This is a genomic window from Streptomyces sp. ME19-01-6 (genome assembly GCF_033793745.1).
GTDB lineage: Bacteria > Actinomycetota > Actinomycetes > Streptomycetales > Streptomycetaceae > Streptomyces.
In genome coordinates this window covers 1-57671 of record NZ_JARAXF010000035.1, presented here as the reverse complement: position 1 = coordinate 57671, position 57671 = coordinate 1, and the positions used below count along the sequence as shown (strand labels likewise).

Here is a 57671-nt window from a genome sequence, read left to right as displayed (position 1 = left end):
GCGGTGCGCGGTGAGCCCCGGCCGCCCGACATAGCCGCGGGCGAGCACCTCGCCACCGATGTACAGCTCGCCGGAAATGCCCGCCGGGACCGGGCGCAGACACGGGTCCAGAACATAGATCCGGGCGCCGGGGACGGGACGGCCGATCGGCACCGCACCCCGCGGCAGCGGGTCCCCGGGCTCCAGGCGGTGTTCCACACAGCCCACGGTGGCCTCCGTGGGGCCGTATTCGTTCACGACCGTCACCTGGGGGTGGCGGGCCCGCCACGCGGCCAGCGCCTCGCCGGTCAACTGCTCGCCGCCCAGGACGAGTTCGCTCGTCGGCGAGTACCACGCGTCGGAGGCGACCAGCACCGGCAGGTGGCTGGGCGTGGCCTTGACGAAGGCGGGCCCGTCGCCCTCGGCCCCGGGCGGGGCGTCGAAGTCGTCCAGGTCGACCACGCGCACCAGGCCGCCCGAGGTCAGCGGGCCGAAGATGCCGGTGACGGTGAGGTCGAAGGACGGCGGCGAGTGCACCAGCGCCTGTGCGGCCAGGCCCGGGTAGGCCGCGCGGGCGAAGGCCAGGTAGTTGTCGACCGTGCGGTGTTCCACCGCCACCCCTTTGGGGCGGCCGGTCGACCCCGAGGTGTAGATGACGTAGGCGCAGTCGGCGGGGCGGATCGGCGCACCGCGCTCGGCGTCGTCCACCCCGTGTCCCGGCAGCGCCGCCAGCTCCGCCCGCACGGCGGGGTCGCCGAGCGGGACCGCCGACGCGTGCGCGGCGAGCGCCGGGTGGCCGGTGTCCGCGCAGACGACGGCGGCCGGGGCGGCGTCGGCGAGCAGATACGACACGCGCTCCGGCGGGTATCCGGGGTCGACCGGCAGATATCCGGCCCCCGCCTTCAGGGCGCCCAGCAGCGCCACGATCAGGTCGATACCGCGTGGCAGCGCCACGGCGACGAGGTCGCCCGGCCGTACGCCGCGCCGCAGCAGGAGCCGGGCCAGCCGGTTGGCGGCCTCGTCGAGCCGGTGGTAGCTGAGGGTGTCCGCGGGGTCGGCCACGGCCGGCGCGTCGGGCGTTCGGCGCGCCTGGGCCTCGAAGAGCTGGGGGAGCGTCGCCCGCTCGCGTCCGTACGCCTCGGGTGACGCCGCCTCCGGGCGGCGGGCCCACTTCCCCAGCACCTGCTCGCGCTCCCGGTCGGTCAGCAGGGGGAGGCGCGCGACGGGGGTCGTGGGGGAGTGGGCGAAGGTGTCCAGCAGCAACCGCAGCCGGGTGCGGACCAGCTCCAGGCGGGCGTGGTCGAACAGACACCGACGGTAGCTGATGTGCAGGCTCAGCCGGGGGCCCGGGACGGCCACCACGCTCAGCGGGTAGTGGGTGGCGCCGGTGATCTCCTGCTGACCCCCGGCCTGAGCGTCCGCCCCGTCTGTCGCGTCGGCCGAGTCTTCGGCGAGCGGCGCGATCCGCAGGCCCGGCACGACGTCCCGTACGGATGCCCAGTCGAAGGGCGCGTCGCCGAAACCGGTCGAGGTGTCGTACAGCGTGTCCAGCCCGGACAGCCGCCGCACCTCGGTCAGCCCGAGGTGCTGATGGGGGGCCAGCGCGAGCTGTTCGTCCTGGATCCGGGCGAACAGGGCGGCCATCGGCTCCGCCGGGTCGATCCGCACCCGGACCGGGAGCGCGTTCATGAGCAGGCCCACCACCGAGTCGGCGCCGGGCAACTGCGGCGGGCGGCCGTGCACGGTCTGGCCGAACACCACGTCGTCCCGCCCGGTCAGCAGGGACAGCAGCAGCGACCAGACGCCCTGCACCACCGTGTTGAGGGTCAGCCCGTGTTTCCGGGCGGTCGCCGACAGCGTCGCGGTCGCGTCCTCGGGAAGCGTGACGTGGGTCAGGCCGGGCATCTCCCCGTCGCCCGCCACGGGCGCGCCGGCGGCGACGAGCGTCGGCTCGGACAGCCCCTGGAGGGCCGACCGCCACGCCGCCTCGGCAGCGGGGCGGTCCTGCCGGGAGAGCCACCGCAGGAAGTCGGAGAACGGCGTGACCGGCCGCAGGCCCGCGTCGCCCGTGCCGTCGTCCCCCGCTGCCGCCTCCGTTTTCCGGCGGTACAAGGCGAACAGGTCCTCCAGCACCAGGGGCAGGGACCAGCCGTCGAGCAGGATGTGATGATACGTCAGGACGAACGCGTACTGGCTTTCAGCCAGGCGGACGAGCGCGAACCGCATCAGCGGCGGGGCCGTCATGTCGAAGCGGCGTGACCGCTCCTCCTCGAGGAAGGCCAGCAGCTTCTTCCGGCGTACGGACTCGGGATCCGCGGAGAGGTCGAGTTCGGTCCACGGCGTCCGCACGGTCCGCCGGATCAGCTGCACCGCCTGCCCGTTCCCCCGCTGGCGGAAACCGGCGCGCAGCACGGCGTGGCGCGCGAGGGTGGGGGCGCAGGCCGCGCGCAGCGCCTTCGCCGAGACGTCTCCGAGCAGTTCGAGGGGGGCCTGGATGGTGTAGACGTCCGCAGCCTCGGAGTCGTACAGAGCGTGGAAGAGCATGCCCTCCTGCAGCGGAGTGAGGGGCAGCACGGACTCGATCGGCGACTGGGACACTTCGTTCACTGTCAGGTTCCCCGGAAGCGGTCGGCGGCGCGCACCGAAGCACGCGCTGTGTCAGCGGTGTGTCATGGGAAGGCGTGGCGGGAAGGTAGTCTGACGGTTTTCGGCCATGCGCGACGATGATGTCGCGCGGCCCGACGCGCGGGCCAGGCAGCCGACCGGCAGCTTCCCTGCCCACCGACGGCCGTGCGGGCGGGCGGCGTTGCCGGTGCGCTCAGCCGCGCAGGGCGGGCTCGGGCCGGTCGGCCCTGGTGATCAGGTCGGACATGGAGACCAGCACCCGGCGCTCCCCGGTGAACGCCTCACGGCCGTGCGACCAGCGCATGTTGTCGATCACCAGCAGGTCGTGGCGCCGCCAGTCGAAGCGCCGCGCACGGCGTTCGAAGGCCGTACGGACCGCGGCGACCATCTCGTCCGGGATCGGGCTCCCGTCGCCGAACCGCACGTCGTTGGGCAGCCCGTCCTCGCCGAACAACGCCACCAGATCCGTCCGCAGCCCCTGCGGCAGCGAGGACTGGTGGAACAGCACCAGGTGGTTGAACCACACCCGATGCCCGGTGCGGGGGTGTGCCACGGTCGCCGGAGCCCCGCGCACCGTGCGCAGCCGGTCGTCCTCCAGCCACTCCCACTCCAGCCCGCCCGCCGCGCAGAACCTGGCCACCTCCGCGCGGCTGTCGGTCTGGAAGGCCTCGCGCCAGTCGAGGCCCACTCCACTGCCGTAGTTCCGCACATAGCGCAGCCCCCGCGCCTCCGCGGTCCGCAGCACCTCGTCCGGGATGTCCTCCAGCACCCGCGCGACATCCGTGATCGGGGTGGCGCCGCCGGTGGCCGCCGGAGTGGCGCAGAAGAAGGCCAGCCGGCCGGGCCAGGCACCGGCGTACGACGACTCGCAGTGCTGCGGGATCACCTCGCGCGCCGGATACTCGGTGGAGGTGAAGACCCCGTCGCCCACCTCGCTGCGCGGCGTGGAGCGCTCCGTGTACTCCAGCGGCTTGAACCCGATCCCGTCCAGGGCCTGTTGGAAGTCCCCGACGCCCTCGGCGGCGGCCCCTCGGATCAGCACGGCTCCGGTCCCGGCGACGGCCTCGTCGATCGCCGGGACGCGCCGGCGCACGAAGGACCCCAGCCGCTCGCCGTCCGCCTCCAACACGGTGATGCCGGTCAGCTCGTCCACGCGTCACAACTCCCTGGGGAAGGGGCCCGGTGTCGGTGCCCCGGTATCGGTGAGAACACCAACGGTCAGCCGAGCACCGCCGTGACGGCGTCGAGCACGGCCGGAACACCGGTGAAGAGGTAGTCGTGCCCGCCGGGCAGCAACTGGAGGGTGAACCCGGCCGAGGCGCACACGCGCCAGCGCTCCAGCTGGGCCTTGCCCACCAGCGGGTCCTCGGCGCCGCCGAGGACATGCAGCGGGCAGCCCACCGGTACCGACCCGGCGGCCCGGTACACCTCGGTGAGGGCGAGATCGCGGCGTACCGTGCGCAGCGCGTACCGCAGATACGACGGATACTCCCGAAGGCCGGGAGGGAAGCCGCCGAACCCCTCCAGCCAGGCGAGCAGCCCCTGGTCGTCCTGGTCCGAGATCCGCCTCGGCACCGGGGCGTGCGGCGCCCGGGACGCGGAGGCCAGCAGCGCGCGGGGCGGTGGCAGGCCGCGCCGGCCGGCGCGGACGGCGATCTCGTAGCCGAGGAGCGCGCCGAAGCTGTGGCCGAAGAGCGCGTACGGCAGGTCGAACTCGCCCGCGATACCGTCGAGCACCGCGTCGGCCAGCTCCTCCAGGGTGTCCGGCACGGGCTCCGCGGCGCGCACACCACGGCCGGGGAGTTCCACCGTCGCCAGCTCGATGCCGTCGGGCGGGGTGAGACGCCAGGAGGCGAACGACGCCGCGCTGCCGCCCGCCTGGGGCAGGCAGAACAGCCGCAGCCGGGGGCTGGGCGCGGTCACCCGACCGACGATCCACGGAGTGTCCACACCACGCGCCGGTGTGTGCGTGAGGTGGGAGGGTGGCATGGCGGCATGGGTTCTCATCCCGCTCCTTTCGTCGCCCGGCACGGGGACCGTCCGGCAGGAGGGCCCGCGGCGTCGCGTGTCTCACCTCGGGGCGGTGGCCCCGGCGGCCCCATCGTGGCCCGGTGGCGGCGACGGATACAGGCACGGGTACCGGCAACCGGTCTGCCGCGAAATTGCCCCCGGGCCTGCCTGGTGGGCGGTCGGCCGGCCCGGTGAGGATCGTGGCGACCGTCCCGCTCTTGTGCCCGAGGGGATCGCACTTCCATGACCGCTGTTCCTGACGAGGCAGCCGACTCGCCCTTCTTTGTCCTGGACGCCGTGACGGCGGACCTGATGAAGGTCGAGTCCCTCACTCAGACCTGCCTGAACTGGGACTACGGAAAGCGCGACAGCCGGGTGTGGAGCCTGTACGAGAAGAACAAGGCCGCCCAGTGGAACGCCGCGACCGACATCGACTGGGACCACGACGTGCGGTTCGGGGCCGAGCTGACGGAGGAGAACGGGGCGCGGCTCGCCGGCTTCGTGGTCGGCGAGGGCAGCCCGGTGCCGCGCGAACTGCTCACCCAGTTCCGCTGGGAGTACCAGGCGTGGATGTGCAGCCAGTTCCTCCACGGCGAGCAGGGCGCGCTGGTGACCACGGCTCGGCTGGTGGAGATCGTGCCCGACATGGACGCCAAGACCTACGCCGCCTCCCAGGTCGCCGACGAGGCGCGGCATGTCGAGGCCTTCGCGCGCTACATGGACGAGAAGCTGGGCACCGTCTACCCGGTCAACCCCGGGCTCGGCACGCTGCTCCACGATGTGCTGTCGGAGTCCCGCTGGGACATCGTCTACCTCGGCATGCAGGTGGTCATGGAGGGCCTGGCGATCACCGGGCTCCGGCTCGCCAGCAGCGGCTTCGGCGACGCGCTGATCCGGCAGATCACCAAGATGGTCGCGAGTGACGAGGCCCGGCACATCGCGTTCGGCGTCACCTCGCTCACCGGCATGTACGAGCAGGCGACCTCGGCCGAGCTGCGCGAGCGCGAGGACTTCCTGCTGGAGTCCATCCGGCTGATGTCCCGCCGCTTCATGCTCCGCGAGGTGTGGGAGCGGATGGAGCTCGATGTGGCCAAGGGGCTGCACTTCGCCCGGACCAACCCGATGATGGCCACCTACCGGCAGTTGTTGTTCCAGCAGGTGATCCATGTGCTGCGACAGTTGGGCCTGCTGTCGGAGCGGGTGAAGGAGCTGCTGCTCGCGGAGAACCTGGTACGCCCGGAGATGATGACGAGCCGCTGACCGCGGCCCCCGGCCCCCGGCCCGCTGCCCGGCGCGCACCGCGCGCCGGGCATGTCGTATGTCCGCGCCGGGTCAGTCCGCGGTCAGCGGCCGGGCCGCCGCCAAGTACGCGCCGGAGCACACCGCCTGCCAGATGACACGGCGCCGGGGCTTTCCACTGGAGGTGACCGCGATCCCGCCCCGGGGCACCTCGACGGACAGCAACTCGGCGTCGCCGAGCCACTCGGACAGCACCTCGTGGGCGATCCGCCGCCACTCGGGCCGCACCCCCGCGAACACGACCACCCCGGTGGGCGTACCGTCGCGGACCCCGAGGAGGACGGCGACCCGGCGCTCGGGGACACCTCGCTCATGCAGCAGGGTCTCCAGGCTCTCCGCGAACACCATCTTCCCGCTGACCTTGAGCCCGTCGCCCAGCCGGCCGATCACGAAAAGCTGTCCGTCACGCAGGAACCCCGCGTCTCCGGTGCGCAGCCCCTCCTCGCCGAGGCTGGTCCCGGAGGCGGAGCCGGTGTCGCCGAGGTATCCGCTCGCGATCGACACCCCGCTGACCAGGATCTCGCCGACCCGCCCGTCCGGGAGCCGTACCCCGTCCTCGGACACGATCGTCACCGTCCGGCCCGGCAGCGGACGGCCGCAGCCGACCACCGCCGTTCCGGCGAGCGACGCGGCGTCGCCGCTGCTGTGGTCGGGTTGCCCCGTCGTCCAGCCCTCGCCGGGGGGCAGACCGGTCACCGCGAGGGTGGCCTCCGCGCTTCCGTACGCGGGAACCAGCGCGCCGCGGTCGAGGCCGTACGGGCCGAGCAGCGCGTGGAAGTCGCGCAGCACCCGCGGGTCGACCCGCTCCGCGCCGATGATCACGGCCCGGAGCGCGTCGAAGCGCAGGTCCTCCAGATCGGCGGGCCTGATCCGGCGCAGGATGTACGACAGGCCGAAGTTGGGCATGGCCGTCATGACGATGCGCCGGTCGCTGAGGCAGCGCAGATAGCGCAGCGGGGAGCGGATGAAGTCGTCCGGCTGGAGCATCCACCCGTCGAAGCCGGTGACGACGACGTTCAGCAGAAAGCCCACCAGGCCCATGTCGTGGTGGACCGGCAGCCAGCTGGCCGCGGGGCGGCGCGGGGCGCAGCCCAGCCAGGTGCCCATCCCGCCGATGTTGGTCCGCAGCGCCTCGGCGGAGATCCGCACCCCGCGCGAGAAGCCGCTCGACCCCGAGGTGAACTGCAGCAGCGCGGTTTCGGGGAGCGGCAGTGGCCGCTCCAACGGCTCGGTGTCCGCGACGAGCTGGTCGAAGGACACCGGTTCGCCGACGCCCAGGTCGGCGGCGATCTTGCGGAGGCGCTCCAGCGACTCGTCGTCGCAGACGACGGCCGCGGGGCGCACGGTCCGCAGCAGATGGGCGGCGTGCAGCTCGTACTCGTCGGCCCGCTGGTAGGCGAACGGAGGGGCGATGGCGCACGGTGTCGCACCGGCGGCCAGGGCGCCGAAGAACCCGGCGACGAAGCCCGGGCTCGAGCGCTGCACCAGCGCCACCACCTCGCCCCGTCCGACCCCGTTCGCCCGCAGCGCGGCGGCCGTGGTGAGCACCAGCCGGCCCAGGTCGCGGTAGGACCAGAAGTCCCAGCCGTCGTCGTGGTTCGCGTAGTACAGGCCGCGCTCGGTGGACGCCTCGTCCAGCCAGTCGAGCAGGCCTCGGTCCGGGATTCCCAACGTCCCCGTCCTTTCCAGGAGTGCACGGGCCACGCCCGTACGTGTCCAGGGGCGCGGCCGCGTGCCCGGCTGCCGCACAGCCTCGCCATGAGTCTCCGTGGCCACCAGGCAAGCGGCCGGTAACTCGCCCGGACCCGGGCGGCATTTCGACCAGCAACCGCGATTGCCGGTCGATTGCCTGGCAAGCGGCCGCGCGGCCGATGCAGCATCGACCGAGATTGCGAGCCCTTGGTCCGGCGAAACGATCCGTCGAGCGCAGGAGAGAGCGGTTACGAACCCGATGACTTCACGCGACACCGAGCTGCTTCCGCTCACGGCCGCCCAGAGGGGCGTGTTCCACGCCCAGCGCCTCCAGCCCGACAACCCGGCCTACAACACGGTGGCCGTCATGGAGCTTCGGGGACCGGTGGACGGGGAGCTGCTGCGGCGGGCGATCCGCCGGGCCGAGGGGGAGAGCGGCAGCTGGGACGTCGAGCTGGTGGAGCGGCCGGACGGGCTGTACCAGCGGCCGGTCGCGCCCGGCCGCTCGACGTGGCGGGAGATCGACCTCAGCGGCGAGCCGGACCCCCGCGCCACGGCCCACGCGCTGATCGACCGCGACCGCGCCACCCCGCGCGACCTGTTCCAGGACGCGTTGTCCGGGCACGTCCTCGTGCGGATCGGTGCCGACCACCACCTGTGGTACCAGCGCAGCCACCACATCCTGTCCGACGCCTTCGGATCGGTGCTGCACTCGCGCCGCATCGCCGCCTTCTACGAGGCCCTGGCCACAGGCACGGAGCCGGCGGGCGGGCCGCTGGACCGCCTGGAGGAGCTGCTGGCGGAGGAGGCGGACTACCGCGCGTCGGACGACTACGCCACGGACCGGGAGTACTGGAACGGGGTTTTCGCGAAGCGGCCCGAGACCGTGTCGCTCGCGCCGGGGGTCCCGACGGGCGCCGCGGGGCGCGCGCTCTCGGTGACGACGGCTCTGTCCGCGGCCGAGCTGCGGGCGCTGGGGGCCGCGGGGCGGGAGGCCCGCGCCCCCTGGACAGTGCCGATGCTGGCGGCGGTGGCCGCCTATCTGCAGGGCATGACCGGGGCCGAGGACCTCACCGTCGGCGTCCCGGTCACCGCACGCGTCGGCGCCCGGTCGCGGAACGTGCCCGGCATGCTGTCGAACACCCTCCCGCTGCGGCTCACCGTCAGCCCGGCCACGGGTCGGGCGTCGCTGGTCCGGCAGGTCGCGCGGCGGCTCGGCGAACTCCTCACACACCAGCGCTATCCCTACGACGAGCTCCGCCGCGACCTGCGCCTCCTCGGCACCGACGAGCAACTCTTCGGCGTGCTGGTGAACATCGTGCCGGCGGGCTCGGAGACCGCGTTCACCGGGCTCGAGGCCCACCTCACCGCGCTGTCCGGCGGACCGGTCACCGACCTCAACATCACCTGCCACCCCGGCCCCGACGGCCAGGGCGCGCGCGTCGAGTTCGAGGCGAACCCCGACCGCTACACCGCCGTCGAACTGACCGCGCATCAGGCGCGGTTCACCGAGTTCCTCGCCCGGTTCCTCGCCACCCCGCCGGACCTCCCGCTCGCCCAGGTGGACGTCCTGACGGCGGCCGAACGCGCCCAGGCGCTCGCCGTCGGCCAACCCCCGGGGCCGACGCGGCACATCGCGCCACGGACCTTCCCGGAGCTGTTCGAGGAGCAGGCCCGCCGGACACCGCACGCCCCCGCGGTGCTCTCCACCGAAGGCGCCCTCGACTACGCCGAGCTGAACTCCCGCGCCAACCGCCTCGCCAGGGCCCTGGTCGAGCGCGGCGCCGGCCCCGAGCGACTGGTGGCCGTCGCCCTGCCGCGCGGCATCGCCGCGCTGACGGCCGTGATCGCGGTGATGAAGTCGGGCGCCGCGTACCTCCCGGTGGACCTGGGCTACCCGCGGGCGCGGATCACCGCCATGCTCGACGACACCGAGCCGCTGCTCGTGCTGACCACACGGGCGGCCGACGACGGGACGACGGCCGCGCACGTGCCGCGGCTGTACCTGGACGACGCGGACCGGCCCACCGGCCACCCCCTGCCGGGACCGCCCGACACCAACACCGACACCAACACCGACACCGACACCAACACCAATACCGACACCAGCACCGACGCCGACCTCGACGACCGCGACCGCCGGGCGCCGCTGCGGCCCGGTCACCCGGCGTATGTCATCTACACCTCCGGCTCGACCGGCCGCCCCAAGGGCGTCGTCGTCACCCACACGGGCCTGGCCGCCCTGGTGCGGCACCAGCGGGACCGGCTCCGGCTGACCCCGGAGACCCGGGTGCTGCAGTTCGCGTCGCCGAGCTTCGACGCCTCGGTGTGGGAGCTGTGCGTGGCGCTGCTCACCGGCGCCGCCGCGGTGGTCGCCCCGCCCGAACGGCTGGTGCCCGGGCCACCGCTGGCCGAGCTCGTGGCCGAGCTTAGGGTCGACTGTCTGCTGCTCGCCCCCTCGGCGCTCTCCGCCATGCCACCGGACAGCCTGCCCCGGGGCATCAATCTGGTCGTCGGCGCCGAGGCCTGCTCGCCGGAGCTGGTCGCCCGGTGGTCCCCGGGACGGCACATGGTCAACGCTTACGGCCCCACCGAGGCGACCGTCATCGCCACCCAGACCGGGCCGCTGTCCGGCCGGACCGTCCCGCCCATGGGGCACTCGGTCCCCGGCGGCCGGGTCCGGCTGCTCGACTCCGCGCTGCGGCCGGTGCCACCCGGTGTCGCGGGCGAGGTGTATCTGAGCGGCGACGGGCTCGCCCGCGGCTACCTCGGCCGTCCCCGGGTCACCGCGGAGCGGTTCGTCGCCGACCCCTTCGGCCCGCCCGGCGCACGGATGTACCGGACCGGCGACCTGGCCCGGTGGGCGGTGGACGGCGGGCTGACCTATCTGGGCCGCGCCGACAGCCAGGTGAAACTGCGCGGCCATCGCATCGAGCCGGGCGAGGTCGAGGCCGTCCTCGCGCAGGCGCCCGGGGTCGGCGGGGCCGTCGCGGTCGTCCGTGAGGACCGGCCGGGGATCAGGCACCTGGTCGCGTACGCCGTCGCCGCCGCGGACACCGACCCTGCCGAACTGCGCGAGTGGGTGGCGCGCCGGCTGCCGGCGTATATGGTCCCGGCGGTCGTGGTGGTGGTCGACGCCGTGCCGCTCACGCCGAACGGCAAGCTGGACCGGGCGGCGCTGCCCGCCCCGCGGTTCCGGGCCGCGAACGCGTACCGGGCCCCCGCTTCCGAGCGGGAGCGGGTGCTGCACGAGGTGTTCGCCGAGGTGCTCGGCGGGGAGCGGATCGGCGTGGACGACAGCTTCTTCGACCTCGGCGGCGACTCGGTCGTCGCCATGCGTCTTGCGGCCCGCGCCCACGAGGTGGGACTGGCCGTCACCAGCAACGACGTCTTCCGCTGCAAAACCATCGCCCGGCTCGCCGAAGTAGCCACCGACACCGTCCCCGAGGCCGGGACACCGCGGGACGCCGGGAGCCTGCTGCACATCGACGCGGAAGAACTCGACGAGCTCGAAGCCCAGTGGGAGACATCACGGTGAAACAGACATCCCTGGAATCGGTGCTGCCGCTCTCGCCGTTGCAGCAGGGCATCCTCTTCCACGCCCTCTTCGACGCGGAAGACACCAAGGGCGGACCCGGCGGACCGGTCGGCCCCGTTGACTTCTATACCGTGCAGACCCCCCTGGAACTGGCCGGGGCGCTCGACACCGACGTGCTGCGACGCTCCTGCCTCGCCCTGCCGGCCCGCCACGCGAGCCTGCGCGCCGGGTTCCTGCGGCGCCGCTCGGGCGAGGCCGTCCAGGCCATCGCCCGCGCGGTCGAGCCGGCGTGGGAGGAGGCCGACCTCTCCGGCTACGGCGCCGAGGAGCGCCGGGCGCGGCTCACCCGGCTGCTGGCCGAAGACCGCTCCCGGCGCTTCGAGATGAACAAGCCGCCCCTGCTGCGGTTCACCCTGGTGAGGCTGGCACCCGATCGGCACGTCCTCGTGCTCACCAACCACCACATCCTGCTGGACGGCTGGTCGCTGCCCCTCGTCCTCGCCGACCTGTTCCGTATCTACCGGGACGGCGGCACCGCCGAGCGGCTGGAGCCGGCCCCGTCGTTCAGCGAATACCTCGGCTGGCTCTCCGAACAGGACCACGCCGAGGCCGAGCGCGCCTGGCAGGCCGCGCTGTCCGGGCTCGACGGCGCGACCCTGGTGGCAAGCGGAGCGGGCACCGGCACCTTTGACCGCGGTCAGCAGCGCGTCGTCGCGGAACTGTCCGAGGCCGACACGGCACGGCTCACCGCCGCGGCCCGCTCGCACGACCTCACCACCAACACCGTGGTCCAGGGCGCGTGGGCGCTGCTGCTGACGATGCTCACCGGACGGCAGGACGTCGTCTACGGCAACACCGTCGCCGGGCGCCCGCCCCAGCTCCCGGGCAGCGAGCGCATGGTGGGGCTGATGATGAACACGGTGCCCGCCCGGGTACGGGTCGACCCGGCCGAGCCCGTGGCGGACCTGCTGGCCCGCATCCAGCGCGAGCAGGCGGCCCTGACCAGGCACGAGTACCTGGGTCTCGCCGACATCCACCGCGCCGTCGGCGCCACCGAACTCTTCGACACCACCGTCGCGTTCGAGAACGTCCCCGTCGACCAGGCCGTCCAGGGCTCCTCGGTGGCGGGGCTCGCCGTCACCCTGCTGCGGGATGCCGTCGAGGACGCGTTCGAGGGCACCCACTATCCGCTGAGCCTGGCCGTCCACCCCGGCGCCCGGCTCCGCTTCGAACTCAACTACCGCGAGGACGCCTTCACCGGCGAGGCGGCGGCCGAGGCGCTGCGCCGCCTGTGCGCCCTGACCCGGGACATCGCCGACCGGCCCGAGGCGCCGGCCGGGCGGCTGCCCGTGTGCTCCGACGCCGAGCGGCGGCACATCCTGGACGCGTCGAGCGGCCGGACCGTGGCGCACCCGGGCCAGACCCTGCCCGAGCTGTTCGAGGCGCAGGTCCGTACGACCCCCCACGCGGTCGCCGTCACCGACGCCACGACCAGCCTGACCTTCGAGAGGCTCAACGCCGACGCCGACCGGCTCGCCCGGCTGCTCGTGGCCCACGGCGCGGGCCCGGACCGCCTCGTGGGCGTCGCCCTGCCCCGGACCGCGGCCGCGGTCACGGCGATCTGGGCGGTCTGGAAGTCAGGGGCCGGATATCTGCCGATCGACACCGAGCACCCCGGGGAGCGGATCGCGGCGATCTGCGCGGAGGCCGGACCGGCCCTCGTCCTGGCCACCGCCGAGACCGCGCACGCCGTCCCCGACGGGGTGCCGACGCTGCGGGTCGACGAGGCCGCGCTGCCCGAAGCGGCCACGGATCCGAGCGCCGTCACGGACCTTGACACCGACAGCCACCTCGGCGCGCCGCTGCCCGGCCACCTGGCGTATGTGATCTACACCTCCGGCTCCACCGGCCGGCCCAAGGGGGTCGCCGTCGAGCACCGCAACCTGGCCAACATGTTCCACAGCCACCGGGCGAACTTCTTCGAACCGGAGCGGACACGGGCGGGCGGCCGGCCGCTGCGGGCGGCGCTCACCAACTCGCTGGGCTTCGACGCCTCCTTCAGCCAGCTGCTGTGGCTGGTCGCCGGGCACGAACTGCACATCGTCGACGACACCGTGCGCAAGGACGCCCTGGCGCTGGTCGACCACGCCATGGCGGCCGCGGTCGACGTCCTCGACACGACGCCGTCCGTCGCCCGTCAGATGCTGGCCGCCGGCATGTTCGAGGCGCGGGCGGAGCGGCACCGGGTGAGTGTCCTGGCGCTCGGCGGCGAGGAGGTCGCCGACGACCTGTGGGCCGAACTGCACGGCGTGCCGGGCCTGTCGGTCTACAACCTCTACGGCCCCGCCGAGTGCACGGTCGACGCGATGCTCTGGCACGGCGACGACCGGCCCGCCATCGGCCGCCCCGCCGACAACGCCCGGGTGTATGTGCTCGACCCGTTCCTGCGGCCGGTGCCGGACGGGGTGGTGGGCGAGCTGTACATCGCCGGTGCCGGGGTCGCCCGCGGCTACCTGGGACGCCCGGGCCCGACGGCGGAGCGTTTCGTGGCCGATGTGTTCGGCCCGGCGGGCGCCCGTATGTATCGCACCGGTGACCTGGGGCGCCGCCGTCCGGACGGGGTCGTGGAGTACTGCGGACGAGCGGACTTTCAGGTCAAGATACGCGGCCACCGCGTCGAGCTGGGCGAGATCGAAGCCGCGTTGGCGGCGGCGCCCACGGTGGCGCGGGCGGTGGCGGCGGTGCCCACCGACCCGTCCGGTGCGCGGCGCGTCGTGGGCTACGTATGCCCCTCGCCCGGTGCCCGGCCCGACCCTGCCGAGCTGCGCGAGTGGGTGGCGCGTCGGCTCCCGGCGTATATGGTCCCGGCGGTCGTGATGGTGGTCGACGCCGTGCCGCTCACGCCGAACGGCAAGGTGGACCGGGCGGCGCTGCCCGCGCCGGGTTTCCACGCCGCGGGCGAGTACCGGGCCCCCTCCTCCGAGCGGGAGCGGGTGCTGCACGAGGTGTTCGCCGAGGTGCTCGGCCGGCCCCGCATCGGCGTGGACGACAGCTTCTTCGACCTCGGCGGTGACTCGATCGTCGCCATGCAGCTCGCGGCCCGCGCCCACCGGGCCCAGCTGACCATCACCACCAAGGACATCTTCCTCCACCCGACCATCGCCCGGCTCGCCGAAGTAGCCACCGACACCGACACCGGTCCGCGGGGCGAAGCGCGAGGTCAGGACAGCGCGCCCGCGGGGCCGCTGGTCCCGCTCTCCGACGCCGAGCGGGCGGAACTGGCCCAGGACGGCCGGCGGATCGCCGATGTGCTGCCGCTGACGCCCCTGCAGCAGGGCATGCACTTCCACGCGGTGCTCGCCGCCGACGGCATCGACGTGTACACGGCGCAGGCCCCCATCCGGCTCACCGGCCCGCTCTCGACCGACGCGCTGCGCGAGGCCGTCGAGGGGCTCGTCGCCCGCCACAGCGCCCTGCGGGTCTCCTTCACCCTCCTGAGCTCCGGCCGTCTGGTCCAGGTGGTGCACGAGGAGATGAGCGTGCCCTGGCGGGAAGCCGACCTCTCGGGGCTCGCCGAGGACGAGCGCCGCCACCGCCTCGCCGAGCTGATCGACGAGGACCGGCTGCACCGCTTCGACCTCGCCGAGCCGCCGCTGCTGCGGGCCACCCTGGTCCGTCTCGCGGCCGACGAACACCTGCTGCTGGTGTCGTACCACCACGGGCTGCTGGACGGCTGGTCGCTGCCGCTGTTCTTCCGCGACCTGTTCGCCCTCTACGCCACTGGAGGCGGCGCCGGGGACGACCGCGCAGGGGGCCCTCCGCCCGTGCAGTTCGCCGACTTCCTCCGCTGGCTCGCCGCCCAGGACGACGAGCGGGCGGCGCGGGCCTGGGGCGAAGAGCTGGCCGGTCTGGACGAGCCGACCCTTGTCGCCCCCGACGCCGAGGCCGCCACCGCGACCGTGCCCCATCTGGTGACCGAACTCCTCGACCCCGCGCGCACCACGGCGCTGGCCACCGGGGCACGGAGCGCGGGCCTCACCCTCAACACCGTGGTCCAGGGCGCATGGGCGGTGGCGCTCGGCCAGCTGCTGGGCCGCGACGACATCGTGTTCGGCGCGACCTGCGCCGGACGCCCGCCGGAGCTGCCGGGCTCCGAGGACATCGTCGGCCTGCTCATGAACACCGTGGCGGTCCGGGTGCGGCTCGACCCGGCACGGCCGCTCGTCCAGGTCCTGGCCGACCTCCAGCGCCGGCAGGCCGAGCTGGGCCCGTACCAGCATCTGGGCCTGGCCGATGTGCGGCGGACCCTGGGCCTCGGGGAACTCTTCGACACCGTCGTCGGGTTCGAGAACACCCCCGTCGACGGGGAAGCCGTCCAGAAGCACGTCCCCGGCCTGCGGATCTCCGTCGACGACCGGCCCGTGCCCGGCGCCACCCACTATCCGCTCAGCCTGGTGGTGGTGCCGGGCGAGCGCTTGAGCCTCGAACTCAGCTACCGCGCCGACCTCTTCACCGCCGAGGCATGCCAGGCCCTCCTGACCCGGGTGAGCAAGGTCCTCGACGGCTTCGCGACCGACCCGGCGGCGCCGCTGGGCCGTATCGACCTGCTCACGGCGGGGGAGCACAAGCGGTTCCGCGCGGCCGCCGACGGCCCGTCGCACCCCGTCGCGCGGACTTTCCCTGAGCTCTTCGAAGAGCGGGTCCGGGCCCGGCCCGAAGCCGTCGCGGTGTACGAGGGACCACTGACCGTCAGCTACGCCGACCTCAACGCGCGGGCCAACCGGCTGGCCCGGGCGCTGGTGGCCCGGGGAATCGGGCCCGAGGACATCGTCGCGGTGGCACTTCCCAAGTCGGCCCGCTCCGTCCTCGCCGTCGTGGCCGTCCTCAAGGCCGGCGCCGCCTATCTGCCGCTGGACCTCGGATACCCGCCGGAGCGGCTGCGCCAGGTCATCGCCGACGCGAAGCCCGCCCTCGTCCTCACCACCGCCGAGGCGGCCGGGCCGATGGCCGAGGCGGGCGCCGGGCGGACCCTGTGCCTGGACGGCACAGGAAGCCCGTCCCAACTCCTCAATGCCGAAGTCGAATGGAGCGAAGAGTCGACCGCCGAGTCGACCGCCGAGTCGACCGGCGGGTTGTCGGGCGAGGACCTGACCGACGCCGACCGGGTGGCGCCGCTGCGCCCCGAGAACACCGCGTATCTCATCTACACCTCCGGCTCGACCGGCCGCCCCAAGGGCGTGCTGGTGCCCCACCGCGGCATCGCCGCCCTGGTCGCCCAGCAGCGCACCGGCCTGCGACTGCGCGCGGACGAGCGGGTGCTGCTGTTCGCCTCGCCGAGCTTCGACGCCTCGGTGTGGGAGCTGACGACCGCCCTGCTGACCGGGGCGAGCGCGGTGGTCGCGACCGCCGACGAGCTGCTGCCGGGCCCGGCCCTGGCGGCCACCGTGGCCCGGCACGGCGTGACCGCCCTCTTGCTGCCGCCGTCCTCGCTCGCCGTGCTGCCCGAGGACGGACTGCCGGCCGATGTCACCCTGGTCGTGGGGGGCGAGGCGTGTCCGCCGGAGCTGGTCGAACGCTGGTCGGCCGGGCGCCGCATGGTCAACGCCTACGGGCCGACCGAGGCGACCGTCATGGCCACGATGAGCCGCCCGCTGGCGGGCCGTACCAGACCGCCGCTCGGCACCCCGGTCGCGGGGGCGCGCGTCTATCTGCTGGACGGCGCGCTGCGACCGGTGCCGGTGGGAGCGCCGGGCGAGCTGTATCTGGCGGGCGAGGGGCTCGCGCGCGGCTACCTGGGCCGGGCCCGGCTCACCGCGGAGCGGTTCGTGGCGGACCCGTACGGCCCGGCCGGGTCGCGGATGTACCGCACCGGCGACCTGGCGCGCCGCGCGCCGCACGGCGCCCTGGAGTATCTGGGCCGGGCGGACCAGCAGGTCAAGGTGCGCGGCTTCCGGATCGAGCCCGGCGAGATCGAGACGGTGCTCGCCGACGACGCCACGGTCGTCCAGGCGGTCGTGGTCGCCCGCGAGGACCCGGCCGGCCGGCGGCTGGTGGCGTACGTCTCCCCGGCCGACGGCGCCCGGCCGGATCCGGCGGCCCTGCGCGGGCGGGTCGCAGCCGCCCTGCCCGACCACATGGTGCCCGCGGCCGTCGTCGTCCTCGACCGGCTGCCGGTCACGCCCAGCGGCAAGTTCGACCGGGGCGCCCTGCCCGCGCCCGACTTCTCCGGCACCCCCGCCGGCCGGGGCCCCCGAACCGCCAGGGAGGAGCGGCTGTGCGCGCTGTTCGCGCAGGCCCTCCAGGTCGAGCGGGTCGGCATCGACGACAGCTTCTTCGACCTCGGCGGCGACTCGATCAGCTCCGTCAAGCTCGTCACCCTGGCCCACGCGGACGGCCTGGACATGGCGCCGCGCGATGTGTTCACCCACAAGACCGTGGCCGCGCTCGCCGCCGCGGTGAAGGAACTCGCCCCGGACACTTACCCGGACACACACATGGCCGGTGAGGCGGCCGACCCGGAAGAGCCGCTGATCACCCTGGAGCAGCACGAACTCGACGCCTTCGCCGAGGACTGGCAGGAGCCGGCCTGACCCCCGGCACCTCGAACACTTCGATCGCACGACCACTGGGCCAGTACGGCCGGGACCCTGCTCGGTCGGCCCCGTGAGGCACCACCACGCGGCCCGGCAGCGGTGCGCGGGCCGCACAGGACCGAACGACGGACGACCCGAGCGGTCACGACCCGGTGGAGGACCATCGACATGACAAGCACATACCCCGCTGCCCGCGCCCTCCGCCCGGGGGCGGCCGACCCGGTCCCCGGCAGTCCCGACACCCCCCTCGAATACCACCTCGACGGCCGCGAGGCCGCCGAGCTGCGGGCCGCCGCGATCCGGCTCGCGGACACCCACGGGGCCCCCGACCTGCCGGAGTTCTACGACGTCGGCCACGCGGCCGAGGAACTGCTGCCCGCCGGGCTGCGCGGCTTCCTCCTGTCCTACCGCCGCACCGAGAGCACGGCCGCGTGCCTGGTGCACGGCTTCCCGGTGGACGACGCCCGGCTCGGCCCCACCCCGGGCCACTGGCGCGAGGCCATCGGCGGCGAGTCGGCCAGGGGGCAGGAGCTGTGGCTGGCGATGTGCGGGCTGGCGCTGGGCGACCCGTTCGGCTGGGTGACCCTCCAGGAGGGCCGCATCATCCAGAACATCCTGCCGATCCGCGGTGACGAGCGGCGCCAGAGCGGCTACGGCAGCGAGAGCCTGCTGGAGTTCCACACCGAGGACGGCTTCCACCCCAACCGCTGCGACTACCTGCTGCTGTTCGGTCTGCGCAACTGGGACCGGGTGCCCACCGTCGTGTCCTCCGTCCGCGATGTCCGGCTGAGTGACGACGACCGCACCGTGCTCGCCGAGGAGCGCTTCCACATCCTGCCGGACACCGAACACATCCGGCAGCTGGAGGCGTCCGCGCCCCGCCACCCCGCGCTGGCCAGGCTGTACGCCATGACGGACCGGCCCGTGCCCACCGCCGTGCTGTTCGGCGACCGGCTCAACCCGTATCTGCGCATCGACCGGCCCTTCATGCGCGTGGGCTCCGGGGACACCGGGGCGGCGGCCGCGCTCGACCGGCTCATGGACGAGCTGCGGCGTGTCCAGAGGGAGATCGTGGTGGGCCCCGGCTCGCTGCTGATCGTGGACAACTACCGTGCCGTGCACGGCCGCCGCCCCTTCACCCCGCGGTACGACGGGACCGACCGCTGGCTCAAGAAGCTCACCGTCAGCCGCAATCTGCGGCGCAACTTCAGCGGATACGCCCTGGAACACCCCCGTGTCATCGTCTGAACCCGAAAGGCAGTCACACCCCATGCGCACCGTCATCGTGTCCGGCGCGTCCAGCGGAATCGGCCACGCCACCGCCGAGCGGTTCGCCCGCTCCGGCGACTACGTGGTCAACCTCGACCTCCAGCCGCCCGCCCCGGGCACGGTCGACGGCCCCCGCGAGGGCGGAGGCCAGGTCCGCTGGGTCGAGCTGGACGTCGCCGACTGGGCGGGCGTCCGCGCCGCCGTCGATCAGGTGCACGCCGAGCGAGGCCGTATCGACGTCGTCATCGCCAACGCCGGCATCAGCGTCCGGCACGGCATCCTGGACCTCACCGAGGACGAGGCGCGGCGCACCCTGGACGTCAACCTGATGGGCGTCCTCGCGCTGTGGCGCCACGCCGTCCCGCACATGCTGCGCCGGGGCGAGGGCGTCCTGCTCGCCACCGCGTCGGTCAACGGCTCCCGCGGCTATCCGCTGTACGCGGACTACAACGCCAGCAAGGCGGGGGTGGCCTCGCTGTGCCAGACCTTCGCCGTCGAGCTGTCGCCGCTCATCAGGACCGCCTGTGTGGCGCCCGGCGCCGTTCTCACCCCCATGCAGCGCGCCGAATACACCGACGCCATGCTCGACGAGGTCAACGAGCGCATCCCGGCCCGCCGCCACGCCATCCCCGAGGAGATCGCGGACATGTTCCACTTCCTGGCCTCCCCGCAGGCGTCGTTCGTATCGGGCCAGCAGTTCGTGGTGGACGGCGCCGAGACCGCCGGGGCGACCACCGCGTTCTTCCCCGGCCCCACCAAGCCGCTGGGCTGAGCACGCCCTTCGCAGCGTCCCGCCACCGAGCCTGAGGAAACAGCCATGGACACCCGACGGGCTCCCGCCCCGGAATCGCTCGACCGACTGGATCTCGCCGATCCCCTGCTCCACGCCCACCACGACCTGGGGCCGCTGTGGCGCCGGCTGCGCGCCGAAGCCCCCGTGCACTGGCAGCCCGAGACCGCGCGCGGCCCCGGGTTCTGGGCGGTGAGCGGCTACGCCGATGTCGCCTCGGTGCTGGGCGACAGCGAGACCTTCACCTCCGAGCGCGGCAATGTGCTCGACACCCTGCTGGCGGGCGGCGACTCGGCGGCCGGGCAGATGCTCGCCGTCACCGACGGCAGGCCGCACCAGGCGCTGCGCAGCGCCCTGTTGAAGCCGTTCTCGCCGCGCTCCCTCGAGGTGGTGGTCGACAGCGTCCGGCGCGGCACGCACGCGCTGGTGGAGGAGGCGGTGGAGCGGGGCGAGGTGGACTTCGCCGCCGATGTGGCCGCGCACATCCCGCTGGCCGCCATCTGCGATCTGCTCGGCGTCCCGGCCACCGAACGGCAGCACATCATCGACCTCACCTCCGGCGCGCTGTCCTCGGCGGACGGCGCGCCCACCGAGGAGGCGACCTGGGCGTCCCGGAACGGCCTGTTGCTCTACTTCTCGGAGCTGGCCGCACAGCGCCGCGCGAAACCGTACGACGACGTGGTCAGCCTCCTGGTGACCAGGGAGATCGACGGCCGGCCGCTGACCCATGAGGAGATCGTCTTCAACTGCTACAGCATCATCATGGGCGGACACGAGACGACCCGCTTCGCGATGGTCGGCGGGCTGCGGGCGCTGATGGAGCACGAGGACCAGTGGCAGGCCCTCAAATCGGGCCGGGTCACCACCGCTTCGGCCGTCGAGGAGGTGCTGCGCTGGACCACCCCCGCCCTGCACAGCGGCCGGACCGCGACCCGGGACGTCCTCCTCGACGACCGGTTCGTCGAGGCGGGCGACATCGTGGTCGCCTGGCTGGCCTCCGCCAACCGCGACGAGCGGGTCTTCGACCGGCCGGACGACTTCGACCTGTCCCGCACCCCCAACAAACACCTGTCGTTCGCGCACGGCTCACACTTCTGTCTCGGCGCGTTCCTGGCCCGCGCCGAGCTGACGGCCCTTCTGGAGAGCCTGCGGGACCTGGTCGAGGCGGCCGAGCCCGCGGGCCCACCGCGGTATGTGTACTCCAACTTCCTGAGCGGCATGTCGGCGCTGCCGGTGTCCTTCACGCCGAGTTGCCGTGTGCTTGCCGGGCCCGTTGCCTGGGAGGGACCCGAGACCGGGCTTACCGTCGGAAACATGACTCACACTCCTGCCGCCGTCGGCGCCGAGGCCGTCTCCGCCGTGGTGTGCGGCATGGTCCGGCTGGTCGCTCCCCGCAAGCTCGACCAGGTCGAACTCGACCACCGCCTCGTCGGCGATCTCGGCTTCCACTCCCTCGTGCTCGCGGAACTCGGATACAACCTGGAGGATCTGTACGGCCTCCGGGCGCTGACCCCCGAGGAGACCATGAAACTGGAGCGCGTCAAGGACGTGATCGAGTTCGTCGGCACCGAAGTGGCGAGCGGCCGGGCACAGCTTCCCGACGACGAGGAGCTCGCCGCCCTTTTCGCCCGCTACGGCGCCGACGCCCCCGCGGCATGACCGGCGAGGTGTCCGACCGCCCTTCCTACGCGCTGGCCGCTGACTTCGAGCGGGCGCTCGGCGACCCGGCGGCGCCCGGCGGTCCGTTCAGCCACACGGAGACGGTCGAGCACGAGGAGCTGGGCGCCCTGCCCCCGGGGGCGGTGGACCTGGTCCGGTCGTGGGGGTTCAGCCGTTATCTGGTGCCCGAGGAGTTCGGCGGCGGGCTGCGCAATCTGGAGCAGTTGGTCCTGCTGACCCGCGCGCTCTCGCGCCGCAATCTGACCGTCGCGGTGATGTTCGGCTCGGCGCTCCTGGGCGTCAACCCGGTGTGGCTGTGGGGCGACGAGGAGCAGCGGAACCTGGTGGCGCGGGGCGTCCTCGACGGGGAGCTGGCATGCTTCGCGGTGTCCGAACCGGACCACGGCAGCGACCTGGGGACCAATGAGACGACGGCGTCGCCGGACGGTGACGGGTATGTCCTGACGGGGGAGAAGTGGCCGGTGGGCAACGCCACCCGGGGCCGTTTCCTCAGCGTCTACGCGGCCGTCGAGGGCGCCGGCCCGTCCCTGCTGCTGGTCGACAAGCGGCGGCTCGCGGCGGGGAGCTGGGACAACCACCCCTTCGTCCGGACGGTGGGCCTGCGCGGCCACGACCTGAGCGGGATCACCTTCCGCGACACCGAGGTGCCGGCCGGCGCACTGCTCGGCCGCCCCGGCGGGGGCCTGGCCCAGATCCTGCAGGTGCTGCAGATCACCCGCACCGCCATCGGCGCGCTGTCCCTCGGCACCATGGATTCGGTGCTGCGGATCGCGCTGCGCCATGCGCGAGAGCGGGTGCTGTACGGGCACGAGATCTACCGCATTCCCGTCATCCGGCGGCACTTGGTGCGCTCGCACCTCGACCTGCTGATCGCCGAGTGCACCACGCTGCCGGTGGCACGCGCGCTGTCGGTCGCCCCCTCCCGGCTCAGCCTGTGGTCCTCCGTGGTCAAGTACCTGGTGCCGACGCTGGGCGAGGAGGTCGTCCAGGAGGCCGCCCGGGTCATGGGGGCCCGCGGCTATCTGCGCGAGGGCGTGGCCTCCGGCGTCTTCCAGAAGCTCCAGCGCGACCACGCGATCGCGAGCGTCTTCGAGGGCACCACCCATGTCAACCTTCATGGCATCGCCTCGCAGCTGCCCGCCGTGGCCCGGGTGGCCGACCGCCCCGCCCCCGGCCAGGACGGGGTGCTGCGTCAGCTCTTCGACTGGTCTCAGGAGGCCCCGGTGTGGCGCCCATCGGGCCGGGCGCTGCGGCTGACCAACGCCACCGAGGACGAGATCACCCGGGGGTGGGGGCCGGCGGTGGCCGAGGCCCGCCAGATCGCCGAGCGCGAGCTCCCGGGGTCCGAGGCCGACGGCCTGCTGAAGGTCCTTGACGCCCTGTCGGCACGCCGGGCGGCCTTCTATACGCGGATCGCCGCCGAGTCACTCGACGCGGCGACGACCGAGGGACAGGACCGGGCCGCCGAGCACTGCGTCCACCACGCGGCCGCCTCATGCCTGTACATCTGGCTGTACTCCTTCACGCGGGAGCGGGCCTCGGCCGGGGGCACCGGATGGCTGGTCCTCGTCCTGCAACGGCTGCTCGGCCGGCTCGACCCCACGGCCGGGCTGGACGAGAGCCTGCTGCCATGGCTGGAGGAGCTGATGTTCTCCCGCCTCGACGGCCCGGAATACTTCTCGCTCCGGGCCGTCAAGGCAGCCGCCGGAACGGCGGAGAGCTGAGTGGGGACCCGCCGCCGGTCAGGCGGCGGTGTTCTGGGAGCGTCGTTCCAGCTGTGTCACGACATGCCGCACCAGGGCGTGGATGCGGTAGGTGTACTGCCGTTCCCGATGGGTCTGGACCAGCGAGGCGTCCGCGAGCTCGGCCAGCAGATGGGCCACCCGCACCATCTCCGGGCGGCGTTTCGGCTGCGCGGTCAGCACATCGTCCAGCGAGAAGCCGTCCGGCAAGGCGACCAGGCCGCGCAGCAGCTCACGGTGCGGTGCGGGGAGCAGGTCGTAACTCCACCGCACGCTGTCGGACAGCGTGCGGTGCGCGCTCAGACCCCCCGTGTCGGCCTGGCCGAGCAGGTGGAAGAGCGTGTCTTCCTGGAGCAGAGACGTCAGCGGCAGCGACCTGAGCCGCTGCGCGGCGATCTCGATGGCCAGCGGTACGCCGTCGAGGAGTCGGCACAACGTGGTGACCGGCGGGAGGTGATGGGCGAGGTCCAGGGTCGGCAGGCCGGCCTGCACCCGGCGCAGGAGGAGCTCCACGGCGCTCGGCACAGGCATGTCACGGCCCTTGGGGCCGTCCACGCGCAGCGGCTCGACCTCCCAGGTCTCGGCCGCGCTGGCGGCCAGGGCACGGCGCGAGGTCACCAGCAGATGGAGCCCGGGATGCTCGTCGAGCAACTGCCGCGCGGCGCGGGCGGTCTGTTGGACGACGTGCTCGGCGCCGTCGAGCACGAGCAGCCGTCGGCCGCCGCGCGCGCCCGCGAGGGCATGTCCCGCTTCGCCGGTGAAATCCCGTGTGACGCGCGTCAACTCGGCGCGTGCGTGCGCGGGATCGAGATGTTCGGGCGGGCAGTCGCGTAGCTCGAGGACGGCGACTCCGCCGCGGAACAGCGGGCGCAGCCGGGACGCCGCCGCGAGGGCGAGACGCGTCTTGCCCACACCGCCCGGCCCGGTGAGGACGACCAGCCGGCTGCGCTGCGCGGAGGCCAGCACATGGCGCATATCGAGCTGTCTGCCCACTAACGGATCGCCGAGGGGCCGGGGGCCGTGCCACGGCGAGGGCTCCGACGTGCGGTTTTGGTGCGACTCCGGGCGATGTTCGGGCGGCGCCGCCATGTCGTCCGCGCCCCAGGGCGCCGCCTCGGGCGGCGCGGCGGGCGCCGCGCCCAAGGCGCTGAGCAGCAAAGCCACTGAGGTTCTGCGCGGATTGGTGTTGGAGCCCGTCTCCAGATTGCGGATCGTCCGCACGCTGACACCGGAGCGCTCGGAGAGCTCTTCTTGCGTCCATCCGGAGATCCGGCGTTGGCTGAGCAGAAAGTCGCGCAGCTGATGAATGTCGGTACCGTCGAACGTCATGAATTCATTCGGAATCACCATTGAGTGAAATTCCCCCTTTGCGATGAGACATGCGCTGCCCCTGCGCATCCCGTACGGTGCGCCACCCGGTTAATCGGTGCCTGGCCGAATCGACCCTCATCAGACCTCCTTGCTTCCCCGCTTGTGCATGCTCAAGAACCCGAAAAGTCACTCGTGCGCAATGACAATGTCCCCGTTGAACTGCAAGGAGACCGAGGCGTGCCGGTGTGGCAAGAACCGGACCCTACTCGACAACTCGTCCGAGGGGGAGTGGTAACCTTGACAGGAAAGCGCCATGTGTCCACTAGTTGACAACTCCGCCAATGCGGCTGGAAGTGGACATCCCGACAATGCGCGCTCCTGAAACATTCTTTCTTTGTCACCCGGCCGCTCCCCTCGGTAAGCGGCAGATCTCCCCGTGAGTTGCCGGTGCGCTGCCTGGCCCGGGCCATCACGTATCGACCAGCATGCTGCGCGAGATCCACAGCACGGGCCCGGACGGGCGAGACGGCGAATGAACAGGGGGGCGGAGACGATGGCGCGGTCACGTCCCGAGGAATCGCAGAGCGCTCAGGAGAAGCGGCCGTCGCTGTGGCGCAACCGCGACTACCTGTACTGGTGGTCCGGAAACGGCCTGTCCACGTTGGGCACCAGCGTCTCCACGCTCGCCTTCCCCCTGCTCATGCTCTACGCCACCGGGTCGGCGACACAGGCCGGCACCATCACCGTCCTGCACATGCTCGGCAAACTCGGCACCCTCGCGGTGGGCGGAGCCCTCGCGGACCGCCTCTCGCGCCGCGCCATCCTGTGTCTGGTCCCCCTGGTCGAGGCGGTGTCGATGGGCGCCGTCGCGCTGCTGGTGTACCGGGGCGACCCACCGGTCCTGGGGCTGGACGCGCTGGCCCTGGTCAGCGGGTTGGCCGCCGGGCTGAAGGTCGGCGTCTCGACACCGGTGCTGCGCCGGATCGTCCCCAAGGAACAGGTCGCCACCGCGACGGCGCAGGGCATGGGCCGGGACATGGTCGTGCAACTCGTCGGCGCGCCCCTCGGCGGCCTGCTGTACTCCATGGCCCGCTGGATCCCGTTCCTCTTCGACGCCGTCTCCTTCGTCTTCATCACCCTGAGCTCGCTGCTCATCCGCCGTCCCCTCGGCCCGGACCGGCACACCGGCGGCGAGCGGCGGACCGGCCTGGCCGAGGACATGAGGGACGGCCTGCGCCTGATCAGACGCAGCGACTACCTCGTGTTCACCCTCGCCTGGGGGGCGCTGCTGAACACCGTGGCGCAAGGGCTCACCCTCCTGTTCGTCGTGCTGGTGCGGCACCGCGGCGGCGGGCCGACCGCGGTCGGTATCGCGACCTCGCTCGCGGTCGTCGGCGGTGTCATCGGGGCCGTCGCCGGACCGTGGTTGATGCGCAGGCTGGGCGCGCGGCGGGTTCTGCTGCTCTCCGCCTGGGTCTTCGTGGCGTCCTTCGCCGTCGTGGCGCTGGTCCCGCAGCCGTGGCAGATCGGTCTGGTCCTGGCGGCCGGCATGACCAGCATGGTGCCGATGAACGTCGTCATCGAGTCGTACGAGGTCCGGCTGGTCCCGGACGCGTATCTGGGCAGGGTCGCCGCGACCGGCCAGTTCTTCTTCCAGGCCATGCAGTGGACCGGTCCGCTGGCGGCCGGCGTCCTCGCCGACACCCTGGGGGTGGAGGCGGCCGTGCTGATCCTGGCCGTGGCCATGGCCCTGCTGGCGATCGCGCTGCACACCGCCCGGCGCCAACTGAGCGTCCTGGACATCCCGCTGGCCGAGGTGGTCGAACTTCCGGCCCCGCCCCCGGCGGCCGGCCGTCCGGCCGAACCCGAACCCGTTCACCCGCACGCCGGGGGCCCGACCCCGCAGCGGTGAACACCCACCGTGGGAGCGAAGGGACAACACGTGGCCACTTCAGTGGAGATGGGCATCGTCGCGACGGGCACCTCCTTCGGGGAACGGCGCGGTGTGGCCGAGACGGCCGGCGCGTATGTGCCCGATCCCGAGGCCGTCGGCGCCCTGGGGTACGAGACCTACCACCGGGTGGCCGACGGCGTCACCGCCACCGACCTCGCGGCCGAGGCGGCCCGCGCGGCCCTGGCGGACGCGGACCTCGACATCGTCGACATCGACCTGATCATCGTCGGCCACTCCGACGTCCCGGAGTACCTGGGCTGGGACTCCTCGGCGGCCGTGGCCCGGGCGTTGGGCGCGTACTCCACCCCCACCGTGCTGTTCACCCAGGTGTGCGCCGCCTGGTCGGTGGCGCTGGACCACGCGGCGGGCGCGATGGCGCTCTCGGCCGACACCGACACCGTGCTGGTGGCCCTGGTCAACGTGGCCGGTGAGGCGCACACCAACAGGATGGACTTCAACGGCGCCATCGCCAGCGACGGCGCCGTCGCGGCCGTCCTGCGGCGCGGGCACCCGCATCTGCGCCGGCTCTCCTCGGCCCACTTCACCAACCCCGAGTACGCGGATTTCTTCCGCATCGAGTTCGGCGGTTCCGCCGCTCCCCTACCGCCCCCGGGCCGCGGCAATCTGCACGCGGACCCGATGGTCGGGATCTTCCGCCACTTCGACCGCGACCCCGAGCGCTTCCAGGTGTTCATGAAGGAGATCAGCGGGCGGATCGCGGACGTGGTCGATCAGGCCCTCGCGCGCGCCGGCAAGGACCGGACCCAACTGGCCCGTCTGATCTACCTCAACGACAACCAGCAGGCGATCCGCGAGGCCGCCGACGCGGTCGGCCTCCCCATCGAGCGCACCAACGCCGAACTCGCCCGCGAACTGGGCCACATGGGCGCCGCCGACCAGCTGATCTGTCTGCGGCGGCACATCGAGGCCGCCGAGGTGGCGCCGGGGGATCTCGTGGCCCTCGTGGGTGTCGCAGCGCCGGGCATGCACTGGTTCTGCACGCTCATCGAGGTGTGACCTCATCGAGGTGTGAGGACGTCAGGAACCAGTGGAGGGAAACAGCATGTCCGCGCAGCCCCACCCCGCACCGCCGACCGCGCCGGCCGTGTCCGAGCACGACATCGCCACCTTCGTCGTCGAGCGGTTTCTGCCCGGCGTCGACGCGGCCGACCTCGACGCGGAGTACGACCTGCTGGCCACCGCCGTGATCGACAGCCTCGGTGTGTTGCGGATCGCCGAATGGCTGGCGGACCGCTACCGCATCGTCGTCCCCGACACGGAGCTGACCAGCAGAAACTTCCGCTCGGTGGGCGCCATCCGGACCACGGCCGAGCGTGCGGCGGCCGGGGAGGGACACGTATGACGCATACCTTCGTGACGGCGTTCGCGCGGCACGCGGCCTCCCGGCCCGCCGCGCCCGCGCTCATCTGGGAGGACCGCGCGATCGGCTACGCCGAGCTGTACGCCATGGCCTGCCGGGCCCGTACCCAGGTGGAGACCGCCGCCCCGGACGCCTCGCGCCCGGTGGGCCTGCGGGTGCGCAAATCACCCGAGGCGGTGGCCCTGGTGCTGGGCGCTCTGATGGCCGGCCGCCGCCTTCTGCTGCCGTCCCACGAACTGCCCGACACCCCGGCGAAAGAGCTGTACCAGCAGGCGGGATGCGGCGTTGTCCTCGGCCTGGCCGCCGGCCCGCTGATCGACCGGGTGGTGGACCCACACGGGGTGTTCAAGAACGCCGGGTCCGGGAGCGCCGGGGAGCCGTCGCCGGCACCGGTCGACGACGACACCATCGGCTTCATGCTCACCACCTCCGGCTCGACGGGCCTCCCGAAGATCGTTCCGCTGTCGTTCGGGGCGGTCACCCGGTTCACCGCGTGGGGGGCCGAGACCTTCGGGATCACGGAGGGCACGGCCGTCCTCAACTACGCGCCGCTCAACTTCGATCTGTGTCTGCTGGATGTGTGGACCACCCTGGCGTACGGCGGCACCGTCGTGCTGGCCGACCCCGACCGGGGCGCCTCGCCGGGCTATCTGCGCGATCTGGTCGCAGGCCACCGCGTCTCGCTGATCCAGGGCGTGCCGCTGCTCTTCCAACTGCTCGTGGAGGCGTCGGCCGGCGAAGAGCCGTTGTCCGGCCCCCGGCACCTCGTCTTCGCCGGTGACAGCATGCCCGCGCGGGCGCTGGCCGGACTCGTCACGGTCTTCCCGAACGCCCGGTGGTACAACAACTACGGCTGCACCGAGACGAACAACAGCTTTCTCCACGAGGTGGACCGCGCCCGGCCCGTCCGCACCCCGCTGCCGATCGGCCGCCCGCTGCCCGGTGTGAGCTGGCTGATCGTCGGAGCGAACGGGCGCGCGCTGACCGGCCCCGGACAGGGCGAGCTGCTGATCAACACGCCCTTCCAGACCGCGGGTTATGCGAATGTGCCGAGCGACGAGAAGTTCGGCCCGCACCCGGACGGCGTCCCCGGCCTCGTCTACTACCGCAGCGGCGACATCGCCACCCGGCACGAGGACGGCTCCCTCAGCATCCTCGGACGCACCGACTTCATGGTGAAGGTACGGGGCTTCCAGGTGAGCACCCAGCAGATCGAGTCCATCCTGCTGGATCACCCGGCGGTCGTCGAGGCCGCCGTCGTCGCGCTCCCCGACCCGGTGGACGGACACCGCCTGCACGCCCGGCTGCGCCTCGCCGAGCCGGGCTCCGTGGGGGTGCTGGCCCTGCGGCAGTACTGCGCGGAGCGCGCGGTGCGGGCGGCCATCCCCCGCGTGATCGAGACGGTGGCCGACCCGCTGCCCAGGACCTCCACCGGCAAGATCGACCGGAACCGGATCAGGGAGTCCCTCATCGGGTGAGGATCACCCACGCGCCGAGCGGAAGCTCTTGAACACTCCGCTCACACCCACGGCGAGCACGATCAGCGCCGTGCCGGCATAGGCCTGGTCCGATTGAGACCACAGGGTGTCGGCGTCCGCGAGGAAGTCCGGGTTGAAGAATGTCTTCCGGTAGAACACCCAGGCCAGCGGAAGTGTGAACATCGCCTGGGCGATGGCGTTCCCGGCGGCCAGCGGAAGGGTCCAGCCGCGCGCGGCCACCCTGGCCAGCTGGACCACCACGAGCCCGGCGAGACCGGCGAGCATCGGCCAGACCCAGCCCGACCACAGCTCCGGGTCGAGCACCTCGAGCCGCTTGCCGCCCCCGCCCGCGCCGTCCGCCCGGTAGGGCTCGGTGGTGTGCTGCCAGATGATCAGCCCGAACAGCAGCCCGTACCACACCGCCGTGGCGCAGGCCGCGACGCCGCCCTTGTCCGGCTGCCGGACCTCGGGAAGGTCGTCGGGTGTCCAGGTGGTGGCATCGACCACGCCCTTGCGGTGCCGGACCCGCTCCATCACGGCGAACACCACGGTGAGCACGGCGATCAGCTGGCAGCCCAGCGTGAACAACGTGCCGATGCCGTCGCCTATGGCCGAGCCGAGGTCGTCGTCGTCCAGGACGTCCAGCACGACGAGCCCGAAGGTGACCGCCGGCAGGACGGTGCACAGCAGGGTGACGAGCAGACGGATATACGTCGGGTAGAGGTCGGGTCCGATTAAGGCGAGCGGCCGCTCCGTATAACGAGCGGCGTACCGGACCGGGTCGCCCAGCTCGCTGAGCACCTCCCGCTCCGCCACCCGCGGGTCGGCCGAGCCCCGCCCCTCGACGGTGTCGGCGATCGTCGTGCGCAACTCTTCGGCGATGTCGTCCCGCTGGTCGGCCGGGAGCCGCCGGACGACCTCGTGCACATATCGCTCAGTGAGCACGCTCGTACTCATCCGCTCTCCTTGGTCAGTCGTGAAATCGAGGAGACAAGGTCCTGCCACTCGCGCACCAGGCCGGTGCGGACCCGGGAGCCGTCGGGGCTCACCTGGTAGAACTTTCGCGGCCTGGACTCGTCGGTGTTCCATTCGCTGGTGAGCAGGCCCTGTTTCTCCAGTCGGCGCAGCAGGGGGTACAAGGTGTTGCCGTCGACGGTAACCCCCGCGTCGTTGAGCGTCTCCAGGAGCGCGTAGCCGTAACTCGGCTTCCGGAGCAGCGCCAGGCAGGCCAGCACGACTGTCCCGCGACGCAGCTCCTGAGCCTGGGCAAGGGTCAGTTCTTCTACGGACACGCATCACACGATACTGTGCGGCGCACACTAATGTCACCCCCTCGGGGGCGGGTCGGCGAGGGGCTCGGAGATCAGGCCGACGGCTCAGCCGACGTGTACGTGGGGGCGGCGGGCCCGGTCGGGCTCGGCCTCGCGGAGCACCTCGCGGGTGACCGGGGCGACTTCGCCCTGGCCGAACAGGAAGAACCGCAGGAACTGGGCGAAGGGGCTGCCTTCGGTCCACTCGAAGTAGATATGCGGCCGACTCCCGGTCACGTCCCGCACATGCAGCAGCAGCGCGGCCAGGGAGTTGGGGATGCTGGAGCCGTCGAGGGTGAGCACCCGGTGGCGCCCGTGCAGCACCTCGCCCCGGACGCGCAGCGCGGATTCGAAGTCGGAGGCGTCGCGGACGGTGACCTCGACGAAGACGAAGTCCTCCTCGGCGGGGATGTCGTTGTCCGCCCGGATCTGCTGGATCTTGTCTCGGTACTCGGCCGCGTCGCGACTGCCGGGCTCGTTGGCGATGAACCGCATCCGGCGGGTGGCGGTGTCGCGGACGAACCGCTCGGCCATGGGGTCCAGCTCCACATCGGTGACGCGCAGTTCGAAGGCGCGGGCCAGTCGGGACAGCAGGGAGACGGCCATGATGCCGGCGATGAAGCAGGCGCCGATCTTCACACCGTCGGGGCGTTCCACGACATTGACCGCGGTCGTGTACCCGAAGACGGCGGAGATGACGCCGAATCCGATCGTCCAGCCGCGCTGCCCGGCGCGCCGGGCAGCGATGGTGACGGCGATCGCGGCGGAGGTCATCAGGACCAGTACCCCGGTGGCGTAGGCGCCGCCCTGGGCGTCGACGTCGGCGTCGAAGATCCAGGTGACCAGGAAGGCGACGAGGATGAAGACGATGACCATGGGGCGCACGGCGCGGGCCCAGTGGGGCGCCATGCCGTAGCGGGGCAGATAGCGCGGCATGAGGTTGAGCAGCCCGGCCATGGCCGAGGCCCCGGCGAACCACAGGATGCCGATGGTCGCGGCGTCGTACACGCTGCCGAACGCTGAGCCCAGGTAGTCGTGCGCCAGGTAGGCGAGCGCGCGGCCGTTGGCCTGGCCGCCGGTCCTGAACTCGTCCTGAGGGATGAGGAGGGTGGTGATGAAGCTGCTGGCGATCAGGAAGACGCTCATGATCACCGCGGCGGTGGTGAGCAGCTTCCTGGTGTCCCGGATCCGTCCCACGGGCCGCTCGTCGGTGTCGCCGGGGCCGCCGTCGACATGAGGCATGACGGCCACGCCGGTCTCGAAGCCGGACAGGCCGAGCGCCAGCTTGGGGAACATCACCAGCGCCAGACCGACCATGACGAGCGGGTTGCCGTGTTCGGCGGTGAGCGCCTGGGACCAGTCGGTGACCACATGCGAGGCGGTGGCCACATGCCACAGGCCGACCAGCACCACCACCGCGTTGAGCACCAGATAGAGGCCGACCAGGACCACCGCCACCCCGATGGCCTCCGTGAAGCCCTTGAGGAAGACCGCGCCGAGCAGGGCGACCAGGCCCAGGGTGATGACGACCTCGTGGCCGTGCAGGGTCTGGGTGAAGTGCGGGTTCTCGACGAGGTGGGTGGTGGCGTCGGCCGCGGAGAGGGTGATGGTGATCAGGAAGTCGGTGGCGGCGAACCCCAGCAGCGTCAGGACGAACAGCTTGCCCTTCCAGAAGGTCAGCAGCCGCTCCAGCATGGCGATGGACCCCTCGCCGTGCGGGCTCTCCTCCGCGACCCGCCGGTAGACCGGCAGCGCGCCCGCCAGGGTGACGGCCACCAGCACCAGGGTGGCGATGGGGGACAGCAGCCCGGCGGCGAGGGCGGCGATGCCGGGCTGATAGCCGAGGGTGGAGAAGTAGTCCACGCCGGTCAGGCACATCACCCGCCACCAGCGCTGACCGCGGTGGCCCTCGGCGCCCTGGGCCTGCGGCCCCGGCTGCTGTTTGCCCATCTCGGACAGGCCCTTGAGCATCCAGGCGCGGAAACGATTCTCACCCGGCCCCTCCGGGAGGGTTTCCACTTCGGTGGAGGTGGTCATCGTGACGCTCCTGTCGCTTCCCAAAACCGAACACACCGCCGAGGAGGCGGCCGGATCAGGGTAAACGTGCCCCTCTCCGGTACCCCACGGCGGTGTGGCCAGGCCGGGCGTGCCGCCCCCGCTTCACGGCGGGCGGCGTGCGCACCGTGCGCGGGTCGTCACTCGGTGTCGGGCAGCAGATACCGGAACTCGATCTCGGCGAGGTTGCAGCGCCCGTTGTGGCCGTCGTGGACGCGGATCAGCCGGTAGGAGGCGCGTTCGGCGAGCTTCACCTCGTACCACTGGGCGGCAAAGACCCCGCTGAGCGTGTGCAGATCCGTCCAGGTCCGCCCGCCGTCGTCGGAGCCACGGAACACGGTGCCGTTCGCGCGGAGGATCTTGTCCGAGGCATCGCTCCGCGGACGGACACGGATCCGGTCGACGGTGATCGGCCCCTTGTCGCCGGCGTCGATGTCGATCCAGCTCTCGGCGGCCAGGGTGTCGGTATACGTGGCGGTGCCGCCGTCGAACGCCGTCCAGCCGTTGGACGCCTTGGTGCCCTTGCCCGGCCACTCGATGGTGGACGCCTGGACCATGCCCTGCGTGATCTCGAACTTGCGCAGCAGCGTGTCACGGACACCAGCAGCTCATACGCCGCGTACGCGTCGTCGATCAGGTCGTCCCGGTCGGCCCCCGTCTCGTCCGCCGCCTTCCCGATCCGGTCGAGCTCGGTGGTGAAGGCGGCGTAGCTCTTCTACGTCCAGTCGGCCGCGGTGGTCTTCCGGGCGCGGGCCAACAGCTGGGCGAGGGTCTCGGCGATGGCGACGGCGGGCTCGGCCGTGGTCCGGGTTCCGCCGCCGACCACGTTCGCCCACTTCTCGCCGTCGGCGGAGCGGGCGAGGGTGAAGCCGAGCGCGTCGTCGGGCTTGTTTCAGCGGACGGTGACGGCGGCAGTGTCCCCCGCGTCCTGCTCGACCGAGACCAGCAGCGCCTGCGCCGACAGGGCCTCCAGCGCCACCCGCGCGTAGGGGGCGTCCCCGGTGGCGGCGAGGCCCGCGTGGACGGCGTACGGCAGAGGCGTGAACAGCGTGCCGACCGTCAGCCACGTCTCGCCGTCGGCGGAGGTCCGGGCCTGCACCCGGTGGGTGGCGAAGTCCCGGACGAGCCGCAGATACGGGGTCGCGGCCAGGGAGTGGCCGTCGAGTGTCTCGACGATCGGGGAGCGCTTGTCGTCCTGCCAGTCGTGGCGGCTGTCGCGGGTGCGGTTGCGCAGCACGAGGTTGCCGTCCAGATCGGCGCCGAAGGCGGGTGAATGGAGCTCCAGCGGCCCGTCAGCGGACGGGGCGCCGGGGGCCGCCGGGGGAGTGGAGGCGGGCGCCGGCCGGGGCCTTCGGGCTCAAGCGGCGCGTTCCAGTTCCGTGTGATCCACCTGGTGGGACAGCGGCACCCCGGCCAGCAGCCGCTCCAGCTCGCCGACGGCCGACAGGCCGAGCCGGCGCACCTCGTTGCCCTGCGACCCGGCCAGGTGCGGGGTGATGAAGGCGCCGGGCAGTTCGAAGAGCGGGGAGTTTGGGGGCAGCGGCTCCGGCTCCGTGACATCGAGGACGGCGCTGATCCGCGCGGAGCGCACCTCCTCGACCAGCGCGTCGTGGTCCACCAGGCTGCCGCGCGCGGTGTTGATCAGCGCCGTACCGTCCCGCATCAGCGCGAGCTCCCGACGGCCGATCATGTGATGGGTCTCGGGAACCGCGGGGGCGTGGACCGAGACGATGTCGCTGCGCCGGAGCAGCGCGTCCAGCGGCAGCAGTTGCACGCCGAGTGCGGCCGCCTCGTCCTCGTCGACGTACGGGTCGGCGAGCAACACCTCGAAGTCCAGGGGGCGCAGCAGGTCGATGACGCGACGCCCGATCCGCGAGGCGCCGACGATGCCGACGCGGCGCCCGAAGTTGCCGATGCCGGGCAGGATCTCGGCGAGGGGGAAGGTGCGCAGCGAGCGGTAGCGCTCACGGGCGGCGAAGAGGTCCTTGCCCGCCAGGATGATCATGCCGAGGGTGTACTCGGCGACCGGCAGCGCGTTGGCGTCCGCGGCGGACGAGACGACCAGCCCGCGCTTCCACCAGCCGGGTGCCATGATGCCCTTGACCGAGCCCGCGGCGTGCAGCACGGCACGCAGTCTGGGCGCGGCGTCGAGCACCGCCGCGTCGATCAACGGACAGCCCCAGCCGGTCAGCAGGATCTCGGCCCGCCCGAGGGCGCTTTGCGCCCGGGGATCCCGGAAGTCCTCGACGATCAGAGAGGGATCGACCTCTACGGAGGTCCGCAGCCGGTCCAGCACCTCGGGGGGATAGACGCTGGGCAGGGTCTTCGTACTCATGGCGAACAACGCCAGTGGGCGCTCGGGCAAGGCAGTGACCTCCGGCTCGGGGATGTCATAGCAACCGGTCTCTATAGCAACCGGTCTCTACGGTATGGCCGCGCTGACGAGGGGGTCAATGCAACGGGAGCGGACAGCTGAGCCGGGGAGTGTGACCGGTTGCCAGGTGGTTCATTGTGGGGGAGACATGGCAAAGGGCCCGGCGTCGGCGGTATGCCGACGCCGGGCCTTGCGGGTGCTTCGGGACCTGAGGCTTCCTCAGGCGAAGCGCGTCCAGGTCAGCCGTCGGCCGGCGCGGTGCGCTCGGCCCGGATGTCGTGGCCGTCCGCGGTCAGACAGCGGCCGGTGGACAGGTCGTAACGCCAGCCGTGCAGGGTGCAGGTGAGCTCGTCGCCGTCCAGCTGTCCGAACCGGCCGAGGTCCGCGCGCAGATGCGGGCAGCGTCGCTGGACGCGCCAGCCGCCCAGCTCGACGTGCTGGCCGTCGTCGTGCCCGGAGTCGTAGTAGTTCTCCACGTACTCGATGCGTTCACTGGACAGACACTTGAAGAACACGTACAGGAACTCGTTGTACGGTCCGATCCGGCTGGCGCTGAAGCGCAGGGACAGCAGCAGGCTGTTGGACCAGTCGACCTCGCGCCGGGTGATATTGGTGGCCACCAGGTCGCCCGTGGTGGACAGCGTGTAGCGGCAGCGCTCACCGTTCCACCGGCGGACCTGGCGAGTCGGGAAGTCGATCACGATCGGGGTGTCGTCCACATTCAGCCGGGCCGGGCCGCCGACCCCGTCGCAGATCCGGTCCGCGCGCGCCAGCAGCGGTTCCCACCACTGCTTCAGCTCGGCCACCAGGCGTTCGGGCGTCAGCGCCGGGGCGCGCGAGGCGCGCTCGGCGGCGAGCGCGGGCTGCTGTCTGCGAGCGAAGTCACGCAGGTATGCGCTCTTGTGCTCGAAGATGTGGTCGATCTCCTTCGCGGTGTAGCGGTGGGTGAGCTTGCACGCGGTGTTCTGCGGCTCGGCGACGGTGCCCGGCAGCAGGAGGTGCGCCGAGGTGTCCGGCCGCGCCTCGGCGAGCTCTGCCAGGAACTCCCTCTGGTCGACGAAGATGCTCTCCCCGTCGTGGCCGGTGCCGTTGAACCGGAACAGGTCCTCGTCGAGGAAGCAGGGCGGCCCGGCGTTGGGAAACACATGCTTGGCCTCGACGGCGTCGATATAGCGCAGGGCCCGCTCGGACTGCCCCTCGCGCTTACGGGCGGCGAACTCCCGCTTGGCGGTGTCCGGCAGTTGGTAGACCATCGGCCACCAAATCGCCCCGGAGAACTGCAGGAAGTGCGCGTCGACCTCGCCGAACGCCCGGATCGAGGGGATGTCCAGCGGGTGCGCGTCGTTCTGGTTGAGCAACACCGTCTCCCCGTCGTCCAACGACAGTGCGGAGTCGCCGATGGGGCCGTCGCCGGGGCCGGTCAGTGCGGTGATCATGATGCGCAGGCCATCGCGCTCGACCGGGACACCGCTGCGGGTGCGCAGGAATTCGGAGAATCCGAGCGCACGCAGTTCGCACTCCAACTCGTCGGTGGCGAAGGCGGGGAGCAGCACGGTGAGGTCCTTGCGCACATTGCGGCGCAGGTTCTCCGCGTCGAAGTGGTCGCGGTGCAGATGCGATACGTACAGGTAGTCCGCGGCCCGTCCGTAGTGGTCCCAGTCCAGGTCCGTGTTGTCGGGGAACGGGAACCACGAGCCGAAGAAGGCCGGGTTGACCCAGGGGTCGCACAGCACCGTTCCGGCGGCGGTCTCGATGAACAGTCCAGCATGCCCAAGTCCGGTCACACGCATAGCACAGCACCTCAGCCCGGCTCCGTAGGTCACCCGCCCCAACCGTCAGGGAAGGGGCAGGTTCGTCACGGTTTTCACTGTGTGCGGATTTCGGTGCGTGTGCACCCGCAGCGGGCGTGTCCTGGGACACCGGGACACGCGGATGGCCAGGCCAGGGCCGATGGCCGGGGTCCGGTTTCACCTGGTCGAGCGTCGCCCGGTTGCCGTAGCCCGGCGTGTCGGGTGACGGCTCTGGCGGCGGTGTCTCAGACGGCGGTGTCCATCGCCCGCTTCTCGCGCCAGCGCCGAACCCACTCCTCCATCACCTCGACCGCCTTGCCGGTGCCGTCCTCGGCGCGCACGGTCTCGCCGACACTCGCCGCCTTGGCGCGCAGGTTCTCGTCGGTCAGGGCCGTACCCAGCGCGGCGTCGAGAGCCTCGGCGGTGAACTTCGCGTACGGAACGGGCTTGGCCGCCACCCCCAGCGCGTGGACCTGGGCCGCCCAGAACGGGGCGTCGCCGAAGGTCGGCACGACGACCTGGGGCGTGCCGGAGCGCAGCGCCTCTCCCGTGGTGTTGCAGCCACCGTGGTGGATGATCACCGAGGAGCGGGGGAACAGCCACGGGTAGTGCACATCGTCGACGCGGAACACATCGTCCGGCACGGTGTCCGGGCCGCCCCCCACCAGAATGAGCCGACGGTCGTGGGAGCGGACCACGTCCAGCACCTTCTCCAGGGTCTTGGCCGGCGGATGCACCGGCCAGATGGAGCCGAAGGACAAGGTCACCGGGGGAGTGCCGTCCGCCATGAACTTCTCCAGCTCCGGGGAGGGGCTCCACTCGCGGTCCCAGAACCAGTAGCCGGTGATGTGCGACAGCTCCGGCCAGTCGGCGGGCTCGGTGAACAGTGTCCGGCTCACCGGGACGATCAGCGGAACCTCCCGGCCCAGGTTGCCGTACGGCTTGCCGAACGGGAGCTTGGACAGCCCCGCGTCCTTGCGGTAGCCGCTCATGGTGACCGAGTCCAGCATCCCCGCCAGGCGGTGAGTCAGCCGGTTGTACATCCGTCCGAGCTTGACCTGGGGCGCCATCATCGCCGGCCACTCGGCGGTCGGGTTCAGCGGCCACCAGCTCAGCGAGCACCACGGGGCGCTGCCGTCGTCCTCGAACATGATCCGGCTCAGGATGCTGTTCACGACCAGATCGGCGCCCGAACACACCTCCGCGATCCTGGCGGCGAGGCGACGGTTGTGCTCGGGACTCTGCCGCGGGACCTTGCGGGCGGCGCGGAACAGCGAGGCGCCCTGCTGCAGGGCCTCCGCGAGGGCCGGGTGGGCCAGGAAGTCGCGCGGACTGCCCGGCAGCGCGGCGAAGTCCAGATCGGCCTCCCGCACGAGCGTTTCGAAGTCCTCGTGGGTGGCCAGGGTCACCGTGTGCCCCCGGGACTCGAGGGCTCTGCCCAGCGCGATGAACGGCTGGACGTCTCCACGGGATCCCGTGACGACTAGCGCGACCTGCATGACTCCTCCATACGAGTGTGACTGGTGGGACGGCTAGGATCCGGCGGGCTCAGTAGTAGGCGACGTACCGGTCGAGGATCCGGTCGAGATAGCCCGCCTCGGCGACCGAGCGCATGGAGGGCAGCAGCTTGCACAGCTTGTCGATGGAGACCCTGGTCAGCGTCGGGGTCACGTCGACCACGTCGTACCGGGCACGGGCCGCCATGCGGCGCTCGATTCCCCGCACGATCGATTCGACCGGCTGAGGCACGCTCGAGGCGACGTTCACCACCTCGTCCTGAACGCCCTCGGTGAGCAGTCCGTCGATGGCCCGGACCACGTCGCTCACATCCACCAGATCGCGGTGCGCGCCACGGTGCAGGGTCACGTTGCCGCCGCGTATCTGGCCGATGAGCGAGGGAAGTAACTGGTGGGAGCGTTGCCACCGGCCGGCCGCATGGCTCAGGCGCAGCACCAGCCACCCCGGTCCGGCCTCGGCGATGGCGCGCTCGAGCATGAGTTTCTGTCTGCCGTACGGCGACGGAGGGTCCACGGGCGCGTCCTCGGCGACCGCGACCTCGGTGATCCCGTACAGGGCGTGCGACGCGCTGGAGAGATAGACGAGGAGGCGGCCCTCGCGGCGGCAGCGCCGCGCGATGTCGCGCACCAGCTCCGCCTCGCGGGCGAAGTCCTCCGGGGTCCCCCCGCTGGTGCTGGACACGCCCGCGGCCACCACGGTGGCATGCGGGTATCGGTCCGCGATGACGGCCAGATTGCGTGCGATGAAGCCGTTGCCGATGATCTCCATCAGGACTGCGTCCCCGCGGTGACACGCATGGCGGAGTCGGCGATCCGGTCCAGCAGCTCGGCGGTGCGGACCGTGGTGGCGGCCCAGGCAGCGTGGCCGGGGTCGGCCCCCGTGGCTCCCGTCCGGCGCACCGCCCCGGCGAAGGAGGCCACCGAGGTCGCGAACTGGTGCTCGGCGGGCAGCACGATTTGCTCGGCGTGGTCCTGCTCGTCGATGCGTAACAGCGGTGACAGGGTGGCGGGCGGGGTGAAGGCCCGGTCGACGGTCAGCCGCCCGGTGCTGCCCCACAGGGTGTACTCGGCCCCATAGCCGTGTTCGAATCCGAAGGTGAGGGTCACGGTTTCTCCGGTCGCCGCCGCCAGCAGGGCGCTGCCCGCTACATCGACGCCCGTGTGCGGGTCGTCGCGCAGCACCGCACCGGCCACGGTGAGCTCGTCGCCGAGGAAGTACTGAGCGAGCCGCACGGGGTAGATCCCCGCGTCGAGCAGGGCGCCGCCGCCGAGTTCGGGCCGATAGCGCACATCGGACGCGGGCAGGGGCGGGAAGCAGAACGAGGCGTCGATGTGCCGGAGCCGGCCGATGCGGTCGGCCGCCAGCAGCTCGGCCACGTGTCTGTGCAGCCCGTGGTGGACGAACGCGATGTTCTCGCGCAGCACCAGCCCGCGCTCCGCCGCCAGCCGCGCCAGCTCCGCGGTGTCCGCCGCCGCGGTCGTGAGTGGTTTCTCGGCCAGCACATGTTTGCCGTGCTCGAGGAATCGGCGCGCCCACGGGTGGTGCAGGGCGTTGGGGACCGAGACATAGACGGCGTCGATGTCGTCCCGGTCGATCAGTGGCTCGTAGCCGTGGACAGCCGCGCAGTCGAATTCGGCGGCGAATCGCTCGGCCTTCTCCAGGTCGCGGCTGGCGATGGCGACGATGGTGACCTCGGGGAGGTCCCGCATCGCGGGGAGCGTCCGCCGCCGGGCTATCGAGGACGCGCCGAGGACGCCGACACGCACGGGAGCGGGGTCGGAGGGCTTGTGCATCACTCAGTCACTCAGTTCCGTTCCGGCCATCAGGCTGTGCAGACATGCGATGAGGCTCCTGGCCTGAACGTTCACATAGTGGCTGTGGCACAGGAGTTGGGGCAGCTGACGCATGGTCACCCAGCGGAAGTCGTCGTGAGCCGCCAGGTCACGGTCCGGGGCGACCTCGACGATGAGATAGCGGCTGCGGGTGTGGAAGAACCGGCCGCCCTCCTCGGAGAGCGTGCTGTCGAAGCGGATGGTGTCCGTGGGCGCGCCCAGCACCTCGTCCAGGAACGGCGGGTAGGCCTCGGCGGGCAGGACCTTGTAGTTCTGCGGGGTGGCCTGCACCGTCGGAGCCAGTTCGACCACGTCCACGAAGCCCGGCTCCGCCTTGAGCTGGACCAGGGCGTGCAGCACCCCGTTGACGCGCTTGACCAGGAAGGCCACGATCCCGGTGTCCCGGGCCTCGATCATCGGCTGGGTCCAGCCGCCGACCTCGCGGCTGCCGGTGCGTACATCCACCGCCATGACGTCGAAGAAAAGGCCGGATTCATGCGCTATCAGGTCCGTGGACCGGTGCCAGCCGCGGACCTCGCCGAGGCCGGTCAGGGTGGCATCGACCTCCCGGCGGACCCGGGCGTCGTTGATCCAGCTCCGCAGGTGACCGGTGGTGTGCAGCGCTCCCCGGTCCCCGCTGAGGGGGTCGGCGAACGGGAGGCAGGACAGCACCGTGCGCGCGTCCATGTTCACCAGGTCGTCCTCGGCCAGCAGCGCGTGCAGCTGGCCGATTGTCAGCCAGTAGAAGCCGTCGAGCAGCTCGACGTCCTCGGTCGCTTCGACAATCATGTTTCGATTGCGTTTCCGATGGAACCAGGAGCCCTGCTCCGAATGCAGGACATCGGCCAGCACCTGTCTTGACGACGGATCCCGGAAGTACTCCAGATAAGGCACGGGTCTTCCGCCGTGCACCCCGGTGTAGTTGCTCCGGGTCGCCTGTACGGTCGGAGACAGCTGTATACCGTTGCGGTTTCCAGGTTCCATCTTGGCCTGCATCAGACAATGCAGTACGCCATCGAATTCCTTGACCAGGATTCCTAATATGCCGACTTCTGGTTGGACGATGATCGGCTGTGACCAATCGTGGACCGGTCCCTGACCGGTTCGCACCCGCAGGCCCTGTATCGAAAAGAATCGGCCAGTGTCATGGACGAGATTTCCGGTCCCATCCTCGAATCTCCAGCCCGCCAACTCGTTCAAGGGGATGCGGCGAACAAGCGACGAATCCCGGACACGATACTCGGTGAACCACTGGTGAAATTTCCAGTTGTTCCGGCCGGCCCCGTCGACGGCCAGCGCGGACCGTGCGACCCGCGCGGGTAAGCAGGCGTCCGGCGCGTCTGGCGACGTGGGACGGCCTGGAGAGCTGCAGGTCACCGGTCCACTCCTCGTTCCCCCGAACGCCACGGGCAGCCGTGTGGTCGCTCTGATTGGCTTGAATTCGACCGCCGCCTGCGGGCGGTATGACAGCCGGAGTCCGGCGACCCGATCCGGTGCCGACCGACGTCACTGTCGCGTCGCACGGAGTCTGATGACCGGATGGTTTCCGGCCGAGTTGGTGGGGGTGCCGTGTTGTCCGGTGGTGCCTTGTGTGATCACAGCCAAACGTGATCCGGCCCGGGCTGTCAAGCCACTACTGCGTTCATGGCAGGGGCGTGTCCCGGCGGGAGCGGGGATCCGAGTGGGTTCCATAAGTCCGTAGCATGTGACCAGCGTCACTTTTGGGTTGTGGCCCGAAGAGACAGCTATAGAGTGATTGCGGAGATCACGTTGACGGCGGAGTTCATTCCGACGGTTGTCTGAAGTTTCAACAGGCTTTTCGAAACTTATTCGAACGGCTGTCAGGGCGTCGGTTGCCGACCTTGTTGTGATCATCTCTAATATGCTGGGCATGGGAACCGGAGCGCGACGGGGGATGTCTTTGTCCATGTCTGTGGATTCGTTACGTCATGCTCATGTCGACGGCTCCATCGCGGTAGTCGGGCTCTCCACCCGCTTACCCGCAGCGAATTCACCGGCGGAGTTCTGGCGCCTGCTCCACGACGGCGCCGACGCGGTGACGCCGGTGCCGCCCGGCAGGTGGGCCCGCCGCTCGGACGAGGCCGCCAAGGCCCCGGGGCATGGCGCCTTTCTTGATCAAGTGGACTGCTTCGACGCCGACTTCTTCGGTATCTCGCCGCGCGAGGCGGCGGCCATGGACCCGCAGCAGCGGCTCGCCCTCGAACTCGGCTGGGAGGCCCTCGAGGACGCGGGGCTCACTCCGGACCGTGTCACGGGGCGCCGGGCGGGCGTGTTCGTCGGGGCCATCAGCGACGACTACGCCACGCTGACCCGGTGGCGGGACACCACGGCGGTCACCCATCACACGCTGACCGGCCTGCACCGCAGCATGATCGCCAATCGGCTCTCCTATCTGCTCGGCATCCACGGACCGAGCCTGGTCGTCGACTCCGGCCAGTCCTCCTCTCTCGTCGCCGTGCACATGGCCTGCCAGAGCCTGCGCAGCGGAGAGTGCGAAATCGCCCTCGCCGGCGGCGTCAACCTCAACCTCACCTTCGACGGCACCCTGAGCGTCTCCCGGTTCGGCGGACTCTCGCCGGATGGCCGTTGCTACACCTTCGACGCCCGCGCCAACGGCTATGTCCGGGGCGAGGGCGGTGGTTTCGTCCTCCTCAAGCCCCTCGCGCGGGCGCTCGCCGACGGCGACCGGATCCACGGCGTGCTGCGCGGCAGCGCCGTCAACAACGACGGAGGCGGCGACAGCCTCACCACCCCGAGCCAGGCCTCCCAGGAGGACGTGTTGCGCCGGGCCTGCGCCGACGCCGGGATCGGGCCCGACGAGGTGCAGTACGTGGAACTGCACGGCACCGGGACCGCCGTCGGCGACCCGGTCGAGGCGGCCGCCCTGGCGTCGGTGTTCGGCGCGTCGCGGCCACCGCATGCCCCGTTGCTGGTCGGTTCGGCCAAGACCAACGTGGGACACCTGGAGGGCGCCGCCGGCATTACCGGTCTGATCAAGGTACTGCTCGCCCTGAAGGCCGGCCGGCTCCCCGCCAGCCTCAACTTCGAGACGCCCAACCCCCGAATCCCGCTGGCGGAGTGGAACCTGCGGGTGCAGACCGGGCTGACCCCGTGGCCGCGGCCCGACGCACCGCTGGTGGCCGGGGTGTCCGCGTTCGGTATGGGCGGTACCAACGCGCATGTGGTGGTCGAGCGGGCGCCCGCCGCCGCCGAGCCGCCCTCCGCGGCCCCCGCGACCCCGGTCCTGGACCTGGGCTCGGTGCTGCCCTGGCCGCTGTCCGGCCGTAGCGCGCGCGGACTGCGCGCCCAGGCGGCGCGGCTGCGGGAGTTCACCGCCGACACGTCCGCCGACACGTCCGCCGATGCGGCGGACATCGCCTGGTCGCTGGCGTCGTCGCGGGCCGCGCTCGAACACCGCGCCGTGGTGCTGGCCGGAAACCGTGAGGAATTCCTCGGCGGGCTGGACGCCCTCGCCTCCGCAGAGCCCGCCGAACATATTGTGCAGGGCACCGCCACGGGCGAGGCCACCGAGGTGGTGTTCGTCTTCCCGGGGCAGGGATCCCAGTGGGCCGGCATGGCGACCGGGCTGCTGGAGTCCTCACCGGTGTTCGCCGAATCGATCGACCGGTGCGCGGCGGCGCTGGCGCCGCACATCGAGTGGGACCTGCTCGACGTCCTGCGGAACACCTCGGGCGAGACCCCGCTCGACCGCGTGGACGTGGTGCAGCCGGTGCTGTGGGCCGTGATGGTCTCGCTCGCACAGGTGTGGCGCGCGGCGGGCATCTCCCCGGCCGCGGTGGTCGGACACTCCCAGGGAGAGATCGCGGCCGCCTGCGTGTCCGGTGCTCTGTCGATGGACGACGGGGCCCGGCTGGTGGCCCTGCGCAGCCGCGCCATCGCCGAGGAACTGGCGGGTCTGGGCGGCATGGTCTCGATCGCGGCCCCCGTGGAGTGGGTGCGGGAGCTGCTCGCGGACCGGGACGGCGTCTGGGTGGCGGTCGTCAACGGCCCCGCAGCCACGGTCGTCGCCGGCGGCCCCGACGCCCTCGCCGAGACCATCGCCTCCTGCGAGCGGGCCGCGGTGCGGACCCGGACCATCGCGGTGGACTACGCCTCGCACACGCCGCACGTCGAGCGGGTGCGCGAGCGGCTGCTGGAACTGGCGGCCCCCATCGCCCCGCGCGCCGGCGATGTGCCGCTGTATTCGACCGTCACCGGCGCGCCCGTCGACGGCACGGAGCTGGACGCCGGGTACTGGTACCGGAACCTGCGGGAGCCGGTGCTCTTCCAGGACACCCTCGGCGCCCTGCTGGAGTCGGGCAAGACGGTGTTCCTCGAGGTCAGCCCGCATCCGGTGCTGACCACCGCGGTGTCCGAAGCCGGGCAGGCGGCGGGCGCCGACGTCTTCGCCGGCGGAACGCTCCGCCGCGACCAGGGCGGCGCCAAGCGGTTCCTCACCTCCTTGGCGGAGCTGTGGGCCCACGGACCCGCTCCCGACTGGTCCCGGCTGTTCGCGGGCACCGGCGCTCGCCGCACCGACCTGCCCACATACGCCTTCCAGCGCGACCGCCACTGGCTCGACGCGCCCGTCACCGAAGCCCCCACCACCGTCGTACCCACTGCCGACGCGCCGACCGCGGCCGTTCCGCAGCCGGAGGCCACGGCCACGGCCACGGCCCCGGCGGCGGCCGGGCCGGACGAGGTGATGCGCGTGGTGCGGGGCCACACCGCGGCCGTGCTGGGGCAGTCCGCGTCGGCGGAGCTCGACGTACGGCGGACGTTCAAGGACCTCGGGTTCGACTCCGTCATGCTGGGAGAACTGTGCGGCCGGGTGAACACCGCCCTGGACGTACGGCTGACCACCGCCACCCTCTTCGACCACCCGACACCGGCCGGGCTGGCCGGCCACATCGACAGAGCGAGGACCGGCCGCCGACCCGCGGCGGCCACCGAGCGGTCCGGCCCTGCGGCCTCCCCGGCCGAACCCGACGAGCCCATCGCCGTCATCGGGATGAGCTGCCGCTTCCCCGGCGGGGTGGAATCCCCCGAGGACCTGTGGCGGCTGGTCGCCACAGAAGGGGACGCGATCTCGGGGTTTCCCGAGGACCGCGGCTGGGACCTGGAGCGGCTGCGCCGGGCCGACGGCACCGGCGGCAGCTTCGCCGAGGGCGGCGGATTCCTCGACCAGGTCACGGACTTCGACGCACGGTTCTTCGGGATATCGCCGCGCGAGGCGCTGGCGATGGACCCGCAGCAGCGGCTGCTGCTCGAAACCTCCTGGGAGCTGCTCGAGCGGGCGGGCATCGACCCGGACACGCTGCGGGGCAGCAGGACCGGTGTCTTCGTGGGCACGATGGACCAGGAGTACGGGCCGCGGCTGCACGACGCCCCCGAAGCGCTCGACGGCTATCTGCTCACCGGCAAGACCACCAGCATCGTCTCGGGCCGCATCTCCTATCTGCTCGGACTGACCGGGCCCGCCATCACCATCGACACGGCGTGTTCTTCGTCGCTGGTCGCCCTGCACCTGGCGGTGCGGTCGCTGCGGCAGCGGGAGTCCTCGCTGGCACTGGTCGGCGGGGTGACGGTGCTGTCCACCCCGGGCATCTTCACCGAGTTCAGCCGTCAGCAGGGCCTGTCACGGGACGGCCGCTGCAAGGCGTTCGCGGCCGGGGCGGACGGCACCGGCTTCGCCGAGGGCGCCGGGATGCTGCTCGTCGAGCGGCTGTCGGACGCGCGGCGCAACGGCCACCGGGTGCTGGCCGTGGTGCGCGGCGCGGCGGTCAACCAGGACGGCGCGTCCAACGGCCTGACGGCCCCCAGCGGGCTGGCGCAGCAGCGGGTCATCCGCGACGCGTGGGCCGACGCGGGCCTGGCCTCCGCCGATGTGGACGTGGTGGAGGCGCATGGCACCGGGACCGCGCTGGGCGACCCGGTCGAGGCGCAGGCGCTGCTGGCCACCTACGGTCAGGAGCGCCCCGGCGACCGGCCGCTGCTGCTGGGTTCGGTGAAGTCCAACATCGGCCATACGCAGGCGGCCGCGGGCATCGCCGGAGTCATCAAGACCGTGATGGCCATCCGGCACGGGGTGGTTCCCGCCACCTTGCACGTGGACGCCCCGACGCCGCAGGCCGACTGGGCCAGCGGCGCGGTGGAGCTGGTGACCGAGAGCACTCCCTGGCCCGAGCGGGACCGGGCGCGGCGTGCGGCCGTGTCGTCGTTCGGGATCAGCGGGACCAACGCGCACGTGATCATCGAGCAGGCGCCCTCCGCCGCCGAGCCCGCGCCCTCCGCCGGGCCCGTACCGGTACCGGCCATGCGGGACCGCGGCGCGCTGCCCTGGGTGGTGTCCGCCCGAACGGCCGGTGGGCTGCGGGCGCAAGCGGCGCGGCTGCGCGATTTCGCGGCCTCCTGCGACGCGACGCCGGAGGACCTGGGCCGGTCGCTGGCGACGACGCGTGGCGCACTGGAACACCGCGCCGCGGTGGTCGCCGAGGACCGGGACGCCTTTCTGGCCGGTCTCGGCGCCCTCGCGGCCGGGGAGCCGGCCGCGGGCGTGGTGAGCGGCACCGTACCGGCCCAGCCGGGCGGGGTGGTTTTCGTCTTCCCCGGCCAGGGCGGTCAGTGGGCCGGGATGGCCACCGACCTGCTCGCGTCCTCGCCCGCGTTCGCCGCCTCGATGGACGAGTGCGCCCAGGCGCTGGCCGCCGAGGTCGACTGGGATCTGTTCGAGGCCGTACGTGACGGGGACGCGCTGCAGCGCGTGGAGATCGTGCAACCGGTGCTGTGGGCCGTGATGGTGTCGCTGGCCCGGATGTGGCGTGCGGCGGGCATCTCCCCGGCCGCGGTGGTCGGGCACTCCCAGGGAGAGCTGGCGGCCGCCTGCGTGTCCGGCGCCCTGTCGCCGGCCGACGGGGCCCGGCTGGTGGTCCTGCGCAGCCGGCTGGCCGCCGCGGAGCTGGCCGGCGGGGGCCGGATGCTGTCGATCGCCGCCTCGGCCGACCGCGTCGCGCAGCTGCTCGCGGACCGCGCGGATGTGTGGATCTCGGTGGTGAACGGCCCGGCCGCCACGGTGGTCGGCGGCACCCCCGAGGCCGTCGCCGAGGTGAGGGCCGAGGCCGAGAGCGCCGGGCTGCGACCGCGGATGATCGCGGTGGACTACGCCTCGCACACCCCCCATGTCGAGCGCATACGGGAGCCGCTGCTCGCCTCCGCGGCCTCGGTGGCTCCGCGGCCCGGCGCCGTCCCGATGTACTCGACCGTCACCGGCGCGCTGGTCGAGGGAGAGGCGCTCGACGCCGAGTACTGGTACCGCAATCTGCGCGAGCCGGTGCGGTTCCAGGACACCGTCCAGGCCGTGCGTGGCGCAGGACATACGGTCTTCGTGGAGGTCAGCCCGCACCCGGTGCTGACCTCGGTACTCCAGGCCGACGGTGATGCCGCTGCCGAGGGCCCGGACGTCCTCGCGGTCGGCACCCTGCGGCGCGACCAGGGCGGGGTCGAGCAGGTCCTCACCTCCCTGGCGGCCCTCTGGGTCCGCGGTCTGGCCCCCGACTGGTCGAGGGTGTTCGTCCCCGGCGAACACCCGCGACCAGTCGAGCTGCCCACCTACGCCTTCCAGCGCGACCGCTACTGGCTCGCCCCGACGATCTCCGGTGCCGAGGTCCGCGTCGACCTGCCGTCCGGGCCGCGGCCCGAGGCGCTCGAGGGCTTCGCCCGGCGGGTGGCCGAGGCGACCTCGGACGCACACCGGATGCGGGTGGTGCTGGACGAGGTGTGCGCCCACGCGGCCGCGGTGCTGGGCTGGTCCTCCCCGGGAGACGTCGAGATCCGGCGGGCGTTCCGCGAGTCGGGCTTCGACTCGCTGACCGCTGTGGAGCTGCGCGGCCGGCTCGCGGCCGCGACCGGGGTGAACCTCTCGCCCACCGTCGTGTTCGACCACCCGACGCCGCTCGCGCTCGCCGAGCACCTCAGGGACCGGATCCTCGGTGCGGACGGCACGGCGACGGCGGGCGACGCCCCTGTGGCCGCCGACGACCCCATCGCGATCGTGTCGGCCGGCTGCCGCTTCCCCGGCGATGTGCGCTCCCCGGAGGAGCTGTGGCAGCTCCTGCTCTCCGACCGGGACGTGATCTCCGGTTTCCCGGTCGACCGCGGCTGGCCCCTGGAGGACCTGGCCCACCCGGACCCCACCCGGCCCGGCACCAGCTCTGTCCAGCAGGGCGGTTTCCTCTACGACGCCGCCGAGTTCGACGCGGAGTTCTTCGGCATCTCGCCGCGCGAGGCGGTGGCGATGGACCCGCAGCAGCGGCTGCTGCTGGAGACATCATGGGAGGCCCTGGAGCGGGCCGGGCTCGACCCGGTGTCGCTGCACGGCAGCCGGACCGGCGTGTTCGTCGGCGCCGTCCCGCACGGCTACGGCAGCGGTTCCGCCGACCCGCAGGGCGCCGAGGGCTATCTGTTCACCGGCGCCGCGGGCAGCGTGGCCTCGGGCCGCATCGCGTACACCTTCGGCCTGACCGGGCCGGCCATCACCGTGGACACCGCGTGTTCTTCGTCGCTGGTGGCGTTCCACCTGGCGGTGCAGTCGCTGCGGCAGGGCGAGTGCTCCCTGGCGCTGGTCGGCGGGGTGACGGTCATGGCCACCCCGACGGTGTTCACGGAGTTCAGCCATCAGCGCGCCCTCGCGTCCGACGGCCGGTGCAAGCCCTTCGCCGCCGGGGCGGACGGCACCGCGTGGGCCGAGGGCGTCGGCGTGGTTCTCCTGGAGCGGTTGTCGGACGCGCGCCGCAATGGTCATCAGGTGCTGGCCGTGGTGCGGGGCAGCGCGGTGAACCAGGACGGCGCGTCCAATGGGCTGACCGCGCCGAACGGTCCGTCGCAGCAGCGGGTGATCCGCCAGGCGCTGGCCAACGCCCGGCTGTCCGGGGCCGATGTGGACGTTGTGGAGGCGCACGGCACGGGTACGTCGCTGGGCGATCCGATCGAGGCGCAGGCGCTGCTGGCGACGTACGGTCAGGACCGGCCCGAGGGCCGGCCGCTGCTGCTCGGCTCGCTCAAGTCCAACATCGGCCACACCTCCGCGGCCGCCGGTGTGGCCGGTGTGATCAAGATGGTGATGGCGATGCGCCACGGTGTCGTGCCCGCGACGCTGCATGTGGACGAGCCGACGCCGCGGGTGGACTGGGAGTCCGGTGCGGTGGAGCTGGTGACGGAGCGGCTGGCCTGGCCCGAGAGCGACCGGGTGCGGCGGGCCGCGGTGTCCTCGTTCGGGGTGAGCGGCACCAACGCGCATGTGATTCTGGAGCAGGCCCCGGTCGCCGAAGACCTCTCCCTCGAGGACCGGCCGGTGCACACGGGCGCGCTGCCCTGGGTGGTGTCGAGCCGCTCGGCGGAGGGCCTGCGGCGCCAGGCCGCCGGACTGCGGGAGTTCGCCGCCGCATCCGAGGCGCACCCCGGCGACATCGGGTGGTCGCTGGCGTCGACCCGGGCGGGCCTGGAGCACCGCGCGGTGGTCGTGGCCGACCACCGGGACGGTTTCCTGCGGGCGCTCGATGCCGTGGCGGCCGGGGAACCGGCGGCGCATGTGGTCAGCGGCGAGATCTCCGGCGGGTCCGGCGGCGCGGTGTTCGTCTTCCCGGGGCAGGGCTCGCAGTGGGTGGGCATGGCGACCGAACTCCTGGATGTCTCCACGGCGTTCGCGGACTCGATCGAGAGGTGTGCGGCAGCGTTGGCGCCGCATGTCGACTGGGATCTGCTGGGGGTGTTGCGGAACGAGGATCCGTTGGAGCGGGTCGATGTGGTGCAGCCGGTGCTGTGGGCGGTGATGGTGTCGCTGGCCCAGGTGTGGCGTTCGGTGGGGATCGAGCCGTCCGCGGTGATCGGTCATTCGCAGGGTGAGATCGCTGCGGCCTGTGTTTCTGGTGCCCTGTCGCTGGAGGACGGCGCCCGTCTGGTCGCGCTGCGCAGCCGCGCGATCGCCGAGGACCTGGCCGGCCAGGGCGGGATGGTGTCCGTGGCCGCCTCCGTCGAGCGGGTCGAGGAGCTTCTCGCGGGCCGTGACGGGGTGTGGGTCGCGACGGTGAACGGTCCGGACAGCGTCGTCGTCGCGGGCGATCTCACCGCCCTCGACGAGGTGGTGGCGGCTGCTGAGGGTGCGGGGGTGCGGGCGCGTCGGGTGGCGGTGGATTACGCGTCGCATACGCCGCATGTGGCGGGTATCCGGGAGCGGTTGCTGGAGTTGGCGGCGCCGATCTCTCCTCGTGCGGGTGAGGTGGCGATGTATTCGACGGTGACCGGGGCGCCGGTGGCGGGGGAGGGGCTGGGCGCCGAGTACTGGTATCGCAATCTGCGTGAGCGGGTGTTGTTCCATGACACCGTGCGGGCCCTGATGGACCAGGGCGACCGGGTGTTCCTGGAGGTCAGCCCGCACCCGGTGCTGGCGGCCGCGATCCAGGAAGCCGGCCGCGTCCGGTCGGTGGACGCCGTGGTGACCGGCACCCTCAGGCGCGACGAAGGTGGCGCCCGGCGGTTCCTGGCCTCGCTCGCGGAGCTGTGGGTACGGGGCGTCGAACCCGACTGGGCCCGGGTGTTCGCGGGCATTGGCGCCCGCCGCGTCGACCTGCCCACCTATGCGTTCCAGCGCAAGCGCTACTGGCTCAATGCCCCCGCCGCCCTCGCTTCCCGCGCCTCGGCGGCCGCCGACGAGAACGCCGCCTTCTGGGAGGTCGTGGAGCGCGAGGACCTGGAAGGACTCGCGCGAACGCTGCGGCTGGAGGAGGCGGGGCCGGAGCTGACGGCCGTTCTGCCCGCCCTGTCGGCGTGGCACCGGCGCCACAAGGCGGCGTCGGCGATGGAGTCATGGCGGTACCGGGCCGACTGGAAGCCGCTGACCGGCCATGCGCCGGCCACGCTGTTCGGCACCTGGCTGGTGGCCGGCACCCGCGACCAGCTCGACGGCGAGCTGTACGAGGCGGTCGCCGGGGCGCTGCGCGAGCACGGAGCGGCCGTCGAACCGCTGGTGGCCCCCGAGGACGGACGGACGTGGGCCGATGTGCTCGCCGGGCACACCGAGGCGGCCGGGGTGCTGTCCCTGCTCGCCGGGGACGAGTCGCCCCTCGACGGCACGCCCGCGGTGCCGGCCGGCTTCGGCCGGACGCTGCTGCTGATCCAGGCACTCGAGAAGTGGGGTGCGGTGGGTGATGTGGGCGAGTCCGCACCGCTGTGGTGCCTCACCCAGGGCGCGGTGTCCGTCGGCGGTCAGGACCCGCTCACCGGCCCCGCCCAGGCGCTGGTCTGGGGCCTGGGCCGGGTCGCGGCGCAGGAACTGCCCGCCCGCTGGGGCGGCCTGGTGGATCTGCCGCTCGCCCCGGACAGCAAGGACCTCGGTCGGCTGTGCGCGGTGCTGGCCGACCAGGCCAGCGAGGACCAGGTCGCGGTGCGCCCGTTCGGCGCCTTCGGGCGCCGGATCGTCCGGGCGCCGCTGGGCGAGGCGGCGGGCGACGGCTGGACCCCGGGCAAGGGCACAGTCCTGATCACCGGCGGCACCGGGGCCCTCGGCGGGCAGGTCGCCCGCAGGCTGGCCGCCCAGGGCGCCGAACACCTGCTGCTCGTCAGCCGCCAGGGGCAGGCCGCCCCCGGCGCGGCCGATCTGGTGACCGAGCTGGCCGCCGAGGGTACCGAGGTGACGGTGGCCTCCTGCGACATCGCGGACCCCGACGCACTGCGCGACCTGCTGGCCTCGATCCCCGACGCGCGTCCGCTGACCGCGGTGTTCCACACCGCCGCCGTACTCGACGACGGGGCCGTCACCGCCCTGACGCCCGACCAGGCCGACCGCGTGCTGCGGGTCAAGGCCGACGCCGCCTGGCGGCTGCACCGACTCACCGAGGGCATGGACCTGTCCGCGTTCGTGCTGTTCTCCTCGCTGGCGGGCACCGTCGGCATGGCGGGCCAGGGCAACTACGCCCCGGGCAACGCCTATCTGGACGCTTTGGCCGCGTACCGGCGCTCGCGCGGGCTCGCGGCCACGTCGGTGGCCTGGGGATCCTGGGCGCGAGGAGGCATGGCCGAACAGGACGCGGTCACCGATGTCCGGGTCCGGCACGGCGTACCGCTGCTGCCACCCGAGTCCGCCGTCCTCGCGCTGGAGGCCGCGCTCGCCCACGGCGACACGGCCGTCGTCATCGCCGACATCGACTGGGACCGGTTCGCCCATGCCTACACCGCGACGCGTCCCAGCCGTCTGCTCGACGAGTTGCCCGAGACCCGGCAGGCCCTGGGCGCGGCCGAGGCCACCGGCGCCACCGCGGGCCACGCGCTGCGCGACCGGCTCACCGGCCTGGGGGCACAGGAGCGTGAGCGGCACCTGTTCGAGGCCGTACGCACCCAGGCGGCCGCCGTACTCGGACACGACTCCGCCGACGCGGTGGACCCCAGGCGGCAGTTCCTCGAACTCGGCCTGGACTCGGTCACCGCGGTGGAGCTGCGCAACCGGCTGAATCTCGCGACCGGTCTGCGGCTGCCCGCCACCGTGGTCTTCGACCGCCCGACCGTGGCCGACCTCGCCCGCCATCTCGACGCCGAGATGTTCGGCGGGTCCCAGGAGCCGGAGAACCCCGGCGCCGCGGAACTCGACCGTCTCGAGGTCCTGTTGAAGGAGTTGCCGGACGGGGACCCCGGCAAGGCGGCCATCGCCGGGCGGCTGCGGCATCTGCTGTGGTCGTCCGCCGGCGCCGACCAGCCCGCCGAGGACACTGTGGACTCCGCCGAGCTCGAGGACGCGTCCAACGAAGAGATCTTCGACTTCATCGAGAAGGAATTCGGGATCTCCTGACCGGCCGCGCGCCATCGGCAACGGCACCACGTACGCACGCCCACAACTGACCCACGATCGAGGGCAAGAACATGGATGACGTCAAGAAGCTTCGCCACTTCCTGACCCGGGTCACCGCGGAACTGCAGGAGACGCGGTCGCGGCTGCGGGCCGTGGAGTCCGCCGGCAGTGAGCCGGTGGCGATCGTCGGGATGAGCTGCCGCTACCCCGGCGAGGTCGTGTCGCCGGAGGACCTGTGGCGGCTGGTGTCCGGCGGCGGGGACGCCATCACCGGCTTCCCGGCCGACCGCGGCTGGGACCTGGCCGGCCTGGTCGACGTGGCGGGCGACCGGCCGGGCACCTCGTACGTGGACCGGGGCGGATTCCTGCATGACGCGGGGGAGTTCGACGCGTCCTTCTTCGGCATATCGCCGCGCGAGGCTCTGGCCATGGACCCGCAGCAGCGGCTGCTGCTGGAGACGTCCTGGGAGCTGTTCGAACGGGCCGGCCTCGATCCGGCGGCGCTGCGCGGCAGCCGGACGGGTGTCTTCATCGGATCCAGCTTCCGCGACTACGGCAGCAGGCTGCCCGCGGTCCCCGAGGAGGTCGAGGGCCACGCCATGACGGGCGTGGCGGGCAGCGTGGCGTCGGGCCGGATCGCCTACACCTTCGGCCTGGAGGGCCCGGCCCTCACCGTGGACACCGCCTGCTCGTCGTCGCTGGTGGCGCTGCACCTGGCGGTGCGGTCCCTGCGGCAGGGCGAGTGCACCCTGGCGCTGGCCGGTGGTGTCGCCGTGATGTCGACGCCGGACCTGTTCACCGAGTTCAGCAAGCAGCAGGGCCTGTCGCGCGACGGCCGGTGCAAGGCGTTCGCGGCCTCCGCGGACGGGATGGGCGCGGCCGAAGGCGTCGGACTGCTGCTGGTGGAGCGGTTGTCGGACGCGCGCCGCAATGGTCATCAGGTGCTGGCCGTGGTGCGGGGCAGCGCGGTGAACCAGGACGGCGCGTCGAGCGGCCTGACCGCGCCGAACGGTCCGTCGCAGCAGCGGGTGATCCGGCAGGCGCTGGCCGACGCCGGGGTGTCCCCCGCGGTCGTGGACGCCGTGGAGGCGCACGGTACCGGTACGTCGCTGGGCGATCCGATCGAGGCGCAGGCGCTGCTGGCGACGTACGGTCAGGACCGGCCCGAGGACCGGCCGCTGCTGCTCGGCTCGGTGAAGTCCAACATCGGCCACACCCAGGCCGCGGCTGGGGTCGCCGGGGTCATCAAGATGGTGATGGCGATGCGCCACGGCCTCGTGCCCCCGACGCTGCATGTGGACCAGCCGACGCCGCACGTGGACTGGGAGTCCGGCGCGGTGGAGCTGGTGACGGAGCGGCTGGCCTGGCCCGAGAGCGACCGGGTGCGGACGGCCGCGGTGTCCTCGTTCGGGGTGAGCGGCACCAACGCGCATGTGATTCTGGAGCAGGCCCCGGCGGACGAGCCCGAGGCCGCCGCCGAGCCCGCCCCGGTCGCGCTCACCGGCGCGCTCCCGTGGCCGGTGTCGGCCCGGTCCGCCGCCGGCCTGCGCGGCCAGGCGGCCCGGCTGCGCACCTTCGCGGCCGAGCGCGAGGACGCGGAGACGGCTGGTATCGGCTGGTCGCTGGCGTCGACCCGGGCGGGCCTGGAGCACCGCGCGGTGGTCGTGGCCGACACCCAGGACACCTTCCTGAGCGGCCTCGGCGCCGTGGCGGCCGGGGGGCCGGCGGCCCATGTGGTCAGCGGCGAGACCTCCGGCGCGCCCACGGGTGTGGTGTTCGTCTTCCCGGGGCAGGGCTCGCAGTGGGTCGGCATGGCCTCCGAACTCCTCGACTGTTCACCGGCGTTCGCCGATTCCATCGAAAGGTGTGCGGGGGCGTTGGCGCCGCATGTCGACTGGGATCTGCTGGGGGTGTTGCGGAACGCGGATCCGTTGGAGCGGGTCGATGTGGTGCAGCCGGTGCTGTGGGCGGTGATGGTGTCGCTGGCCCAGATGTGGCGCTCGCTGGGGGTTCAGCCCTCGGCCGTGATCGGTCATTCGCAGGGTGAGATCGCTGCGGCCTGTGTTTCTGGTGCCCTGTCGCTGGAGGACGGCGCCCGCTTGGTCGCGCTGCGCAGCCAGGCGATCGCCAAGGAACTGGCCGGCCAGGGCGGGATGGTGTCCGTGGCCGCCTCCGTCGAGCGGGTCGAGGAGCTTCTCGCGGGCCGTGACGGGGTGTGGGTCGCGACCGTCAACGGCCCTGCCGCCACCGTCGTGGCCGGCCGCCCGGAGACACTGGACGAGGTGGTGGCTGCTGCTGAGGGTGTGGGGGTGCGGGCGCGTCGGGTGGCGGTGGATTACGCGTCGCATACGCCGCATGTGGCGGGTATCCGGGAGCGGTTGCTGGAGTTGGCGGCGCCGATCTCTCCTCGTGCGGGTGAGGTGGCGATGTATTCGACGGTGACCGGGGCGCCGGTGGCGGGGGAGGGGCTGGGCGCCGAGTACTGGTATCGCAATCTGCGTGAGCGGGTGTTGTTCCATGACACCGTGCGGGCCCTGATGGACCGGGGCGACCGGGTGTTCCTGGAGGTCAGCCCGCACCCGGTGCTGGCGGCCGCGATCCAGGAAGCCGGGCACGCCGCCGACACCGACGTCGTCGCCGTGGGCACCCTGCGGCACGACGAGGGCGGGCCGCGGCGCGTGCTGACCTCCCTGGCCGAGCTGTGGGTACGGGGCGTCGAACCCGACTGGAAGGCGGTCTTCGGCGGCGCCGCGCCCGTGGACCTGCCCACCTACGCGTTCCAGCGCGACCACTACTGGCTGCGGGACACCGACGGCGTCGGAGATGTCGCCGGGGCCGGGCTGTCCGTCGTGGGCCATCCGCTGCTGGCCGCCGCGGTCACGCTGGCCGACGGCGACGGCTATGTCTTCACCGGACGACTCTCCACGGCCACCCAGCCGTGGCTCGCCGACCACGCCGTACTGAACCGGGTCCTGCTGCCGGGCGCGGCCGTCATGGAACTCGCGCTGCGCGCCGGCGAGTCGGCCGGCAGCGACCACCTGGACGAACTCGTCCTGCACGCGCCGCTGGTCGTGCCGGCCGACGGCACGCCCCTCGACATCCAGGTCGGCGTGGACGCGGCCGACGAGCTGGGGCGCCGCGCGGTGCGGGTGCACTCCAGGCCGCACCGCCAGGGCCAGGACGACGACGAGGCGGAGTGGACCGGCCACGCCACCGGCACCCTCACCGCCGCGCCCGCCGACCCACCCGCGGCCGAGGACACGGCATGGCCACCCGCCGACGCGGTCGCCGTGGACATCGACGGTTTCTATGAGCGCCTCGCGGAGGCGGGCTACGCCTACGGACCGGTGTTCCAGGGCGTGCGCGCGGTGTGGCGGCGCGGCGCCGAGATGTTCGCCGACGTCGAGCTGGCGGAGCCCGCCGCGGGCGAGGCGGCGCGGTTCGGTGTACACCCCGCGCTGGTCGACGCGGCGCTGCAGACACGGCTTGTCTCGCTGCTCGAGGGCGAGGCGGAGCGGATGATGCCGTTCTCGTTCTCCGGAGCCCGCGTCCACGCCACGGGTGCCACCTCGGCCCGGGTCCGGGTGACCCCGGCCGGTCCCGACGCGATCTCGGTGTGGATGACGGACCATGCCGGGCTGCCGATCCTCACCGTCGACCAGCTCGTCTCACGCCCGCTGACCGCCGAGGCGATGGCGGGCTCCGGGGTGAACTCGATGTACGAGGTCACCTGGGCGCCCCTGTCCATGGCTGACGCGCCGGAGCAGGGGTTCGCGATCCTGGGCGACGCTCTGCCCGGCGTCGACGCACCGCGCTACCCGGACATCGACACCGTGGCCGAGGCCGTCCGCGCGGGCGAGCCGGTGCCATCGATGGTGCTGCTTCCCTGCCCGCGCGGGGAGGGCGGCGCCGTCCCCGCCGCGAGCCGGGAGGCGCTGGCCGCGGTGCTGGGCCCCGTGCGCGAGTGGCTCGCGCACGACGAACTGGAGGCCGTGCGGCTGGTCCCGGTGACCCGGGGGGCGATCGCCGCGGCTCCGGGCGACCGGCTCGACATGGCGCAGGCCGCGGTGCGCGGACTGCTGCGCTCGGCCGCGTCGGAGCACCCGGACCGGATCCTGCAGATCGACCTGGACATCGACCTGGGCGCGGACCCGGACGCCGCCCCCGCGGCGGTGTCGACGCTGTCCGCGGTGGCGGCCGCCGCGGTGGCCGCGGGCGAGTCGGAAGCCGTCGTCCGCTCCGGCGCGGCGTCGGTGCCGCGGCTGGCCCGGGTCCCCGCGGTGGACCCCGGGACGCTGGCGCTCCCCGGCACGAGCGGGGCCTGGGGCCTTGACCTGGACACCGCGGGCACCCTGGAGGGGCTGGCCCTGACCGCGCGCCCCAAGGCCGAGGCCTCGCTGGGCGCGGGTCAGGTGCGGGTGGCGGTGCGGGCGACCGGGGTCAACTTCCGGGACGTCCTGGTCGCGCTGGGCGTGGTCCCCAACACCGAATCGCTCTTCGGGTGCGAGGGTGCGGGTGTCGTGGTCGAGGTCGGCCCGGAGGTGACCGGTCTTGCGGTGGGGGACCGGGTGATGGGTCTGTTGTCGGGGGCGTAC

The 57671-nt window shown here is 72.5% G+C and carries 28 protein-coding genes and 1 pseudogene (1 of these 29 running past the window's edge); 13 read left to right on the top strand and 16 right to left on the bottom strand.

Annotated elements, in window-relative coordinates; translation table 11 throughout:
- The 3 genes from PV419_RS43725 to PV419_RS43715 all read right to left on the bottom strand — a co-directional run.
- Window positions 1-2586: the beginning of a non-ribosomal peptide synthetase gene (locus PV419_RS43725; RefSeq protein ID WP_319698644.1), read on the bottom strand. 3783 nt of this gene lie to the left of the window's left edge; only the first 2586 of its 6369 coding nucleotides appear in the window; its start codon is at window positions 2584-2586; the stop codon falls past the left edge of the window.
- Between the two features lie 211 nt (window positions 2587-2797).
- The gene (locus PV419_RS43720; protein ID WP_319698642.1) at window positions 2798-3757 is read right to left on the bottom strand and encodes a TauD/TfdA family dioxygenase; all 960 of its coding nucleotides are present in this window, start codon (window positions 3755-3757) and stop codon (window positions 2798-2800) included.
- A gap of 65 nt (window positions 3758-3822) precedes the next feature.
- Window positions 3823-4611 carry a thioesterase II family protein gene (locus tag PV419_RS43715; protein ID WP_319698640.1) on the bottom strand — a complete coding sequence of 263 codons (789 nt, stop codon included), beginning with the start codon at window positions 4609-4611 and terminating at the stop codon, window positions 3823-3825.
- Window positions 4612-4857: 246 nt separating this feature from the next.
- Between PV419_RS43715 and PV419_RS43710 the strand changes: the two genes are divergently transcribed.
- Entirely contained in the window at window positions 4858-5874 is a 1017-nt protein-coding gene (locus tag PV419_RS43710; RefSeq protein WP_319698638.1) for a ferritin-like domain-containing protein, read from the top strand.
- A 72-nt stretch (window positions 5875-5946) separates the two neighbouring features.
- On the opposite strand, the gene PV419_RS43705 is transcribed toward PV419_RS43710, so the two are convergent.
- Window positions 5947-7584, bottom strand: coding sequence for an AMP-binding protein (locus tag PV419_RS43705; protein WP_319698636.1), 1638 nt, complete (start codon window positions 7582-7584; stop codon window positions 5947-5949).
- A 280-nt stretch (window positions 7585-7864) separates the two neighbouring features.
- Between PV419_RS43705 and PV419_RS43700 the strand changes: the two genes are divergently transcribed.
- From PV419_RS43700 to PV419_RS43675, 6 genes and pseudogenes are all read left to right on the top strand, one after another.
- Window positions 7865-11143 (top strand): amino acid adenylation domain-containing protein, encoded by a 3279-nt coding sequence (locus tag PV419_RS43700; RefSeq protein ID WP_319698634.1) that lies wholly within the window; start codon window positions 7865-7867, stop codon window positions 11141-11143.
- Window positions 11140-17733, top strand: coding sequence for a non-ribosomal peptide synthetase (locus PV419_RS43695; RefSeq protein WP_319698631.1), 6594 nt, complete (start codon window positions 11140-11142; stop codon window positions 17731-17733). Before PV419_RS43700 ends, PV419_RS43695 begins: the two co-directional genes overlap by 4 nt.
- A gap of 171 nt (window positions 17734-17904) precedes the next feature.
- Window positions 17905-18984 carry a guanitoxin biosynthesis L-enduracididine beta-hydroxylase GntD gene (gntD, locus tag PV419_RS43690; RefSeq protein ID WP_319698629.1) on the top strand — a complete coding sequence of 360 codons (1080 nt, stop codon included), beginning with the start codon at window positions 17905-17907 and terminating at the stop codon, window positions 18982-18984.
- Window positions 18985-19006: 22 nt separating this feature from the next.
- Window positions 19007-19777: an SDR family oxidoreductase gene (locus PV419_RS43685; RefSeq protein WP_319698627.1), complete on the top strand. Its 771-nt coding sequence runs from the start codon at window positions 19007-19009 to the stop codon at window positions 19775-19777.
- Between the two features lie 45 nt (window positions 19778-19822).
- A pseudogene (locus PV419_RS43680) lies at window positions 19823-21040 on the top strand (cytochrome P450); the annotation flags it as partial.
- 410 nt (window positions 21041-21450) lie between these two features.
- Window positions 21451-23199 carry an acyl-CoA dehydrogenase family protein gene (locus tag PV419_RS43675; protein WP_319698623.1) on the top strand — a complete coding sequence of 583 codons (1749 nt, stop codon included), beginning with the start codon at window positions 21451-21453 and terminating at the stop codon, window positions 23197-23199.
- Window positions 23200-23217: 18 nt separating this feature from the next.
- Here the strand turns inward: PV419_RS43675 and PV419_RS43670 are convergent, their stop codons facing one another.
- Window positions 23218-24546, bottom strand: coding sequence for a helix-turn-helix domain-containing protein (locus PV419_RS43670; protein WP_319698621.1), 1329 nt, complete (start codon window positions 24544-24546; stop codon window positions 23218-23220).
- Window positions 24547-25081: 535 nt separating this feature from the next.
- Between PV419_RS43670 and PV419_RS43665 the strand changes: the two genes are divergently transcribed.
- The 4 genes from PV419_RS43665 to PV419_RS43650 are packed head-to-tail and all read left to right on the top strand — an operon-like array spanning window position 25082 to window position 29341.
- A complete protein-coding gene (locus PV419_RS43665; RefSeq protein ID WP_319698619.1) occupies window positions 25082-26440 on the top strand; it encodes an MFS transporter in 1359 nt (452 codons plus the stop codon).
- Between the two features lie 30 nt (window positions 26441-26470).
- Window positions 26471-27499 (top strand): 3-oxoacyl-[acyl-carrier-protein] synthase III C-terminal domain-containing protein, encoded by a 1029-nt coding sequence (locus PV419_RS43660; RefSeq protein ID WP_319698617.1) that lies wholly within the window; start codon window positions 26471-26473, stop codon window positions 27497-27499.
- A gap of 46 nt (window positions 27500-27545) precedes the next feature.
- Window positions 27546-27845, top strand: coding sequence for an acyl carrier protein (locus PV419_RS43655; RefSeq protein ID WP_319698616.1), 300 nt, complete (start codon window positions 27546-27548; stop codon window positions 27843-27845).
- Complete coding sequence (locus PV419_RS43650; RefSeq protein WP_319698615.1) at window positions 27842-29341, top strand: AMP-binding protein; 1500 nt, start codon at window positions 27842-27844, stop codon at window positions 29339-29341. The genes PV419_RS43655 and PV419_RS43650 overlap by 4 nt, the downstream gene beginning before the upstream one ends.
- 3 nt (window positions 29342-29344) lie before the next feature.
- On the opposite strand, the gene PV419_RS43645 is transcribed toward PV419_RS43650, so the two are convergent.
- From PV419_RS43645 to PV419_RS43595, 11 genes are all read right to left on the bottom strand, one after another.
- Window positions 29345-30298, bottom strand: a complete 954-nt coding sequence (locus PV419_RS43645) for an HAAS signaling domain-containing protein (protein WP_319698614.1) — start codon at window positions 30296-30298, stop codon at window positions 29345-29347.
- Window positions 30295-30633, bottom strand: a complete 339-nt coding sequence (locus PV419_RS43640) for a PadR family transcriptional regulator (protein WP_043488197.1) — start codon at window positions 30631-30633, stop codon at window positions 30295-30297. Before PV419_RS43640 ends, PV419_RS43645 begins: the two co-directional genes overlap by 4 nt.
- A gap of 84 nt (window positions 30634-30717) precedes the next feature.
- A complete protein-coding gene (locus tag PV419_RS43635) occupies window positions 30718-32688 on the bottom strand; it encodes an amino acid transporter (RefSeq protein WP_319698613.1) in 1971 nt (656 codons plus the stop codon).
- Window positions 32689-32846: 158 nt separating this feature from the next.
- Window positions 32847-33263 carry a hypothetical protein gene (locus tag PV419_RS43630; RefSeq protein ID WP_319698612.1) on the bottom strand — a complete coding sequence of 139 codons (417 nt, stop codon included), beginning with the start codon at window positions 33261-33263 and terminating at the stop codon, window positions 32847-32849.
- Window positions 33264-33598: 335 nt separating this feature from the next.
- Window positions 33599-33943 (bottom strand): hypothetical protein, encoded by a 345-nt coding sequence (locus PV419_RS43625; protein ID WP_319698610.1) that lies wholly within the window; start codon window positions 33941-33943, stop codon window positions 33599-33601.
- 120 nt (window positions 33944-34063) lie between these two features.
- The gene (locus PV419_RS43620; protein ID WP_319698608.1) at window positions 34064-35071 is read right to left on the bottom strand and encodes a hydroxyacid dehydrogenase; all 1008 of its coding nucleotides are present in this window, start codon (window positions 35069-35071) and stop codon (window positions 34064-34066) included.
- A 248-nt stretch (window positions 35072-35319) separates the two neighbouring features.
- Window positions 35320-36870 carry a Rieske 2Fe-2S domain-containing protein gene (locus tag PV419_RS43615; protein WP_319698606.1) on the bottom strand — a complete coding sequence of 517 codons (1551 nt, stop codon included), beginning with the start codon at window positions 36868-36870 and terminating at the stop codon, window positions 35320-35322.
- A gap of 245 nt (window positions 36871-37115) precedes the next feature.
- Complete coding sequence (locus PV419_RS43610; protein ID WP_319698605.1) at window positions 37116-38369, bottom strand: glycosyltransferase; 1254 nt, start codon at window positions 38367-38369, stop codon at window positions 37116-37118.
- 49 nt (window positions 38370-38418) lie between these two features.
- Entirely contained in the window at window positions 38419-39156 is a 738-nt protein-coding gene (locus PV419_RS43605; RefSeq protein ID WP_319698604.1) for an NAD-dependent epimerase/dehydratase family protein, read from the bottom strand.
- Window positions 39156-40181 (bottom strand): Gfo/Idh/MocA family oxidoreductase, encoded by a 1026-nt coding sequence (locus tag PV419_RS43600; protein ID WP_319698603.1) that lies wholly within the window; start codon window positions 40179-40181, stop codon window positions 39156-39158. The genes PV419_RS43605 and PV419_RS43600 overlap by 1 nt, the downstream gene beginning before the upstream one ends.
- A gap of 3 nt (window positions 40182-40184) precedes the next feature.
- The gene (locus tag PV419_RS43595) at window positions 40185-41597 is read right to left on the bottom strand and encodes an NDP-hexose 2,3-dehydratase family protein (protein ID WP_319698601.1); all 1413 of its coding nucleotides are present in this window, start codon (window positions 41595-41597) and stop codon (window positions 40185-40187) included.
- A 550-nt stretch (window positions 41598-42147) separates the two neighbouring features.
- Here PV419_RS43595 and PV419_RS43590 point away from each other — a divergent pair.
- The gene (locus PV419_RS43590; protein ID WP_319698599.1) at window positions 42148-53076 is read left to right on the top strand and encodes a type I polyketide synthase; all 10929 of its coding nucleotides are present in this window, start codon (window positions 42148-42150) and stop codon (window positions 53074-53076) included.
- A 71-nt stretch (window positions 53077-53147) separates the two neighbouring features.
- Window positions 53148-57671 (top strand): polyketide synthase (locus tag PV419_RS43585; protein ID WP_319698597.1); only part of this gene is annotated, 4524 nt, incomplete at its 3' end.

Coding starts and splice junctions, on each gene's coding strand:
- PV419_RS43715 (WP_319698640.1), bottom strand. CDS start 4,611: ATGAGAACCCATGCCGCCATGCCACCCTCCCACCTCACGCACACACCG.
- PV419_RS43710 (WP_319698638.1), top strand. CDS start 4,858: ATGACCGCTGTTCCTGACGAGGCAGCCGACTCGCCCTTCTTTGTCCTG.
- PV419_RS43700 (WP_319698634.1), top strand. CDS start 7,865: ATGACTTCACGCGACACCGAGCTGCTTCCGCTCACGGCCGCCCAGAGG.
- gntD (WP_319698629.1), top strand. CDS start 17,905: ATGACAAGCACATACCCCGCTGCCCGCGCCCTCCGCCCGGGGGCGGCC.
- PV419_RS43685 (WP_319698627.1), top strand. CDS start 19,007: ATGCGCACCGTCATCGTGTCCGGCGCGTCCAGCGGAATCGGCCACGCC.
- PV419_RS43675 (WP_319698623.1), top strand. CDS start 21,451: ATGACCGGCGAGGTGTCCGACCGCCCTTCCTACGCGCTGGCCGCTGAC.
- PV419_RS43670 (WP_319698621.1), bottom strand. CDS start 24,546: ATGACGTTCGACGGTACCGACATTCATCAGCTGCGCGACTTTCTGCTC.
- PV419_RS43665 (WP_319698619.1), top strand. CDS start 25,082: ATGGCGCGGTCACGTCCCGAGGAATCGCAGAGCGCTCAGGAGAAGCGG.
- PV419_RS43655 (WP_319698616.1), top strand. CDS start 27,546: ATGTCCGCGCAGCCCCACCCCGCACCGCCGACCGCGCCGGCCGTGTCC.
- PV419_RS43650 (WP_319698615.1), top strand. CDS start 27,842: ATGACGCATACCTTCGTGACGGCGTTCGCGCGGCACGCGGCCTCCCGG.
- PV419_RS43645 (WP_319698614.1), bottom strand. CDS start 30,298: ATGAGTACGAGCGTGCTCACTGAGCGATATGTGCACGAGGTCGTCCGG.
- PV419_RS43635 (WP_319698613.1), bottom strand. CDS start 32,688: ATGACCACCTCCACCGAAGTGGAAACCCTCCCGGAGGGGCCGGGTGAG.
- PV419_RS43630 (WP_319698612.1), bottom strand. CDS start 33,263: ATGGTCCAGGCGTCCACCATCGAGTGGCCGGGCAAGGGCACCAAGGCG.
- PV419_RS43615 (WP_319698606.1), bottom strand. CDS start 36,870: ATGCGTGTGACCGGACTTGGGCATGCTGGACTGTTCATCGAGACCGCC.
- PV419_RS43610 (WP_319698605.1), bottom strand. CDS start 38,369: ATGCAGGTCGCGCTAGTCGTCACGGGATCCCGTGGAGACGTCCAGCCG.
- PV419_RS43605 (WP_319698604.1), bottom strand. CDS start 39,156: ATGGAGATCATCGGCAACGGCTTCATCGCACGCAATCTGGCCGTCATC.
- PV419_RS43600 (WP_319698603.1), bottom strand. CDS start 40,181: ATGCACAAGCCCTCCGACCCCGCTCCCGTGCGTGTCGGCGTCCTCGGC.
- PV419_RS43590 (WP_319698599.1), top strand. CDS start 42,148: ATGTCTGTGGATTCGTTACGTCATGCTCATGTCGACGGCTCCATCGCG.